This window comes from Halopseudomonas oceani (genome assembly GCF_002903165.1).
GTDB lineage: Bacteria > Pseudomonadota > Gammaproteobacteria > Pseudomonadales > Pseudomonadaceae > Halopseudomonas > Halopseudomonas oceani.
Genome location: NZ_PPSK01000001.1, coordinates 335,492 through 393,162, shown reverse-complemented (window position 1 = coordinate 393,162; position 57,671 = coordinate 335,492). Strand labels below are relative to the sequence as shown.

General features: G+C 62.6%; 49 protein-coding genes and 1 pseudogene (2 of these 50 running past the window's edge). 25 read left to right on the top strand and 25 right to left on the bottom strand.

Annotated features, from left to right (window positions below; all coding sequences use genetic code 11):
• The 9 genes from C1949_RS01860 to C1949_RS01820 all read left to right on the top strand — a co-directional run.
• Positions 1-137 carry the final stretch of a tetratricopeptide repeat protein gene (locus tag C1949_RS01860; protein ID WP_104736758.1) on the top strand. Its footprint begins 493 nt before the window's first position, so the window shows 137 of its 630 coding nt (coding positions 494-630); its start codon lies off the left edge, out of view; its stop codon occupies positions 135-137.
• 3 nt (positions 138-140) lie between these two features.
• Positions 141-803 (top strand): response regulator, encoded by a 663-nt coding sequence (locus C1949_RS01855; protein ID WP_104736757.1) that lies wholly within the window; start codon positions 141-143, stop codon positions 801-803.
• Positions 800-2,176 carry an ATP-binding protein gene (locus C1949_RS01850; protein ID WP_104736756.1) on the top strand — a complete coding sequence of 459 codons (1,377 nt, stop codon included), beginning with the start codon at positions 800-802 and terminating at the stop codon, positions 2,174-2,176. The genes C1949_RS01855 and C1949_RS01850 overlap by 4 nt, the downstream gene beginning before the upstream one ends.
• Positions 2,177-2,273: 97 nt before the next feature.
• Complete coding sequence (locus tag C1949_RS01845) at positions 2,274-3,047, top strand: SDR family NAD(P)-dependent oxidoreductase (protein ID WP_104736755.1); 774 nt, start codon at positions 2,274-2,276, stop codon at positions 3,045-3,047.
• Positions 3,048-3,124: 77 nt separating this feature from the next.
• On the top strand, positions 3,125-7,504 hold the full coding sequence (locus C1949_RS01840; RefSeq protein WP_104736754.1) for a PAS domain-containing protein: 4,380 nt from the start codon (positions 3,125-3,127) through the stop codon (positions 7,502-7,504).
• A gap of 33 nt (positions 7,505-7,537) precedes the next feature.
• On the top strand, positions 7,538-9,166 hold the full coding sequence (locus C1949_RS01835; protein ID WP_229744310.1) for a sensor histidine kinase: 1,629 nt from the start codon (positions 7,538-7,540) through the stop codon (positions 9,164-9,166).
• A gap of 47 nt (positions 9,167-9,213) precedes the next feature.
• Positions 9,214-9,597 (top strand): response regulator, encoded by a 384-nt coding sequence (locus C1949_RS01830; RefSeq protein WP_104736752.1) that lies wholly within the window; start codon positions 9,214-9,216, stop codon positions 9,595-9,597.
• Entirely contained in the window at positions 9,590-11,218 is a 1,629-nt protein-coding gene (locus C1949_RS01825) for a diguanylate cyclase (protein WP_104736751.1), read from the top strand. The genes C1949_RS01830 and C1949_RS01825 overlap by 8 nt, the downstream gene beginning before the upstream one ends.
• On the top strand, positions 11,215-12,360 hold the full coding sequence (locus C1949_RS01820; RefSeq protein WP_104736750.1) for a response regulator: 1,146 nt from the start codon (positions 11,215-11,217) through the stop codon (positions 12,358-12,360). The genes C1949_RS01825 and C1949_RS01820 overlap by 4 nt, the downstream gene beginning before the upstream one ends.
• A 69-nt stretch (positions 12,361-12,429) precedes the next feature.
• Here C1949_RS01820 and C1949_RS01815 read toward each other — a convergent pair whose 3' ends face one another.
• Positions 12,430-13,422 carry an alpha/beta hydrolase gene (locus C1949_RS01815; RefSeq protein WP_104736749.1) on the bottom strand — a complete coding sequence of 331 codons (993 nt, stop codon included), beginning with the start codon at positions 13,420-13,422 and terminating at the stop codon, positions 12,430-12,432.
• The gene (gene tspO, locus C1949_RS01810; protein ID WP_104736748.1) at positions 13,419-13,865 is read right to left on the bottom strand and encodes a tryptophan-rich sensory protein TspO; all 447 of its coding nucleotides are present in this window, start codon (positions 13,863-13,865) and stop codon (positions 13,419-13,421) included. The genes C1949_RS01815 and tspO overlap by 4 nt, the downstream gene beginning before the upstream one ends.
• 330 nt (positions 13,866-14,195) lie before the next feature.
• Here tspO and dkgB point away from each other — a divergent pair, with 330 nt between their 5' ends.
• Complete coding sequence (gene dkgB / locus C1949_RS01805; RefSeq protein ID WP_229744312.1) at positions 14,196-15,017, top strand: 2,5-didehydrogluconate reductase DkgB; 822 nt, start codon at positions 14,196-14,198, stop codon at positions 15,015-15,017.
• Positions 15,018-15,155: 138 nt separating this feature from the next.
• Here the strand turns inward: dkgB and C1949_RS01800 are convergent, their stop codons facing one another.
• The 13 genes from C1949_RS01800 to C1949_RS01745 form a co-directional block, all read right to left on the bottom strand.
• Complete coding sequence (locus C1949_RS01800) at positions 15,156-17,111, bottom strand: acetoacetate--CoA ligase (RefSeq protein WP_104736747.1); 1,956 nt, start codon at positions 17,109-17,111, stop codon at positions 15,156-15,158.
• On the bottom strand, positions 17,108-18,016 hold the full coding sequence (locus C1949_RS01795) for a hydroxymethylglutaryl-CoA lyase (protein WP_104736746.1): 909 nt from the start codon (positions 18,014-18,016) through the stop codon (positions 17,108-17,110). Before C1949_RS01795 ends, C1949_RS01800 begins: the two co-directional genes overlap by 4 nt.
• Entirely contained in the window at positions 18,013-19,950 is a 1,938-nt protein-coding gene (locus C1949_RS01790; protein ID WP_104736745.1) for an acetyl/propionyl/methylcrotonyl-CoA carboxylase subunit alpha, read from the bottom strand. Before C1949_RS01790 ends, C1949_RS01795 begins: the two co-directional genes overlap by 4 nt.
• Positions 19,943-20,743, bottom strand: coding sequence for a gamma-carboxygeranoyl-CoA hydratase (locus C1949_RS01785; protein WP_104736744.1), 801 nt, complete (start codon positions 20,741-20,743; stop codon positions 19,943-19,945). The genes C1949_RS01790 and C1949_RS01785 overlap by 8 nt, the downstream gene beginning before the upstream one ends.
• 185 nt (positions 20,744-20,928) lie before the next feature.
• The gene (locus tag C1949_RS01780; RefSeq protein ID WP_104736743.1) at positions 20,929-22,536 is read right to left on the bottom strand and encodes a carboxyl transferase domain-containing protein; all 1,608 of its coding nucleotides are present in this window, start codon (positions 22,534-22,536) and stop codon (positions 20,929-20,931) included.
• A 186-nt stretch (positions 22,537-22,722) separates the two neighbouring features.
• Entirely contained in the window at positions 22,723-23,886 is a 1,164-nt protein-coding gene (locus tag C1949_RS01775) for an isovaleryl-CoA dehydrogenase (RefSeq protein ID WP_104736742.1), read from the bottom strand.
• A 52-nt stretch (positions 23,887-23,938) separates the two neighbouring features.
• Positions 23,939-24,316, bottom strand: coding sequence for a MerR family transcriptional regulator (locus C1949_RS01770; RefSeq protein ID WP_083728790.1), 378 nt, complete (start codon positions 24,314-24,316; stop codon positions 23,939-23,941).
• Positions 24,317-24,813: 497 nt separating this feature from the next.
• Positions 24,814-25,740 (bottom strand): hypothetical protein, encoded by a 927-nt coding sequence (locus tag C1949_RS01765; protein WP_104736741.1) that lies wholly within the window; start codon positions 25,738-25,740, stop codon positions 24,814-24,816.
• Between the two features lie 896 nt (positions 25,741-26,636).
• Complete coding sequence (locus C1949_RS01760; protein ID WP_104736740.1) at positions 26,637-27,494, bottom strand: DMT family transporter; 858 nt, start codon at positions 27,492-27,494, stop codon at positions 26,637-26,639.
• Between the two features lie 81 nt (positions 27,495-27,575).
• On the bottom strand, positions 27,576-27,725 hold the full coding sequence (locus C1949_RS19360) for a hypothetical protein (RefSeq protein ID WP_170062979.1): 150 nt from the start codon (positions 27,723-27,725) through the stop codon (positions 27,576-27,578).
• 834 nt (positions 27,726-28,559) lie between these two features.
• Positions 28,560-29,570 carry a zinc-binding alcohol dehydrogenase family protein gene (locus C1949_RS01755; protein ID WP_104736739.1) on the bottom strand — a complete coding sequence of 337 codons (1,011 nt, stop codon included), beginning with the start codon at positions 29,568-29,570 and terminating at the stop codon, positions 28,560-28,562.
• Entirely contained in the window at positions 29,567-30,637 is a 1,071-nt protein-coding gene (locus tag C1949_RS01750) for an aminopeptidase (protein WP_104736738.1), read from the bottom strand. Before C1949_RS01750 ends, C1949_RS01755 begins: the two co-directional genes overlap by 4 nt.
• Positions 30,634-31,530 carry a LysR family transcriptional regulator gene (locus C1949_RS01745; RefSeq protein ID WP_104736737.1) on the bottom strand — a complete coding sequence of 299 codons (897 nt, stop codon included), beginning with the start codon at positions 31,528-31,530 and terminating at the stop codon, positions 30,634-30,636. Before C1949_RS01745 ends, C1949_RS01750 begins: the two co-directional genes overlap by 4 nt.
• A 99-nt stretch (positions 31,531-31,629) precedes the next feature.
• Between C1949_RS01745 and trpB the strand changes: the two genes are divergently transcribed.
• A complete protein-coding gene (gene trpB, locus C1949_RS01740) occupies positions 31,630-32,838 on the top strand; it encodes a tryptophan synthase subunit beta (protein ID WP_104736736.1) in 1,209 nt (402 codons plus the stop codon).
• Positions 32,835-33,626, top strand: a complete 792-nt coding sequence (gene trpA, locus C1949_RS01735) for a tryptophan synthase subunit alpha (protein ID WP_104736735.1) — start codon at positions 32,835-32,837, stop codon at positions 33,624-33,626. The genes trpB and trpA overlap by 4 nt, the downstream gene beginning before the upstream one ends.
• Here trpA and aroE read toward each other — a convergent pair.
• The 5 genes from aroE to C1949_RS01710 all read right to left on the bottom strand — a co-directional run bounded on the left by aroE (position 33,617) and on the right by C1949_RS01710 (position 38,213).
• Positions 33,617-34,429 carry a shikimate dehydrogenase gene (aroE, locus tag C1949_RS01730; RefSeq protein ID WP_104736734.1) on the bottom strand — a complete coding sequence of 271 codons (813 nt, stop codon included), beginning with the start codon at positions 34,427-34,429 and terminating at the stop codon, positions 33,617-33,619. The two genes, trpA and aroE, sit on opposite strands and share 10 nt — an antisense overlap.
• Positions 34,429-35,364 (bottom strand): oxygen-dependent coproporphyrinogen oxidase, encoded by a 936-nt coding sequence (hemF, locus tag C1949_RS01725; RefSeq protein ID WP_268236177.1) that lies wholly within the window; start codon positions 35,362-35,364, stop codon positions 34,429-34,431. The genes aroE and hemF overlap by 1 nt, the downstream gene beginning before the upstream one ends.
• A gap of 20 nt (positions 35,365-35,384) precedes the next feature.
• Positions 35,385-35,942 carry an L-threonylcarbamoyladenylate synthase type 1 TsaC gene (gene tsaC / locus C1949_RS01720; protein WP_104736733.1) on the bottom strand — a complete coding sequence of 186 codons (558 nt, stop codon included), beginning with the start codon at positions 35,940-35,942 and terminating at the stop codon, positions 35,385-35,387.
• Between the two features lie 54 nt (positions 35,943-35,996).
• Positions 35,997-37,109 carry a DNA-processing protein DprA gene (gene dprA, locus C1949_RS01715; RefSeq protein ID WP_104736732.1) on the bottom strand — a complete coding sequence of 371 codons (1,113 nt, stop codon included), beginning with the start codon at positions 37,107-37,109 and terminating at the stop codon, positions 35,997-35,999.
• 78 nt (positions 37,110-37,187) lie between these two features.
• Complete coding sequence (locus C1949_RS01710; RefSeq protein WP_104736731.1) at positions 37,188-38,213, bottom strand: LysM peptidoglycan-binding domain-containing protein; 1,026 nt, start codon at positions 38,211-38,213, stop codon at positions 37,188-37,190.
• Between the two features lie 139 nt (positions 38,214-38,352).
• Between C1949_RS01710 and def the strand changes: the two genes are divergently transcribed.
• The 5 genes from def to C1949_RS01685 are packed head-to-tail and all read left to right on the top strand — an operon-like array spanning position 38,353 to position 44,037.
• Positions 38,353-38,865 (top strand): peptide deformylase, encoded by a 513-nt coding sequence (gene def, locus C1949_RS01705; protein ID WP_104736730.1) that lies wholly within the window; start codon positions 38,353-38,355, stop codon positions 38,863-38,865.
• A gap of 55 nt (positions 38,866-38,920) precedes the next feature.
• Positions 38,921-39,874 (top strand): methionyl-tRNA formyltransferase, encoded by a 954-nt coding sequence (gene fmt, locus C1949_RS01700; protein WP_104736729.1) that lies wholly within the window; start codon positions 38,921-38,923, stop codon positions 39,872-39,874.
• Positions 39,871-41,205, top strand: a complete 1,335-nt coding sequence (rsmB, locus tag C1949_RS01695) for a 16S rRNA (cytosine(967)-C(5))-methyltransferase RsmB (RefSeq protein WP_104736728.1) — start codon at positions 39,871-39,873, stop codon at positions 41,203-41,205. The genes fmt and rsmB overlap by 4 nt, the downstream gene beginning before the upstream one ends.
• On the top strand, positions 41,202-42,575 hold the full coding sequence (trkA, locus tag C1949_RS01690) for a Trk system potassium transporter TrkA (protein ID WP_104736727.1): 1,374 nt from the start codon (positions 41,202-41,204) through the stop codon (positions 42,573-42,575). Before rsmB ends, trkA begins: the two co-directional genes overlap by 4 nt.
• 13 nt (positions 42,576-42,588) lie before the next feature.
• Positions 42,589-44,037 (top strand): TrkH family potassium uptake protein, encoded by a 1,449-nt coding sequence (locus C1949_RS01685; RefSeq protein WP_104736726.1) that lies wholly within the window; start codon positions 42,589-42,591, stop codon positions 44,035-44,037.
• A gap of 9 nt (positions 44,038-44,046) precedes the next feature.
• Here C1949_RS01685 and C1949_RS01680 read toward each other — a convergent pair whose 3' ends face one another.
• The 3 genes from C1949_RS01680 to C1949_RS01670 all read right to left on the bottom strand — a co-directional run bounded on the left by C1949_RS01680 (position 44,047) and on the right by C1949_RS01670 (position 45,939).
• Entirely contained in the window at positions 44,047-44,316 is a 270-nt protein-coding gene (locus tag C1949_RS01680) for a PilZ domain-containing protein (protein WP_104736725.1), read from the bottom strand.
• Between the two features lie 97 nt (positions 44,317-44,413).
• Complete coding sequence (locus tag C1949_RS01675) at positions 44,414-45,301, bottom strand: lysophospholipid acyltransferase (protein WP_104736724.1); 888 nt, start codon at positions 45,299-45,301, stop codon at positions 44,414-44,416.
• Between the two features lie 68 nt (positions 45,302-45,369).
• Entirely contained in the window at positions 45,370-45,939 is a 570-nt protein-coding gene (locus tag C1949_RS01670; RefSeq protein ID WP_104736837.1) for a DNA-3-methyladenine glycosylase I, read from the bottom strand.
• An 80-nt stretch (positions 45,940-46,019) separates the two neighbouring features.
• On the opposite strand from C1949_RS01670, the gene C1949_RS01665 reads away from it, so the two are divergent.
• The 3 genes and pseudogenes from C1949_RS01665 to ilvA form a co-directional block, all read left to right on the top strand.
• Entirely contained in the window at positions 46,020-46,361 is a 342-nt protein-coding gene (locus tag C1949_RS01665) for an FKBP-type peptidyl-prolyl cis-trans isomerase (protein ID WP_104736723.1), read from the top strand.
• A gap of 44 nt (positions 46,362-46,405) precedes the next feature.
• Positions 46,406-47,419, top strand: coding sequence for a mechanosensitive ion channel family protein (locus C1949_RS01660; protein ID WP_170062978.1), 1,014 nt, complete (start codon positions 46,406-46,408; stop codon positions 47,417-47,419).
• Positions 47,420-47,683: 264 nt separating this feature from the next.
• Positions 47,684-48,634, top strand: a pseudogene (gene ilvA, locus C1949_RS01655) (threonine ammonia-lyase, biosynthetic); the annotation flags it as partial.
• Between the two features lie 111 nt (positions 48,635-48,745).
• Here the strand turns inward: ilvA and C1949_RS01650 are convergent.
• Positions 48,746-49,819: an autotransporter outer membrane beta-barrel domain-containing protein gene (locus C1949_RS01650; RefSeq protein ID WP_170062977.1), complete on the bottom strand. Its 1,074-nt coding sequence runs from the start codon at positions 49,817-49,819 to the stop codon at positions 48,746-48,748.
• Positions 49,820-50,325: 506 nt separating this feature from the next.
• Between C1949_RS01650 and glyQ the strand changes: the two genes are divergently transcribed.
• The 5 genes from glyQ (at position 50,326) to C1949_RS01625 (ending at position 55,921) form a co-directional block, all read left to right on the top strand.
• Positions 50,326-51,273, top strand: coding sequence for a glycine--tRNA ligase subunit alpha (gene glyQ, locus C1949_RS01645; protein ID WP_104736719.1), 948 nt, complete (start codon positions 50,326-50,328; stop codon positions 51,271-51,273).
• Complete coding sequence (gene glyS, locus C1949_RS01640) at positions 51,273-53,327, top strand: glycine--tRNA ligase subunit beta (RefSeq protein WP_104736718.1); 2,055 nt, start codon at positions 51,273-51,275, stop codon at positions 53,325-53,327. The genes glyQ and glyS overlap by 1 nt, the downstream gene beginning before the upstream one ends.
• Before the next feature lie 72 nt (positions 53,328-53,399).
• The gene (gmhB, locus tag C1949_RS01635) at positions 53,400-53,933 is read left to right on the top strand and encodes a D-glycero-beta-D-manno-heptose 1,7-bisphosphate 7-phosphatase (RefSeq protein ID WP_104736717.1); all 534 of its coding nucleotides are present in this window, start codon (positions 53,400-53,402) and stop codon (positions 53,931-53,933) included.
• A 2-nt stretch (positions 53,934-53,935) separates the two neighbouring features.
• Positions 53,936-54,670 (top strand): lysophospholipid acyltransferase family protein, encoded by a 735-nt coding sequence (locus tag C1949_RS01630; protein WP_104736716.1) that lies wholly within the window; start codon positions 53,936-53,938, stop codon positions 54,668-54,670.
• 75 nt (positions 54,671-54,745) lie between these two features.
• Entirely contained in the window at positions 54,746-55,921 is a 1,176-nt protein-coding gene (locus tag C1949_RS01625) for a PilT/PilU family type 4a pilus ATPase (RefSeq protein WP_104736715.1), read from the top strand.
• Between the two features lie 60 nt (positions 55,922-55,981).
• Here C1949_RS01625 and gyrB read toward each other — a convergent pair whose 3' ends face one another.
• Positions 55,982-57,671, bottom strand: partial view of a DNA topoisomerase (ATP-hydrolyzing) subunit B gene (gyrB, locus tag C1949_RS01620; RefSeq protein ID WP_104736714.1) — the 3' portion only. 725 nt of this gene lie beyond the right edge of the window; only the last 1,690 of its 2,415 coding nucleotides appear in the window; its start codon lies beyond the right edge, outside the window — the gene reads right to left on this strand; the stop codon is at positions 55,982-55,984.

The following is a 57,671-nucleotide window of genomic DNA, read 5'->3' as shown; positions in this document are numbered from 1 at the left end:
ACCAGAAGCGCTATGCTGAAGCCCGCAGCGCACTGCTCAAGGCGCAGGGCGCTGCACCGCGCCCGGACCGTCCGCTGGCCGACGAAGGCCGCCAGGCTGAAATCCGCGCCCGACTGGACAAAATCGCCAACAGGTAATACATGCGACTGCTGCTGGTAGAAGACGATACCTCCCTCGCCGAGGGCATCCTGACCTCGCTCAAGGGCGAGGGCTACACCCTAGACTGGCTGCAGGACGGCGCCAGCGCGCTGCACGCCCTGAGCAGCGAGCCCTTTGATCTGGCCATCCTCGATCTGGGCTTGCCGCGGATGGACGGCCTGCAGGTACTGCGTGAGTTGCGTGACCGCCATCAGGCCGTACCGGTGCTGGTGCTGACCGCCCGCGATGGCGTGCAGGACCGCATCGCCGGCCTCGATGCCGGCGCCGACGACTACCTGATCAAGCCCTTCGACAGCGCCGAGTTGAAGGCCCGCATCCGTGCCTTGCTGCGACGCAGCGCCGGGCGCGCCGAGCCACTCATCCAACTGCGCGGGGTTACCCTCGACCCGCAGAGCCAACAGGTCACGTTTGAGGGCCGCAACGTCAACCTGTCACGCAAGGAGTTCGTGCTGCTGCATGAACTCATGGCCCAGCCCGACCGGGTACTGACCCGCGACCGGCTGGAGCAATCGCTGTATGGCTGGAACGAAGAAGTCGACAGCAACACCCTGGAAGTCCACATCCATCACCTGCGACGCAAGCTGTTCAGCGGACTGATCCGCACGCTACGCGGCGTCGGCTACATGATAGAACGCGACGCATGAAATCCATCCGCAAGCGCATCCTGATTCGGGTGCTCGGGCTACTGCTGGTCGGCACCCTGATCATGGGCTGGGCCAGCCATCATGATTCCACCCATGAGGTAGAAGAACTGTTCGACGCCCAACTCGGTCAGAGTGCGCGGGTGCTGATCGGACTGCTGGGTGCCTCGCAGGGCCAGATTCCGACCGAACAGCTGGCCCAGGCGCTGCTGGAAACCACCGGCGAGCACCCCAAGCTCGGCCACCGCTATGAAAGCAAGCTGGCGTTTCAGGTCCGCGACGCCAACGGCACCGTGATTGCCCGCTCCTTCAACGTGCCGCAGCTCACTGATGCCGACTGGCAGCCGGGCTTTGCCGACCTGCAACAGGAAACGTACCGGTGGCGTGGCTACGTGCTCGAGTCACCGGACAGCGGTCTGGCGGTCTGGGTCGGTGAACGCAGTGACGTGCGCGGCGAACTGGTCGACAAGATCGTGCGCGGCACCCTGGTCCCCGATCTGCTCGGCATCCCGCTGATGATGCTGCTGGTCTGGTTCGCCATCGGCTCCGGACTCAAGCCCCTCGACCAGCTGGCCCAGCTGATCCGCCTACGCGAACCGAACAGCCTGCAACCGATCGTACTGGGTGACCTGCCCGCCGAACTGGAACCGGTGCAAGCCGCGCTCAATCGCATACTGGAGCAGTTGCACCAGTTACTGGCCCGCGAGCAGCGCTTTATTGCCGATGCGGCCCACGAACTGCGCACCCCACTGGCAGTCCTGAAGATTCACGCGGAAAACGCCATGCAGGCCACTGACCAGGGCGAGCGCGAACAGGCACTGCAGCACCTGCGGCAGGGGGTCGAACGCGCCACCCGGTTGATTTCACAGATGCTCACCCTGGCACGCCTGGCCGACGAGCAGCAACGGCAGCGGAACCCGCTTGCCCTGCTGCAGAGCTGCCGCGATGAGGTTGCCGAGCTGCTGCCGTTGGCGCTGAGGCGAGACCAGGAATTGGAACTGATCAGCGACAGCGACCTGCCGGACAAGGTCAATATGGAGCCGGGCAGTCTAGGCATGCTGCTGCAGAATCTGGTCGGCAATGCCATCCAGCACGCGCCCGATGGCGGTCGCATCCTGATCAGCCTGCAGCGCCAGACAGACCAGTTGGTGCTGCGGGTCGAAGACAGCGGGAGCGGAGTCGCCGCAGCGGACCGTGAGCGCCTGCTCGAACGGTTCCACACCCAGGGCAGCAGCCAAGGCGCCGGGCTGGGTCTGTCCATTGTGCAGCGGATTGTCGAGCGCCATCAGGGTAACCTGCAGCTCGGCGACAGCCCGCTCGGCGGCCTGCTGGTGCAGGTCAGCCTGCCGCTGGCACTGCTCGGCAGTGCTGATTGAGCAACATCACTGAGCCAGCCTTTGCTGGTACCCGACCGTCCGTTAACCGATACTCGGACGCTGTTTGCCCAATCCCTAACAACAGGAGATCCGTCTCATGACCACCATGCGCTTCGACCTGACCGGCAAGACCGCCCTGATTACCGGCGCCTCCAGCGGCCTCGGCGCCCACTTCGCCCGCGTACTGGCTGCCGCTGGCGCGCGCGTGGTGCTGGCCGCCCGCCGGGCCGATCGCCTGTCGGCACTGGTCGACGAACTCAAGCAACAGGGGCATGAGGCGATGGCGGTGACCATGGACGTGACCGACGCCGACAGCGTCGACGCCGGCTTCAGCGCCGCCGAGCAGACCTTCGGGGTGTGCGACATCCTGGTCAATAACGCCGGTATCGGCGACCCGGTCCCCTTCCTTGAGATGGACGAAGGCAACTGGCGCAGTATGCTCGACACCAACCTCGACGGCGCCTGGCGCGTCGCCCATCGCGGCTGCAAGGCGATGGCCGGCAGCGGCCAGGGCGGTAGCGTAATCAATATCGCCTCGATCCTCGGCCTGCGCGTCGGCAAGGCTCTGGCCCACTATGCCGTCGCCAAGGCTGGCGTTGTGCAGCTGACCAAGGCCATGGCGATGGAACTGGCCAAGAACGGTATCCGCGTCAACGCCATTGCCCCCGGCTACTTCCGCACCGAAATGAATTCTGACTACTTCGACACCGAGCACGGCCAGAACTACGTGCGCAGCAAGGTGCCGATGGGCCGCCTTGGCCGCCTCGACGAACTGGATGGCCCGCTGCTGCTACTCGCCAGCGAGGCGGGCTCCTTCATGACCGGCACCATCATCAACGTCGACGGTGGGCACGTTAACAACAGCCTGTAAACCGGACCGGCACCGGGCGCTGGCAGGGCGCCCGGCAAACCGCTATCGTCAGGCCTGAGGACGCACCTGGAATACTCATGGCCACCCCGAAACCCCTACGCAACGGGCGCATTGCCCTACCGCTCGGCATTATGTTGCTGGCGCTGTTCTTTCTGTTCCTTGCCAGTTCGGCCTGGCAGCAGCGCGATGAACAGTGGCGTACCGACCTGTTCATCGATGCCCGAGCAGAGCTGCGTGCGCTGGAGCACACCCAGCAGGCAAAGCGAGGCGAAGCCCAGATCGCGGTGTACAGCCTTACCGAGGACCCGGACACCCAGCGTCTGGTGCGGCGCGTTGACGAATTGATCCGGCAGCACGGCCGCGCCCATCCTGAGGTGCAGCGCCTGCGCGCGCAATTGATCGGCGACCTCGACGGCTTCTGGGAACTGCTGAAACAGGCCGGCGCAAGGGAACTGCAAATCCATTCCTCCGCTGACCAGACCGCGCTGCTGCGCATGCAGGACCCATATCGCTGGGGCGATCGTAACGATGTCGACCGCCCCCTGCTACGCGCCGCCAGCAACGGCAGCGCTGCGAGCGGTCTTGAGCTGTATCAGCACGGCAGCAGCGAGAGCGCCATCGCCCCAATATTCGCCAGCGATGCCGCCGATAGCCCACAGATTGCCACCTTGCAGGTCGGCTTCCCTGGGCTGCCGGAGATTTCCCTCGGTCCGGCCGAGCGGATAGCCCTGCTGGTCAACAGCAAAGCCCTCGCCAGCGAGGCTGGCAGCTGGCCCCTGCAGCCGCTGGCACATGGTCGCTGGTTGCTGGCCGACCACAGCGGCGGCCGGGTTCCCGGCTGGCTAAGCGACGCCCTGGCTACGCTCAACGCCGACCAACTCGAGCGCATCTACAGCAACCAGCAGGGAACCTGGCTACTCAGCCTACGCCCACTCGACGCCGTCATCCATCATCCGACCGGCGGCATGCAGCCCGCAGCACTGCTGCTCTGGCGTGACATCAGCCAGGAGGCGGCCGCCCATCAGAGCCAGCAACGCCAACTGGCCGCCAAATGGCTGCTGGCGCTGCTCGCTGCCTGCAGCCTGTTTACCGTGCTGCTGCTGAGCAGCTATCGCGCCGCGCGCCGGCAGATGGTGCGTCATGCCAGCGCCATCCGGGTCGAAAATCGCAAGCGTGAGCACGAGCGCCGGCTGCTGGAAATCATTGCACGTACCCAGTCTGCCTATATCCAGCAGAACCAGATGACCAGCAACCTGGGCGAGGTACTGGAACAGATTCTTGAACTGACTGGCTATCAGGTCGGCATTCTGGCAAAGGCGCTGAATGCCGATAACGGCCGCCTGCAGCTGCAGCCCCAGGGCGTGGTAGATTCCCGCAACCCGGTGCAGCCACCGGCTGTCAGCCTGCTCGGCGCGATGGAAAGCGCCAGCGGCGACCCGCAGGCGCGGCTGATTGACAGCGACGATCCCGATCTGAGCAATGCCGCGCTGCTGCCCTTGCTATACGGCGGACGGCTGATGGGCATGCTGGCACTCAGCCGCAGCCAGCGCCCCGCCGATACCGGGCTGCTCACCTTTCTCTCGCCGCTGCAGACCAGCCTGGGCCAGTTGCTGCACGCCATTCACCAGCGCCAGGAACACGAAGCCCTGCAACAACGACTGGAGCGCCAGCGCCTGGCGCTGCGCTCACTCAACCGAATTGCCGCCGATTTTGGGTTATCCCACCAGGAGCGATTGGAGCGGCTGCTCGATCTGGGCTGCGACTATCTGCAGCTTGATCTCGGCCTGGTCAGCCGCATCACTGACAACGTGTATGAGGTGCAGGCTGCCAGCAGCGGAGACCAGAGCCCGACCGTTGGTAGCCGCTTCGACTTCGATCAGACGTACTGCAGCCTGGCCTACCAGGAGGACGACGTGCTGGCCATCGACAGCATGGGCACATCACGCTTTAGCGGCCATCCGTGCTACCAGTCATTCGCGCTGGAGAGCTATATCGGTATTCCGCTGCTCGTCAACGGCAGCCGCCACGGCACCCTCAATTTTTCCAGTCGGACGCCAAGGCAGCGCCCATTCGACGAGGCTGATCTGGATTTCATGCGGCTCTGCGCCCGCTGGTGCAGCGGGCTGCTCGAGCATGACGCCGAACAGCAGGCCCGCGAAGCGGTGCTGCAGCGCTTTGCCAAGCTCAACCAGCACTTGCCGGGCATGGTCTATCAGTACCAGTTGAGCCCAAATGGCCACGGCTGGTTTCCGTTCAGCAGCGAAGGCATTCGCAACATCTACGACCTGACGCCGGAGCAGGCCACTGTCAGCGCCACGCCAGCCATCAAGCTGATTCACCCGGACGATCAGGACCGGATTCTGGCGGAAATCAGCGAGTCCGCCCGCCAGCTCAGCGAGTGGCGCTCGGAGTACCGGATTTGTCATCCCCGACTCGGCGAGATCTGGGTTGCCGGCTATTCCAGCCCGGAGCTGCTGGCCAACGGTGACATTGTCTGGCACGGATTTATCGCCGACATCAGCGTACGCAAGCGCATCGAGCAACACTTGGCCAGCGAGCAGCAGCGGCTGGCCCGCATCATCGAAGCCACCGGCGTCGGCAGCTGGGAGTGGGATCTGACGAGCAACCAGTTACAGGTCAGCGGTCGCTGGCTACAGATGCTCGGCTACCCGCCGGACCTGCCACAGCCGCTGCAGACCGAGCACTGGGCCGAGTTGATTCACCCCGATGATCAGCCTGCCGCCCACCAACAGGTGATCGCTCACCTGCGCGGACAGAGCGATCACCTGCGTTACAGCTACCGTGCACGCCATAGCGACGGGCACTGGGTCTGGATTCAGAGCCACGGTCAGGTCACCGGCCGCGACGCCGACGGCCGGGCCCTCTGGGTGAGTGGCACTCACGCCGACATCAGCCAGGAAATGGCTGCGGCCGAGGAAGTGCGCGAAGCCCGCGCCTTCCTTGGCGCGGTGATCAACGCCTCAACCGAGGTTTCGATTGTCGCGGTCAATACCAGCGGCCTGATCACCCTGTTCAACAGCGGTGCTGAGAACCTGCTTGGCTACCGCGCCGAAGAGGTGGTGGGTCACATGTCGCCGGTCAGCTTCCACCCCCAGCAGGAAATCGAGGAACGCAGTCGCGAGCTGAGCGCCCGCTACGGCAAGCCAATCGAGGGGCTGGAAGTGTTCTTGCACGAGGCCCGCAACGGCGGCTCGGAGAGCCGCCCCTGGACCTACCTGCGCAAGGATGGAGGGCGGCGGGTGGTCTCGCTTACCGTCACCCGTATTGCCGATCAGGATGGCCAGCCTATCGGCTACCTGGGCATGGCCTTTGATATCACCGAGCTGAGCAATACCACTCGGGCGCTGCAGAAGAGCGAATCTCGCTTCCGCGGCATGGTCAGCAACCTGCCGGGCGCGGTGTACCGCTGCCGTCCGAGCCAGAACTGGGCCATGTCCTATCTGAGCGACGAGATTGAGCGGATCACCGGGTACCCTGCCGGCGACTTCATCGACAGCCAGCGCCGCAGTTACAGCAGTATCGTCCACCCCGACGACCTGCAGCAGCGGCAGGACCTGCTCAATACCGTCGGCAGCCAAACCGGCTTCGAGCACACCTACCGGCTGATCCACGCTGACGGCCACGTGGTGCAGGTGCGCGAGAAAGGGCGTGGCGAGTTCGCCAGTGACGGCTCTCTGCTGGGTATCGACGGCTTTATCTGGGACGTTACCGAGCAAGCGCGAGTTGAACAGCTCAAAGCGCAGTTCGTCTCGACCGTCAGCCACGAATTGCGCACTCCGCTGACCGCAATCAGCGGCGCTATCAAACTGATTGACGGCGGTGCGCTGGGTCCGGTGCCAGAAACCATGCACCGGCTACTGTCCATCGCGGCGCAGAACAGCGACAACCTGCACCGCCTGATCAACGACCTGCTCGACATGGACAAACTGTCAGCCGGCAAACTGAAGATTGAGCTACAACCGCTGCCGCTGCGCCCGCTGCTGGAACAGGCACTGGAACTGAACCAGAGCTACGCCGAACAGTTCCGGGTGAAGCAACAGCTGGGGCCGATCGACGAGGTAACCGTTACCGTCGACCGCCAGCGGCTCGGCCAGATACTGGCCAACCTGCTGTCCAACGCCGCCAAGTTCTCGCACCCGCAGGGGCGAATCTGGCTCAGCGCCCAGCGCCTGGGTGAGCAGGTAGAAATCAGCGTCCGCGACGAGGGCATCGGTATTGCCCCACAGGAGCACGAGCGCATCTTCGACAAGTTCTTCCAGGTCGACAGCACCAGCACCCGCAAACGCACGGGCTCCGGGTTGGGTCTGGCCATTACCCGGGAGCTGGTGCGGCGGATGGATGGCGATATCGGCTTCGAGTCCCGTGAGGGCGTGGGTTCACGGTTCTGGATACGATTGCCCTGCACTACCGCCCATATCACCGCAAAGACTGTCTAGACTGAAGGCATGAAGAAGTTTCCAGGAGACCGCGTGAACAACCCCACCAGCAACGAACAGCAGCGTCTGGCCGCCCTGAAGGCCCTGCAGGTCCTGGACACGCCCAGCGAGCAGGCCTTTGACGACCTGACGGCGCTGGCCGCCCACTGGCTAAGCACCCCGATCGCGCTGATTTCCCTGGTCGATGGCCACCGCCAGTGGTTCAAGAGCAGGGTCGGCCTGGACGTCACCGAGACGCCAAGAGAAATGGCGTTCTGCGCCCACGCGATAAACCAGGCTGCGCTGATGGAGGTGCCTGATGCTCGCCAAGACCCGCGCTTCGCAAATAACCCACTGGTTACCGGCTTTCCCGAGATCCGCTTTTATGCCGGTATGCCAATCGCCAGCCCTGACGGCCAGCTGATCGGCACCCTCTGCGTGATTGACCGGCAGCCACGAACTCTCAGCGACAAGGAGCGCGACACCCTGCAGCGGCTCGCCCGACTGGCAGAGTTCCAGCTGCAGTTGCGCCTCAACATACTGCAAAGCAACGCCAAAACCCGGGAACTGGAACACCAGCAGGCTCTGAACCAGCGCCTGCTCGACTCACTCAAGGCCGGCGTGGTTGCCTGCTCCGACGACGGCACCCTGACCCTGTTCAACACCACAGCCCAGCACTGGCATGGCGCCGATGTACTCACGCTGCCGCCGGCAGACTGGGCACACTACTACGACCTCTACGCCGCCGACGGTTGCACCCCGCTCGCCAGAGACGACATACCACTGGTTAGCGCCTGGCAGGGCAAGCCAGTGGAGAACGTGGAAATCTGTATTGCTGCTGCCGGCCAACCGCTACGCTACGTGCTATGCAGTGGTGGCCAGCTGTATCCCGAGCGCGACGGCCCGGGAGCGGCTATCGTGGTAATGCACGACATTTCCGAGATTCGGCGCGCAAGCAATATGAAGAGTCACTTCCTGGCCACCGTCAGCCATGAGCTACGCACACCACTGACGGCACTCAGCGGCGCTGTCGGGCTGTTGGGCAGCGGTAAAACCGATCCCCGTTCCGCCGCCGGTGAACGGTTGCTGGACATCGCCCGGGAGAACAGTCAGCGGCTCAACGAACTGGTCAACGATCTGCTCGACATGGAAAAGCTTGAGGCCGGCAAGGTGGAGCTGCAGCTTGAACCGCTGGCGCTGCGAGCACAGGTTATCCAGGCAATGGAAAGCAACCACCCCTATGCGGACCGCTTCCAGGTGCACTGGCGCATCGCCGACAACCTGCCCGATCTCAACGTGATCGCCGATCAACGCCGCCTGCAACAAGTGCTGGCCAACTACCTGTCGAACGCCGCCAAGTTCTCGCACCCGGGCGATCCGGTTCAGATCGCGTGGCAGCAACAAGGTGACTCTGCCACCGTTCGCGTCGTTGATCAGGGGATCGGTATTGAACTGGAACAGCAACCGCAGCTGTTCAACAAGTTCACTCAACTGGATAATTCCAACAAGCGCCAACGTGGTGGCACCGGCCTCGGCCTCGCCATCTGCAAGGAATTGGTTGAACTCATGAACGGACAGGTTGGGGTAGAGTCGGAAACAGACAAGGGCTCCTGCTTCTGGTTTACTCTGCCGCTGGCGGTGCCAGAAAACCAGCCAACACAAGGCAGTGTGCCACCACCTTGACGTTGATCAAGGCCTCTACCACCCAACGAACGCAAGATAGGCTGACCATGGTACTGAAACGCATCATGCACATTGAGGATGACCCTTCCATTCAGGAAGTTGCCCGGGTGGCGCTGGAAGTGGTTGGCGGCTTTGTCGTGCGCAGTTGTGACTCTGGTGCCGACGGCTTGGCCGTCGCCGAGAACTTCACCCCCCAGCTGGTCCTGCTGGACGTCATGATGCCGGGTATGGATGGCCCGCAAACCCTGACTGAATTGCGCAAATTACGGTGCATGCAAGGCGTACCCGTCGTCTTCATGACCGCCAAGGCGCAAACGCAAGAGGTGGCTGCCTACCGCGATCTGGGTGCCGCCGGTGTCATCATCAAACCCTTTGACCCGATGACCCTGTCAGATCAGATCCGCGAGATTTGGGAAAACACGCATGCATGAATCAGAGCAGCTCGTCGCCCAACTGGCCGTCCTGGAAGAACGTTTCCGCCAGCGCCTGAACGACGAACTGGATGTCCTGAAACAGCTGGCCGACCAGTTGCGCGACAACCCGGTCGCACTGAAAGACCTGCGCGACCGCCTGCACAAGCTGGCCGGTTCCTCCGGGACCTTCGGCTACGCCGCTCTCGGTGAGCGCTGCCGCGAGTTGGAACAGCGGGCCCAGGCGGTACTCGATGACCCGCAAAGCGCATCCCAGACCCTGGACACCCTGGCGGAGGCGATCCGTCACCTGAACCTGCTGCTGCAGCGCCACCAGGACGACCGGGCCGAACCCAAACGCCTTGAGACCCCGGCCAGCGATGAGGGCGCCCAGCAACATATCGGCCTGCTGGTGCAGGACGCCGCCATGCGCGAGCAGCTGGAGCGCACCCTCGGCAGCTTTGGTTATCAGATCAGCAGCTTTGACAGCCCAGCCGCCCTGCATAAGACCGACATCATCGACGCCATGATTGTTGATACCAGCCCACCCGGCAGCACCCTGCTGGAGGACCCGGCGTTCCGCCAGCGCGGCGCCCAGGCGCCGCCGCTGCTGGTGATCAGCTCACAGGACAACTTCACCGGCCGGTTGCAGGCGGTGCGCGTCGGCGCCAGTGGCTTCTTCACCAAACCCGTCGATCTGCCACTACTGGAAAGCCGCCTTGAGCGCTGCTTCAACACCTTCCAGGGTGGGCCGTTCCGGGTGCTGATCGTCGACGATGATACCGAACTGAGCGCCCGTTATGCGCTGGTACTGAGCAGCGCCGGCATGCTGGTCGACACCCTGAGCGATCCGCATAAGCTGCTCAGCAAGATGGACAGCTTCAGCCCTGAGGTTGTGCTGATGGACCTGAGCATGCCGGACTACAGCGGCCCGGAACTGGCGCAGGTAATCCGCCTGAACGACGATTGGCTGCGCGTCCCGATTGTCTACCTGTCGGCGGAAACCAACGCCGAGCGGCAGATGTCGGCGCTGCTCAAGGCTGGCGATGATTTCATCACCAAGCCGATCAGTGACAGCGCCCTGCTGACCACCGTTTATGCCCGCGCCCAGCGCGCCCGCATGGTCAGCGACGCGCTCGCCCGCGACAGCCTGACCGGCCTGCTCAAGCACGCCGACATCAAGGAGCAGGTGGAAATCGAGGCCGAGCGCGCACTGCGCACCCGGTCCCCCCTGACCGTCGCCATGATCGACATCGACCGTTTCAAATCGGTTAACGACCAGTACGGCCACGCCAACGGCGACAGCGTGATTCGTGCCTTGTCCAACCTGCTGCGCCAACGCCTGCGCAAGGTTGACCGCCTGGGCCGTTACGGCGGCGAGGAGTTTGTTGCGGTGCTGCCTGGCTGCAACCGGGAAGACGCCTTCAGCATTCTCGACAGTATTCGCGAGGCCTTCAGCGCCCTGGAGTTCTCCACCGACAAGGGCAAGCCGTTCAACTGCACCTTCAGTGCCGGCATCAGCACCTGCATGGCACCTGACTGGAACAACAGCACGCTGCTCGAGGACGCCGACCGCGCCCTGTATCAGGCCAAGGAATCCGGCCGCAATCGCATCTGCAAGGCCGAGGTCGGTAACGATTGAAAGCAATTATCGTCGAGCAAGACCCCTGGATTGCCGAACTGCTGCGCTCTGTTCTGCGTGATCTGGGCGGCATCGAAACCCGTCTGTTTGATACGGCCGTCAGCGCCATCAACCACCTGCGCAGTGACCGTGTTGACCTGCTGATAGCCGATCTGCAGCTGAGCGACCGCAGCGGCCTGGACCTAGCTCGCGAAGTTGCGCGCCGCGCACCGCGCAGTCTGCGGGTGCTGATCACCGCCAGCATAGACCGGCAGCTGGTGCTGGATGCACGCGCCGCCGGCGTCGTCGACCTGATCGCCAAGCCGTTCAAGCTTGATGACCTGCGCAAACGGCTGGCCCGGCTGCTGCAGCGAGATCAGGAGGGAATCGCCGCAGCGGGCAATATCGGCGATCTGAATGGCTTTCTGCAGGCGCGCCTCAAGCAGCCGATCCGGCTGGCCTGGACCAGCCCCGAGCGCCAGCAGGAGGCGGCCGCATTGCCGCAGCAGACCAGCCACGCAGACTACCTGACACTGGCCCGCAACGAGCCGCTGCTGGCGCTGGTCAGCATCAATCGCGCCAACCGCGAAGGCCTGCTACGCGGTCGTGAAGGTGCCTGCGTCAGCCTGACCGAAGCCTGCGAGTGGCTTGGCAACCACACCTGCGCCGATCTGGCCAAACGGCTTTCGCGCGCCCGCATCGCGCTGGAGCATCCATTGCTGCAACGTCTGGCCGCCGGCTTCATGGCCGAGCGCGAAGCCCTCGCTCAGGCCCTGAAGCGACTGAGCGCTCACCAGTCGATTGCGGCTGGCCCGATGGACACGGCACTGAGCTTCTGTCGCCTGGGCGAAATGGCGGTCATCTGCGCCGTTCAGCACTATCTGAACTACGGCCAGCAGGCCGATGACGAAACCATCAGGCAGATGGTCAGCGACTACGCTGCGCCCTTCGGCAACCAGATCAAGGCCCAGCAACAATTGCCGTTTCTACTCCGCGAGCTGACCGGCTCACTGTTTCAGCTGCCCCAGACCGGGCTGCGCAAGGACCGCATCCTGATGCGAATTGCCGCACTGGAGACCGGCTTCGCCAGCCCCGACCCGACCCAGTTGCATCAGCTGCGTCGCCTGATTGGGCGCGACACAGCGGAGCCGGTCGACGGCTAGTGCCGCTCAGCCACCAGCTACAAGCCAAACCGCGGCTGTTCACTGGGCGGGAGCGGCAGGCACAAGGCGTCACTCAGGTCGGGGAAAGGCGTCGTTGCTTGCCGCTATCCAGCGGTGCGCATGGGCCAAAATCGCGCCGGCCAGCGCGACAGGGAAATGAATAACGCCGTGTGGCGATGACGGCAGCAGTTGAAACTCGACCTCGGCCGATCTACTCCAGCGCTCCGCCAGCAGACAGGTATCGTCCAGCAGCGGGTCCAGCTCGCCGGCGAACATCAGCGCAGGTGGGAAGCCGGTAAAGTCGCCATGCAACGGGGACAGCGGTGGTGTGCGGCGTTGCTCGTCAGTCAACTCCGGCGTCAGCTGGCGCATCGCGTCGACCATGCCAGGGCCATCCAGCAGCAGCGTCTCCGACGGCGCGGCGCGTACGCTCGGCGTGCCTGTCAGGTCATAAACACCGTAATAGAGCAGGGCCCCATTCACCCGTGCAAACAGATCTGGCCAGCGCTTCAGCTCGAGTAACGTCGCTACCGCAAGATGGGCTCCGGCCGATTCACCCACGATGGTTACCGGCAGGCCGGCAAACTCGCTGTTAGCGTCGTCCAACAGCCAGCGAGCGGCGCACAGACAGTCTTCAATCAGGGCCTCAATGGGCGCGGAGACGGCAAGCCGGTAGTCAACCGACACCACCGTCACACCGCATGCTTTCACCATGGCGCCGTTGAACCGGTCATTCATCCGCGCGTTGCCGACAACCCAGCCGCCGCCATGAATATCCAGCACCACACCTTTGGCCGAGGTTTCAGGCCGGATGATGCGCACGGGCACAGTGACGTCGCCCATCTGAACCCGCCGGGTTTCAGCCCTGAGCCCTTGCTTGCGCAACCGTCGCTCGCCGCCAGATTGAGCAACGCGCAGCAGCCCCTGAGCAAGGCGCAACACCCTGCGATTAAACAATTTTGCCCGCGGCAGCCAGGCCAGTTTTCTATTGAACGCCTCCAGCTGCTCACGCTCCTGCTGACTTACCGACCAGCGTGTCAGGTAGGCAGGTTGGTATTTCATAACCTGCGGTTCTTGCGCAGGATGGCGAAGTTGAGCGCCGCCGCCACGCTGAGCCAGCCTAGGTAAGGCAGCAGTAACAGGCCGCTGATCACGTCGAGTCTGAACGCCATCAACACCATCAACGCGACCACCAACCAGAGCACGACAATGATGACCATCGCGCTGAAAATACGGTGCGCGCCGAAAAACACCGGAGTCCAGAGCGTGTTAAGAGCAATCTGCGCCGCCCACAACGCCAGCGAGACCTGGCTGCCGGGTATCAGGGACAGACGATAGCCGACCCAGGCCAGCAGCAGATAGATCAGCGTCCAGGCCACCGGGAACGCCCAGTTGGGCGGCGTAAAGTCGGGCTTGATCAAGCGCTCGTACCATTGCCCCGGCTTGAAGATGATGCCGGTGGTGGCAGCCGCGCCGCAGGCCAGCAGAAATATGAAAAAGGTCATCGTTTATCCTTGGCTGTAGCCAGCCGCCAGAGAGGCTCAGAGTTTTAATTCCCTGTTCAGTGACCCGTTCGCGTGGCGATAAATTCCATCGGCCAGGCGATTTGCTCCTGAGCACCAGTCAATTCGGCCGCTGTCTGCGCAACACCCCCCAACGCAGCCATTGCCGGCAGTGCCCAAATACAGCGGAATTATTGTAGCCAACACCGGTCTCTTGCTTACCACCTGGATTGGCGCGCTGACGGCTTCGGTCGCTGCCGCACTGACCTGGTTCAGCTGGCTGACAGGATCAGCAAGGCGCCACCGGCCACAACATCCGTATGGAGAAAACGCATGATGAAGTCCACCTCGGAAAGCATGATTCCCCCCATCGGTATGGGCACCTTCCGGCTCAAGGGCAATGACGCCTACCAGGCTGTGAGCACGGCGCTGGAGCTGGGCTACCGACACATCGACACCGCACAAATCTATGGCAACGAGCAGGACGTGGGCCGCGCCATCACCGACAGTGGCGTGCCCCGCAGCGAGCTGTTTGTCACCACCAAGATCTGGACCGACAACTTCACCCAGGACAAGCTGATCCCCAGCCTGCGCGAAAGCCTCGACAAGCTGCAACTCGATCAGGTGGATCTGACCCTGATTCACTGGCCATCGCCCGGCGGAAAGGTGCCCATGCAGGAATACCTGGGCGAGCTGATGAACGCCCGCGAGCAGGGCCTGACACGGCTGACCGGAGTCTCCAACTTCACCATCGATCTGCTCAACGAAGCCTTTGAGCTGGTGGGGCCGGACAACATCGCCACCAATCAGGTTGAAATTCACCCCTTCCTGCAAAATCGCAAACTGGTCGAGTTCGCCCGCGAAGAAGACCTGCACCTGACTGCCTACATGCCGCTCGCCGTGGGCAAAGTGATGCAGGACGAGACCCTCGACCGTATCGCCGAAGAGCACGGCGCCACCCCGCCACAGGTGGTCATGGCCTGGCTGATGCGGCAGGGCATTGCGGTGATTCCGTCCTCGACCAAACGCCTGCACCTGGAGAGCAACCTGGAGGCCAACCGCGTGCAACTCACCGCCGATGACCTCAACTTCATCCACCAGTTGGACCGGGGCGAACGCATTGCCAACCCGGACTTTGCGCCCGAGTGGGATTGAAACCCCACAGGGTTGGTTTTTGCTTTCAGGAAGGTCGCGTTACATCTCGACCAGCAGCATTCGCCGCACCGCCGCTGGCCGGGTGTAAACCCGGCCTTCCGCAGAGCCGCAGCAACAATTGAAGCAACGCGGGGACGATTACTGCTGTAGCGCGGGCACGTCGCGGAACAGATCCAGCGCCTCTGGATTGGCAAGCGCGTCGGTGTTCTTCACCGGCAGACCGTGCACCACGTTGCGTACCGCCAGTTCGACGATCTTGCCGCTGCGGGTGCGGGGGATGTCGCTGACCGCGATAATCTTCGCTGGCACATGGCGCGGGGTGGCGTTGGCGCGAATCACCTGGCGGATCTTCGCCTCCAGTGCCGCATCCTGCGTCACGCCGTCACGCAGGCGCACAAACAGCACCACGCGCACATCGCCCTGCCACTGTTGGCCGATGGCGAGCGACTCCAGCACCGCTTCGACCTTCTCCACCTGCCGGTAGATTTCCGCGGTGCCGATGCGCACCCCGCCGGGGTTGAGCACCGCATCGGAGCGGCCGTGAATGATCAGACCGCCGTGCGGCGTCTCTTCGGCGTAATCACCATGCGCCCAGACGCAGGGGAAGCGCTCGAAGTAGGCGGCGCGGAAACGGCTGCCGTCCTCATCCTTCCAGAAGCCCAGCGGCATCGACGGGAAAGGTTTGCTGCAGACCAGCTCGCCCTTGCCCTCAGCCAGCCGCTGGCCCTCGTCATCCCACACCTCGACCGCCATGCCGAGGCCCTTGCACTGCAGTTCGCCACGCCAGACCGGCGCGGCCGGGTTGCCGAGGGCAAAGCAGGAGACGATGTCGGTGCCGCCAGAGATCGACGACAGGCAAAGGTCCGGTTTGAAGCAGCGGTAGACGTAGTCAAAACCCTCGTGCGCCAGCGGTGAACCGGTCGACAGCACCGCCTTCAACCGACTCAGCTGGTGGCTGCGATTCGGCTCGACGCCGGCCTTTTCCAGTGCGGCCAGATACTTGGCGCTGGTGCCGAAAATACTGATGTTCTCGGCGTCGATCAGGTCGATCAGCCTCTCCGCCGCAGGCTCGAACGGCGAGCCATCGTAGAGCACCAGCGTCGCGCCCAGTGCCAGCCCGGAGACCAGCCAGTTCCACATCATCCAGCCGCAGGTGGTGAAGTAGAACAGCACGTCCTCGCTGCCCAGATCGGTGTGCAGGCCGTGCTCCTTGAGGTGCTGCAGCAGGGTGCCACCGGCACCGTGAACGATGCACTTGGGCACCCCGGTGGTGCCGCTGGAATACAGGATGTAGAGCGGCTGGGCAAAGGGCAGGGCGGTGAACGCCGGGCTGCCGGCTGGCTGGCTGACGTCGTCCCAGTGGGCGGTCGAGACCACCGAGGCAAACTCCGCCAGACACGGCTCCACGCCACCGTAGGGCACCAGAATCAGCTGCTGCAGGCCGCCCAGCTGCGGCAGGATTTCCGCGAGCTTGCTGCTCATATCCAATTGCTTGCCGGCGTAGCGGTAACCGCTGCAGGCGATCAGCACCCGCGGCTCGATCTGGCCGAAGCGGTCGACCACGCCCTGCGCGCCAAAGTCCGGCGAGCAGGATGACCAGACCGCACCAATGCTCGCCGCCGCCAGCATGCCGACCACGGTCTGCCAGGTATTGGGCATCAGCGCCGCGACCCGATCACCCGGCTGCACACCGAGCTTCAGCAGGTGCTGCTGCAGCCCGGCCACCCGTGCGGCCAGCTCGGCGTAGCTGAGCTGTTCACGCTGGCCGTCTTCGCTGAGCGCAATCAGCGCCGGGTGGTCGTCACGGCGGCGCAACAGGTGGGCGGCAAAATTCAGCTCGGCACCGGCAAACCACTGCGCGCCGGGCATGGCATCCGGGTTATCCAGCACCCGCTGCGGCGGGGTGCTGAAGTCCACCGCAAAGAAGTCCGCCACTGCCTGCCAGAAGTCGGCAACCGCGCCGACGCTCCACGCATGCAGCGCGGCGTAGTCGGCCAGCGCCAGATCATGGCGTTGGTTGATAAAGCGCCGGAAAGCATCCATCCGGCTGGCCGCGACCCGCTCCGGGCTTGGCCGCCACAAGGGTTCGCTCATGCCTGCTCCCGCGCCAGCAACGCCCGCGCCACGCGCGAGCCGTTGGCCTTGCCCAGTACGTTGCAGATGTGCTGACCGGCCTGCACCAGCGCCGCCATATCGACACCCGTCTCGATACCCAGCCCGTTGAGCAGATAGAGCACGTCTTCGCTGGCGACGTTACCGGTCGCGCCCTTGGCGTAGGGGCAACCGCCCAGCCCGGCGACCGAGCTGTCGAATACCGCCACGCCTTCCAGCAGGCTGGCGTGAATGTTCGCCAGCGCCTGCCCGTAGGTATCGTGAAAATGCCCGGCCAGCAGGCCGCGGTCGATATCGCGGCCAACTACCTCGATCAACCGCCGAGTATCACCGGCAGTGCCGACGCCAATGGTGTCGCCGAGCGAGACCTCGTAGCAGCCGCTATCGAGCAGCTCGCGGGCAATCGCGGCGACCTGCTCCGGCGCTACGTCACCGTCAATCGGGCAACCCAGCACACAGGAGATATAACCACGCACCCGCACGCCGTGCTCCTTGGCCGCGGCCATGATCGGCTCAAAGCGCTGCAGGCTCTCGGCAATCGAGCAGTTGATGTTCTTTTGCGAGAACCCCTCGCTGGCGGCGGCAAACACCGCCACTTCCTTCACCCCGGCGGCGAGCGCGCCTTCAAAGCCCTTGAGGTTCGGTGCCAGCGCAGCGTAGGTCACGCCGGGCTGTTGCTGAATCGCGGCAAACACCTCGGCAGAGCCGGCCATCTGCGGCACCCACTTGGGCGAGACGAAGCTGCCGGCCTCGATATAACTCAATCCGGCAGCGCTCAGGTCATCGACCAGACGTACCTTATCGGCGACGCTGATCGGTTGTTTTTCATTTTGCAGGCCATCGCGCGGGCCCACTTCGACCAGACGCACCTGTTGCGGCATGCTCATGCCGTTGCCTCCTCAGCAAGCGGTTGCAGCGCCACCAGCACCCGGCCTTCGTCAACCAGATCGCCTTCGGCGCAGTGAACGGCCGTGACCTCACCGGCCTCGGCAGCGCGAATACTGTGCTCCATTTTCATTGCCTCGACCACCACCAGCAACTCGCCAGCCGCGACCCGCTGACCCGGCTCGACCAGCACCCGCACCACACTGCCGTTCATCGGTGCTGTCAAACCGCCGTGGCCGTGTTGCCGGGCCTCTACCTCGCCGATCGGGTCAACCTGCGTGACCCGTTGCAGCTGCCTGTTCCACTCGACAAACAGCCACTGACCGCGGCGCTGCACGGCGTGGCGACGCCCCTCAACCAGCAACTGATCGCCCTGCAGGCTGACGCCCGCAGCGGGCAGGGCACGCGCCTCGGCCTCGCCACAGCGCAGATGCAGGCGCTGCTCGCCGGCCAGTCCGAGGCGCAACCCGGAGGCGCTGGCCCAGGGGCTGTGCGGGTCATCAGCGCGCCTGGCCGCGGGCTGGGTCAGCAACCAGGCGCGGGCCGCTAGCGCCCAGAAGGCGTCGGGCAGCGGGGCCGGTGCAGGCAACAGAACGTCGGTGTGACGCGCGATAAAACCGGTATCCAGCTCGGCGGCGGCAAAGGCCGGATGCGCCAGCACCCGACGCAGGAAGGCGAGGTTGCTGTGCAGCCCGCCCAGCTGCTGCTCGGCAAGCATTGCCAGCAGGCGGCGGCGGGCGGTTTCCCGGTCTTCGCCCCAGGCGATCAGCTTGCTCAGCATCGGGTCATAGAACGGCGAGATGCGGTCACCCTCGACCACCCCGCTGTCGACCCGCCGCCCAGCGCCCGCTGCCGGCTCGCGGTAGAGCGTCAGCTCGCCGCTGGCGGGCAGAAAATCCTGTTCCGGGTCTTCGGCGTAGAGCCGCACTTCAATCGCATGACCGCGCAGCACAATCTGCTCTTGGCTCAGCGGCAGCGGTTGCCCTTGAGCCACGCGCAGCTGCCAGGCGACCAGATCCTGCCCGGTGATCAGTTCGGTCACCGGGTGCTCGACCTGCAGGCGGGTGTTCATCTCCATAAAGAAGAACTCACCACGGGCGTCGAGCAGAAACTCCACGGTCCCGGCGCCCACGTAGCCAATGGCGCGCGCCGCGGTGACCGCCGCCTCGCCCATGGCGCGGCGCAGCTCGGGCGACAGGCCCGGTGCCGGGGCTTCTTCCACCACCTTCTGGTGACGGCGCTGGATCGAGCAATCGCGCTCGGCCAGATACACCGCGTTGCCGTGCTGATCGGCAAACACCTGAATCTCGACGTGGCGCGGCTGCAGCACGTATTTCTCGACCAGCATGCGCGCATCGCCAAAGGCCGCCTGCGCTTCACGCTGGGCGGAGGACAGCGCCTCGCTCAGCTCCGCTTCCGATTCGACCACCTTCATGCCCTTGCCGCCGCCGCCAGCCGCCGCCTTGAGCAGCACCGGGTAGCCAATCTTGGCGGCCTCGACACGGAAGGTCTCCAGCGCCTGATCGGCGCCGTGATACCCGGGCACCAGCGGCACCCCGGCGGTTTCCATCAGCGCCTTGGCCGCCGACTTGCTGCCCATGGCGTCAATCGCGCTGGCCGGTGGGCCGACAAAGATCAACCCGGCGGCGGCCACCGCGCGGGCAAAGTCGGCGTTCTCGGAGAGAAAGCCGTAACCCGGGTGAATCGCATTGGCGCCGGCGGCTTTGGCCGCGGCGATGATCGCCTCGACCTTGAGGTAACTGTCACTCGGGCGGGCGCCACCGAGGTTGACCGCCTGATCGGCGCTGCGCACGTGCAGGGCGTCGCGGTCGGTATCACTGTGCACCGCCACGGTAGCGATACCCAGCTCGCGCGCGGTGCGCATGATGCGGCAGGCAATTTCGCCGCGGTTGGCAATCAGCAGGGAATCAATCATGGCTCGCGCACCAGTCGGGTTGGCGTTTTTCCAGGAAGGCCGACAGGCCCTCCTGACCTTCGGGGCTGTTCCGCACCCGGGCAATCGCTGCCTCGGTGTAGCGACGCAGCGGCGTGCTCATGGCGCCCAGCCCGACCTCCTGCAACAGCGCCTTGGTGGCCATCATCGCCTGCGGGCCGTTCAGCAGCAGGTTGGCGACCCACTGATCGAGCGCCGCCTCCAGTTCGGCCGCCGGATAACACTCGGCCAGCAGCCCCAGCTCGCAGGCCCGCAGCCCGTCAAAGCGTTCGGCGGTCAGCGCGTAGCGGCGGGTGGCGCGAGCGCCGATGGCCTGGGTAACGTACGGACTGATCACCGCCGGCAGCAGACCAATGCGCACCTCCGACAGGCTGAACAGCGCGTCGTCCGCGCCAATCGCCATATCGCAGCAGCTGATCAGCCCCAGCGCGCCACCAAAGGCCGCGCCCTGTACCACCGCCAGCGTCGGCACCTTGAGCTGCGCCAGCGAGGCCATCAGCTGGGCCAGCTCGCGGGCGTCATCCAGATTGGCGTTGTAATCCAGCGCCGCGCAATCGCGCATCCAGGCCAGATCGGCACCGGCAGAGAAGTGCTTGCCACGCCCCCGCAGCAGCATAAAGCGCACCGCCGGGTTGGCCGCGACCGCATCCAGGGCGTCCAGCAGCTCGCGGATCATCTGGGCGTTAAAGGCGTTGTTCTTGCTTGCGCGAGCAAGCCAGAGCGTCGCCACACCGTCTGCGCGGAATTCGAGTTCTATTGTTTCGTAAGCATTCATGTTGTTTTCTCGATTGGTGGCTGGCGCGCTCTTGCTCGCGCAGCTGCAAGCGGCAAGCTGTCCGTGCAGCCCAAATGCTCGTTTCCTAACCCAAGCCAACGCAGGGCTTTCTAAAGCGCAAAAGCCAGAAGCGGACTCGGTCAGCTTGCTGCTTGTAGCTTGCAGCTTGCCGCTGATGTGCGCCGCTACATCCGGAAAACACCGAACGTGCTAGCCGGTATAGGCGCCCCCAACGCCGCCGATATCGCCAACCCCAGCACATCCCTCGTCTGCGCCGGGTCGATCACGCCGTCATCCCACAGGCGGGCGCTGGCATAGTAGGGGTGGCCCTGGCGTTCGTATTGATCGAGGATCGGCCGGCGCAGGGCGTCGGCCTGCTCGGCGCTGAACTGCTCGCCACTGCGCTCGGCCTGCTCCTGCTTGACCTGCACCAGCACGCCCGCGGCCTGTTCGGCGCCCATCACCGAGATGCGCGCATTCGGCCACATCCACAAAAAACGTGGATCGTAAGCGCGGCCACACATGCCGTAGTTTCCGGCGCCAAAGCTGCCGCCGATAATCACCGTGAACTTGGGCACCCGGGCGCAGGCCACCGCAGTGACCAGCTTGGCGCCGTGCTTGGCGATGCCGCCTTCCTCGTACTTCTTGCCGACCATAAAGCCGGTGATGTTCTGCAGGAAAAGCAGCGGAATGCCGCGCTGGCAGGCCAGCTCGATAAAGTGCGCGCCCTTCTGCGCGGCCTCGGAAAACAGGATGCCGTTGTTGGCCAGAATCGCCACCGGATAGCCGTGCAGATGCGCAAAACCGCAGACCAGCGTGGTGCCGAACAGCGCCTTGAATTCATCGAAGGCGCTGTCGTCGACCAGCCGCGCAATCACCTCGCGCACGTCGAACGGCTGCTTGCTGTCAGCCGGAATCACCCCGTACAACTCGTCCACCGGATAGCGCGGCGGCAGCACCGGGCGGCAGTTCAGCTCACCCTGCTTATGCCAGTTCAGATTGGCAATGCAGCGACGGGCGAGGGCCAGGGCGTGTTCGTCGTTCTCGGCGTAATGGTCGGCCACGCCCGAGGTGCGGCAATGCACATCCGCGCCGCCCAGCGCCTCGGCGCTGACCACCTCACCCGTCGCCGCCTTCACCAGCGGCGGCCCGGCGAGGAAGATGGTCGCCTGTTCGCGCACCATGATGGTCTCGTCGGCCATCGCCGGCACATAGGCGCCACCCGCGGTGCAGGAGCCCATCACCACAGCAATCTGCGGAATGCCCGCCGCGCTCATATTGGCCTGATTGAAGAAGATCCGCCCGAAGTGCTCACGGTCCGGGAACACCTCGTCCTGGCGTGGCAGGTTGGCGCCGCCCGAATCAACCAGATAGACGCACGGCAGACGGTTCTCGCGGGCGATAGTCTGCGCCCGCAGGTGCTTCTTCACGCTCAGCGGATAGTAGGAACCACCCTTCACCGTGGCGTCATTGGCGATGATCATGCACTCAACGCCCTCGATCCGGCCGATACCGGCAATCACCCCGGCCGCCGGCACCGACTCGCCATAGACCTCATGGGCGGCCAGCTGGCCGATCTCCAGAAAGGCCGAACCCGGATCGAGCAGCGCATCCACGCGCTGACGCGGCAACAGCTTGCCCCGCGCCAGATGCCGCGCATTCGCCGCCTCGCCACCGCCCTCGGCAATGCCTGCCAGCAGGCTTTGCAGCTCGCTGACCAGGGAGCGCATGGCCTTCGCGTTGGCCGCGTATTCCGGTGAGCTGGGGGTGATTTGGGTTGGTAGGACGCTCATCGCTTTTGCTCCCCGGCCAGCTGCAAGCCGCAAGCCGCAAGCTGCAAGCCAACCCTAGCCGCTCCACCATTTTTGCCAGACAGGACTTCGCCACCCACGTTAACTAGGTGCACCCAACCCCAAGGCATCTCAGTGCTGCTTGCCGCTTGCCGCTTACAGGGGGCGGCCATCCGTCTTGCCGCTGCCTCACCGCGTCTCATTAAACAACTCCCGTCCAATCAACATCCGCCGAATCTCACTGGTGCCCGCACCAATCTCGTACAGTTTGGCGTCGCGCAGCAGGCGGCCGGTGGGGTAATCGTTGATGTAACCGTTGCCGCCGAGAATCTGGATCGCGTCCAGCGCCATCTGGGTCGCGCTCTCGGCGGTGTAGAGAATCACCCCGGCGGCGTCCTTGCGGGTGGTCTCGCCACGGTCGCAGGCCTGTGCCACGGCATACAGATAGGCGCGGCTGGCGTTGAGTTGGGTATACATGTCGGCGACCTTGCCCTGGATCAGCTGGAACTCACCGATGCTCTGGCCGAACTGCTGACGGTCGTGGATATAGGGCACCACCACGTCCATGCAGCTCTGCATGATCCCGGTCGGGCCACCGGAAAGCACAACGCGCTCATAATCCAGCCCGCTCATCAGCACCTTCACGCCGCCGTTGACCTGACCAAGGATGTTCTCCACCGGCACCTCGACGTTGTCGAACACCAGCTCGCAGGTGTTTGAGCCGCGCATGCCCAGCTTGTCCAGTTTGGGACTGCGGGAGAAGCCGGCCCAATCGCGCTCGACGATAAAGGCGGTGATGCCGTGCGGCCCTTTTTCCGGCTCGGTCTTGGCGTAAATAACGTAAACGTGCGCGTCTGGGCCGTTAGTGATCCACATCTTGCTGCCATTGAGCACGAAGTGGTCACCACGGCGCTCCGCCCGCAACTTCATGCTGACCACATCGGACCCGGCGTTCGGCTCGCTCATCGCCAACGCCCCGATATGCTCGCCGCTGATCAGCTTGGGCAGGTATTTTGCCTTCTGCTCCGGCGTGCCGTTGCGGTTGATCTGATTCACGCACAGGTTGGAATGCGCCCCGTAGGACAAGCCCACCGACGCCGATCCACGGCTGATCTCCTCCATCGCCACCACATGCGCCAGATACCCCAGCCCAGAGCCGCCATACTCCTCAGGCACGGTAATGCCCAGCAGCCCCATGTCACCAAAGCGCCGCCACATGTCCTGCGGAAACTGATTCTCCCGGTCGATCTCCGCCGCGCGCGGCGCCAGCTCGGCATCAACCAAGTTGCGGGTCTGCTCGCGCAGCATGTCGATGGTCTCGCCAAGACCGAAGTTCAGCGATGGGTAATGCATGGGGGTCACCTGTATTTGTTTTTATCTAGGCTTTAAAAGGGAAAGCGAACGGCTACCGGGTCTGTTCCAACGCCGTTCGACAGCGCTCCTCCGCGGTATCCAGCTCGATCTGCATCTGCTCGATATCCAGCAACTGCTGCGCCAGCTGCGCACGGCGCTGGGTGATCTTGTCCAGGAAGGTCTCCAGCTGCTTGCGATTACCGTGGCCCGGGTCGTACAGCTCAATCAGCTCCCGACACTCCGCCAGCGAAAAGCCAATGCGCTTACCGCGCAGAATCAGCTTGAGAATCACCTTGTCCCGAGGGCTATAAACCCGCTCCTGCCCGCGACGCTCGGGGCTGAGCATGTTCTGCTCCTCATAAAAACGAATCGCCCGCGTAGTGATATCCAGCTCACGGGCGAGATCGGAAATGCTGTAGGTCTGGGTCATGGAGCAGCGGCTTGGGTTGCTTTACGTTAACGTAAAGGTAAGCCAATGAGCGCTAATGAGTCAAGCGGGAAGCGGGAAGCGGGAAGCGGGAAGCGGTCAGGATAATCTGTAGTGAGTACAGCGGATGGAAATCAGGGGGTGCAAACGAACATTTCACGCTATCAATGTTCATCTACCCCCAATTTCGCCGACAATTTTTCTAATTACATACTTACGAACAGAGCTTTCAGCGCAGCAGAAAATGGCAAGGAAAATAAGCTTCCGGCCATTTTAGTTCCTGCTAGCAAAGGCTATCCCCTCCAAACCACTTACTCTGCTTACTATTTATTTTTTATTGCCGCGTTCATGCTTGCAGGAAGATGCCGATCTTTCATGGATCTGAAACGAAGGGCTGCACGAGAGATTACGCGATTTATTGTAAATCTCATCACGTATAATTTTCTTTAGCTGTTCAACCTCTTCAAACAGCTTCCCATTAGAGGAAAAGGAAACATCTTTCATGCAACCCTCCTATATTCATCAAGACTTTTCAGATGCGAGAAAAACTCTTTCTTTAAAAACTGATATTCAAGCAAAAGCTTAAACGGATAGACATGCTCTTCAAGAAAGTCCTGCATGTCAGACTCCTCAGGAAAAATCGCACTATTGTGAAACTCTATATTTAAAAACGCAAAAACCTTATGCTCTGAAGAAAGCTTACAGCCTATGTAATGCTCAATTGTCTTGTGCCTTTTAGAAGCACCTTTAGCATAGCGCTTCTTGTCTAGAACGCAAGCGGTAGTATTGTTCGACCGGAGACACTTTACACTTTCATACTCTTGGTATTTTTCCGAGTTCAAACTGATGCTTTTCGTTTCCACCAGATCTCTTTTCGAATCGTAATGAAGCATATACTCTAGACACCCACTTTCTTCATTCACACAATAAAGAGATATAAACAAATCCTTGCGCTTTACTTTAATGTTCTTTATCGACTTCCGGATATGCTCTGCTAGGGAATCAACGATAAGAGCAGCATTAACCTTAAAGCCATGCTGCTCGCAGATAGAGCGAATATCGAGATTTTCGTCTGCCGAGCACCTGCTTACATGCTCACCGACCTCACTATTTATACGATACAAGCAGTTAGAAATTTCGTCTGGCTCGACTAACCCATGATTTAACGGCGGAAAGGCATCAAAATATATAGTCACCATCTTTATTATTACGCAGAAAATGATAACCGCTACCGAAACCACCACAAAGAAATTTATAAGCGGCTGATGAAATGCATTATTTATTAGCCAACCTGTCAAAGAGAACCCAGACAGCTTTTTTAACATCAAATAAGAGGTTGATATAAGAATTACAATGTCCGCAAAAAGCCTCAGCTTCTTATTCTGGCAGAATTTAGAAATAAAATTTTTCGCTCGTAACACTGTCACGCTAAGATCACTCCTTTGATGGCTTGCATCCAAGATTAAAGCCTAGCTGTAATCCTTTCTGATTACATATTGCTATCTATGCTAAATTTTTCCAACCCCCGAATTTCGTGTTATGACTCAGTAGAGCAGGCTCGACTACTCTGTATCGCAACCAACTTGGAGCCGTGCACGCCCAATCCCCGTTTACGCGGGCGAGTAGCACAGGGCTGGCGGGAGAAAGAGCGGCAGCCTGTTTGAGGAGCGTAGCGACGAGTTCTGCCGCTCCCCGTCAGCCCGAGCAACGCAGCGAACCCGCAGGGCCGCGTAGTCGGGTGCCCCGGGGGATCGCTAAGGGGGGGCCGGGCAAGCGGCCCCCCTTGGCTCGCCGTGAAGGCGAAAGCCGGGTTATCAGGCAGCGCCGAAGTAACCACTGAGCCCCTTAGATCCTCGCCTTCGAGAGGATGACGTGGTGATAGGGACAGCGAGCCAGGTTATCCGAGCGCGGCTGACGGATATTAGTAAACTACACACTTAATCGAGGGACAGCACTGTGTGGGAGAAGAAGATAGAGCAATTGCTCCGAAACGAACCCCAACTTACGAGGCAGGAAGCCGAAGCATACGTGCTAAAAAAGGGCCAAGAACGGCGTTTAGCTAAAGCCAAGCTGAGAGCAAGGGCAGGCAGCAAGCGCAAGAAAAAAACTAAAGTGCTTCTGATAACAAGCGCTTTTGAGTCGAATCGGCGGAGGCACTAGCTTGCCATCGCGCGATGCGAGGTAGGATGCGCCGCTGCGAAAAGATTAATTTCCGAAAGCGAGAATCCAGTGGTGCCTCAGAGCACGCTTGGATCCTCGCCTTCGCGAGGATGACGCGGCGATAGGGTCAGCGAGCCGGGGCTATCCGAGCACGGGCGCTGGATTAACCACGCGGCCTAAACACCAACACCAACCCCAGCACAATCGCCCCCATCCCCAACAGACTCAACGCCGCCATCCGATTCCCCAGGAACAGGAAATCCAGCAACGCGGTGCAGCCGGGCATCAGATAAAACAGGCTGGTCACATTGACCAAATTGCCCATCCGAATCAGCCGGTACAGCAACAGGGTTGCACCGACCGAAATCAACACGCCCATGTACAGCAGCGGAACGATAAAGCCGACGCTCCATTCCACGTCAAACGGCTGAAAGGGTACGACCACCGCGCACATCAGCAGGCCGATGGCGTATTGCAGCGGCAGTACGTCCATGGGTGATTGCTGAATCCCCTTCTGGAAGATCGAACCCAGGGTGATGCACAGCAGTGCTGCCAGCGACAGGCCGATACCCAGCAGCGAGAAGCGCGCCGCCAGCAGACTGTCGAGCACCACCAGCGTCAGGCCACCGAGCGCCAACAGCAAACCCAATACCCGCAGCAGGTTGGCGCGGCGTTCGACCAGCATCAGGGTGAGGATCGGCTGCACGCCCAGTACCGTTGCCAGCACGCCCGGCGTGAGCCCGGCGTCCAGCGAGAGCAGGTAGAAGATGGTGTAGCCGCCGGTCAGCAGTACCCCGACCAATGCTACCTGCTTGCGGGTACCGCGCGCCGGCAGCCAGCGCCGCCGGGTAAGCGCCAGCAGCCCGAGGGCAGCGCAGGCCAGTACAAAGCGCAGCAGCAGGAAGGCAAAGGCGGAGGCGTGTTCCAGCCCCCATTTGGAGAAGATCGCGCCCGCGCTCCAGAGCAGCACGAACAGCGCAGTCGGGCCAATGGCGGCCCAGTTCAAACGTTGAATAAACATATGTCACCTGTCAGGACACAGGTTCGCCCTACGGCGTGACGCCAGTCAGGGAGAACAGAAATCAGAAAAGGGGTAACGGGATCAGTGCGCTGGTGGCGGTGAAGCCACGGCAACCACGATGGCTACGCCGGGAGGGGTGACCGGCAGGCAGGCCACGGCAGCCTGCACACGCGCAACCACACCGGCAAGCGCGGGGCGGTTTACAACAGCGGTGGTCTGGGCAGTGGACATGCGGTCACTCTGGACAGGTAAAAACGAAAAGTCGCCGTTTGACGACTTGACGAGATTAGCACCGTGTTGGTGCATGGGCAAGACGGGAGGGTTGCGGCATCGGATGGGCGTAGCAGAATGTCACGGCCACGGCATGCCGTGCCCCCACGCACGTGGTGGAGAAGGTTGGCGGGCGGCGCCGTGGCATGGCCAGTCGTAGGGTCACAGCATGCTGTGACCGTGCGGCATCCAATACCCCGCCTGAACCAGCGTCGCGCACGACGTCACAGGCCCCACGGAGAGATGCGAATCAGCCAGAGGTGAAGCATGCACGGACCCACTCCCCGTTTACGCGGGCGAGTAGCGCAGATTTATCGGGAAAAAGAGCCACAGGATGTCTGAGGCTCGAAGAGCCGAGTTTTGTGGCTCCCCGATAAATCGAGCAACGCAGCGAACCCGAAGGGCCGCGTAGTCGGGTGCCCGGGGGGATTGCCAAGGGGGGCCGGGCAAGCGGCCCCCCTTGGCTCGCCGTGAAGGCGAAAGACGGGTTATCAGGCGGCGCCGAAGTGGCCGGCATGCACGAGCCCCATGGATCCTCGCCTACGCGAGGATGACGTAGTGATAGGGCAGCGAGCCGGACGCAGAGCGTCCTGACAGGCACGTCCTGACAGACATTCCCACGCAGAGCGTGGGAACGATCATAACGATCAGCCTATCCAGACACCGTCATTCCCGCGCAGGCGGGAATCCAGTGTTGCGCTGAACCACGGATGGATCCTCGCCTACGCGAGGATGACGCGTGTGCGAACGATGCTCAGTGCATAGCGCCAGTCTGGATAGCAGGCGCACAGGCCGTCAGAACCCCTCCAACACCAATTTCCCCCGCGCCTTTCCACTCTCCAGCAGCGCATGCGCGCGCTTGAGGTTGGCCGCGTTGATTGCGCCGTAATGCTCACCCAGGGTGCTACGCAGGGTGCCGGCATCGACCAGTTCGGCGACGCGTTGCAGCAGTTTGCCCTGCTCGGCCATGTCGGCGGTTTCGAACATGCTGCGGGTGAACATGAACTCCCAGTGGAAGGAGGCACACTTGCGCTTGAGCACGCTCATGTCGAGCGGGCCGAAGTCGTCGATCACGCCGAGGCGGCCCTGCGGGGCGATGCAGTCGCCGTATTGCGGGTAGTGCTGATCGGTGTGGGTCAGCGAGGCGATCAGTTCGACGTCCTTGATACCCAGCGCCTGCAGTTGCGGCAGCAGCGGCTGGCTATGGTCGATGACGTGATGGGCGCCCAGGCCCTTGACCCATTTCACGCTCTCGGCGCGGGCGGCGGTGGCGACCACGGTGAGTTTGGTCAACTGGCGAGCGAGTTGAACCAGGATCGAGCCAACGCCACCGGCGGCGCCTACCACCAGCAGGGCCTGACCTTCACCGCCGCCTTCACGCACTCCCAGCCGGTCGAACAGCAGCTCCCAGGCAGTGATCGCGGTCAGCGGCAGAGCGGCCGCTTCGGCGGCGGACAGCGACAGCGGCGCGTGGGCGGCGATGCGGGCGTCGACCAGTTGGTATTCGGCGTTGCTGCCTGGCCGCTCCAGCGCACCGGCGTAGTAGACCCGATCACCTGCCGCGAAGCCGGAAACGGCGCTGCCGCAGCTGACCACTTCACCCACGGCGTCCCAGCCGAGCACTTCGGGCGTGTCGCCGGTCGCGCCGCGACGACTGCGGATCTTGGTGTCGACCGGGTTGACCGAGATGGCGGCGACCTTGACCAGCAGATCCTGCGGGCCGGGCGAAGGCATGGGTACGTCCAGGTCGATCAGGGCATCGGTGCGGTCCAGCGCGCCAGCTTCAAAGTATCCAATTGCTTTCATGGTTGTGGCTCCTGTACTGCGGCGGCGCACTGCGGGCAAAGGCCACGCAGCGCGGCAAGGCGCGCTTGCGGATCGAGTCTGCCGAGGCGTTCGACCCGCTGGTGAAAGTCGGCCCAGCCACTGCTCTGCGCATACAGCGCGGCAAAGGCGGGCACCCATTGATCGTAAAGCCCAAAGGGTAGCAGGCGGGCGTTGTTCAGGTCAGCGGCAAACCAGTGGTCGAAGCGCTTGTCGCCGTCCCATTCGCTGTCGCGCAGGCTGGCGTAATCGCTGCGCAGCCGGGCGAGGATCGCGGCCTTGCCGCTGCGCTTGGCGTCGTCTGGCTGGGTGCTCTGATACAAGGCTTCCAGCTCGCTGCGTGCGGCCAGCACCAATTGAATAAACGCCCGTTCTCGTTCGCGGCCTGTCGAGTCGTGCGCGGCTCGCCCTTGCACACTGAGCCAATCGCGCAGACCCTGCTGGCCGACGAAGCTGGCATAGGACTCGTTGAAGGCGGTGTCGTCCTTCACGTAAAAGCGCTGGTGCGCCAGTTCGTGAAACAGCATCTCGGCGAGATAGTCGTCGCTCCAGTGCAGCATGGAGCTGAACAGCGGGTCGTCGTACCAGCCGAGGGTCGAGTAGGCGGGGATGCCGGCGACATAGACGTCCTTGCCGCGGGCACGCCAGTCATCGGCGGCCTGCTCGGCGCGGGCCTGGTCGAAATAGCCTTTGTAGGCGATGCAGCCGAAGAACGGGTAACAGTGCTGCACCGGTGCGAGCGACAGTTCCTCGGTGACAAACAGGTTCCACAGCGGATAGGGGCCCGGCAGCGCGGCATAGCGGGTGTAGGTGGTGTTGTCCGGCAGGGCCAGCGCCTCGACCGCGTAACGGCGAATCTGGCTGGCGGTGCGCAGGCGCTCGGCCAGGTGCGGGTCGGTCTGCGGGTCGGCAATCAGCGGCTCAATGGGCTCGGCACGGGCCATCAGCGCACGCTGGCCCTGCCAGCTCTGATACAGGTAGCCAACCGAGCTGCAGCCGGACAGCCAGAGCAGGCAGGCGCCGAGGCCAAGCGTCGCGAGGCGCTTCATGCGTCGGCCTGCTGCAACGCCTTGCCGAGCCAGTCTGCCAGTTGCTGCGCCGGGCCCTGGGGCTGGCGCTCCGGCACCCAGAGGCCAAGCTGGTGACGGGTCTCGACAAAGCCCCAGGGCGCGAGCAGGCGGCCGGCGGCGATGTCGTCAGCAACCAGCAGCTGCGGCGCGATAGCCACGCCAAGGCCCGAGAGCGCCGCTTCCAGCAGGTAGTACAGATGCTCAAAGCCCTGACCTGTTCGCAATTGAGCCGCATCCAGGCCCTGCCGCTCGGCCCAGTCGCGCCAGGCGCCGGGCCGTGAACGGGTGTGCAGCAGCGCTTCGCCGAGCAGCACCCCAGTCGGTTGATCGAGCAGGCGCGCAGCGCCCGAATACCGCGGACTGAGCACCGGGCCGATGCGTTCCTGACGCAGCGGATACACCTGCATGTCGGCCGGCCACGGCGGCTCGGCGTAGAGCAGGGTGGCGCTGACACCGGGGCGGCGCGGGTCGAGTTCACCCTCGGAGGCCGACAGGTGCAGATTCAGTTCGGGCAGTTCGGCGTTCAGGCGGTCCAGTCGCGGAATAAACCAGCGCGCCAGCAGGCTGCCCGGGCAGGCGAGCAGGAAGGGCGCCTGCTGCTGGTCCTGCCGCAGCGCCGAGCAGGTGTCGCGTAGACCGTCGAACGCCTCGCGGCAAGCGTCACGCAGTTGGCGACCGGCCGGGGTCAGGCTGATGCCGCGCCCGGCCTTGCTGAACAGGGCGATGCCGAGTTCGTCTTCAAGCTGACGAATCTGCCGGCTGACGGCGCCGTGGGTGACGTGCAGCTCACCCGCTGCCTGACTCACGCTTTCCAGTCGGGCAGCGGCTTCGAAGGCGCGCAGAGCGTTTAGTGAGGGAAGGTCTCTGGCCATGGGACTTGTCACTTTTTCTCACAGGTTGCGGCCATCTTATCGATTTTTTCCCGCCTGCGCTTGCCCTAATCTGCGTCCATCGCTCAGGAGGTTCTATCCATGCCCAATCATAATTATCGCCGTGAAGCCGACGCCCTCGGTCAGTTCGGCCAGTTTGGCGGCCGCTTTGTAGCCGAGTCGCTGATGCCGCTGGTGCTGCAGCTGGAACAGGCCTACAACGAGGCCCGCGCCGAGCCCGCGTTTATCGCCGAGTTGGACCGCTTCAACGCCGAGTTCATCGGCCGCCCCAGCCCGCTGTATTTCGCCGAGCGGCTGACCGAGCAATACGGCGGCGCGAAGATCTTCTTCAAACGCGAGGAGCTGAATCACACCGGCGCGCACAAGATCAACAACTGCATCGGCCAGGCCCTGCTGGCTCGCCGCATGGGCAAGCAGCGAATCATCGCCGAGACCGGCGCCGGCATGCACGGCGTGGCGACCGCCACCGTGTGTGCGCGCTTCGGCCTGCAGTGCGTGGTCTACATGGGCGCGACCGACATTCACCGCCAGCGCGACAACGTCGCCCGCATGCGGCTGCTGGGTGCCGAGATCGTCCCCGTGACCTCCGGCACCGGCACCCTGAAAGACGCCATGAACGAAGCACTGCGCGACTGGGTGACCAACGTCGACAACACCTTCTACATGATCGGCACCGTGGCCGGCCCGCACCCCTACCCGACGCTGGTACGCGACTTTCAGGCGATCATCGGCCGTGAGGCGCATCAGCAGATGCTGGAACGCGAAGGCCGTCTGCCCGATAGCCTGGTCGCCTGTATCGGCGGTGGCTCGAACGCCATGGGCCTGTTCCATCCGTTCCTCGATTACCCCGAGGTGCAGATGGTCGGAGTGGAAGCGGCCGGTCACGGCATCGAAACCGGCAAGCACGCCGCCAGCCTGAAGGGCGGCACGCCCGGCGTGCTGCACGGCAACCGCACCTACCTGCTGCAGGACAGCGACGGTCAGATTGCCGATGCCCACTCGATCTCCGCCGGTCTGGACTACCCCGGCATTGGCCCCGAACACGCCTGGTTGCACGAGCAGGGCCGCATCGAATACGTCGCGGTAACCGATCAGCAGGCGCTGGACGCCTTCCACAACTGCTGCCGCACCGAAGGCATTATCCCGGCGCTGGAAACCTCGCACGCGCTGGCCGAAGTGGCGCGCCGCGCGCCGACGCTGCCAAAAGATCACCTGATGGTGGTGTGCCTGTCCGGCCGTGGCGACAAGGACATGCCGACCATTCTGGGTTTGATGGAGGAAGGAAAATGAGCCGTCTGGAAACCCGCTTTGCCGACTGCGCCCGCGACAACCGCGCGGCCCTGGTGACCTACATCTGCGCCGGTGATCCGGACTTCGATACCAGTCTGGAGCTGCTGCAGGGGCTGCCTGCTGCCGGTGCCGACATCATTGAACTGGGCATGCCGTTCAGCGACCCCACCGCCGACGGCCCGACCATTCAGGCCGCTGCCCTGCGCGCCCTGCAGGGTGGGCAGAACCAGCAGCGCACGCTGGAGCTGGTGCGCCGTTTCCGCGAACAGAACCAGAGCACGCCGCTGGTGCTGATGGGTTACTACAACCCGATTCATCGCTACGGCGGTGCCGACTTTATTCGTGACGCCGCAGAGGCCGGTGTCGACGCCCTGCTGGTGGTCGACCTGCCGCCCGAGCACGACAACGAACTGGGCCCGATGGCCCGTGATGCCGGTCTGCAAATGATCCGTCTGGCAACGCCAACCACTGACGCCCAGCGTCTGCCCAAGGTGCTGGAGCACGCCAGCGGCTTTCTCTACTACGTGTCGCACAACGGCGTCACCGGGGTGGGCGCAGCGGATCACACCGCGGTGGCGCAGGCGCTGGAAGGCATTCGCGCGCAGAGCAGTGTGCCGATCTGCGTCGGCTTTGGCGTACGCCGGGCCGAGCAGGCAGCGCCGCTGGCGCAGGTCGCCGATGGCGTGGTGGTGGGTTCAGCGCTGATCGAGGCGCTGCAGCAGGGTGGGGTGGCAGCGGCGCTCGGGCTGACTGCCGAGCTGGCCGCTGCAATGCCGCGTCAGGCCTGACGCAGGGCTGCCAGCACAGGGGCAGTGTCCGGGCGGACGCCGCGCCACAGGGCAAAGGCCTCGGCGGCCTGCTCAACCAGCATGCCGAGGCCATCGATGCAGCGCGCTGCGCCGCGCTCTCGGGCCCAGCGGTTGAACCGGGTCTCTTCGGCGCCGTACATCATGTCGTAGCACCAGGTATGACCGGGTTTGATCAGGCTGTCGGGAATCGGCGGCAATTCACCGGCCAGACTGGCCGAGGTCGCATTGATGATCAGATCGACCGGCTCGACCAGCCATTGCAGGCCGGCAGCGGCAATCGGCCCCTGATCGACAAACAGCGCCGCCAGCTCTTCCGCCTTGCTGACCGTGCGGTTGATCACGCACAGATGCGCAGGCCCCGCCGCCAGCAGCGGCTGAATCACCCCGCGAGCGGCACCGCCGGCACCGACCAGCAGCACACTCAGGCCTTTCAGCGACAGCCCGGCATTCACTTCGATATCGCGCACCAGCCCCTTGCCGTCGGTGTTATCACCTAGCAGGCTGCCGTCTTCACGGCGCAGGATGGTATTGACCGCGCCGGCGCGCTCGGCCGCCGGGGTATGTTCATCCACCAAGGCCCAAGCCTGCTCCTTGAACGGCACGGTCACATTGACGCCGCGACCCTCGCGCAGAAAGTCGCGCACCGTGCCGATAAAGTTGTCGAGCGGCGCCAGCAGCTTGCCGTATTCCAGCTGCTGGCCGGTCTGCTCGGCGAACATGGCGTGAATCAGCGGCGACTTGCTGTGCTCAATCGGGTTGCCAACAACGGCGTAACGGTCCATCAGGCGTCCCCTGCCAGCCAGTCACGCGGGGTGAGGTAGCGCTCGGTCAGCTCGGCTTCCGGGCTGCCCGGCTCCGGCTGCCAGTTGTAGCCCCAGCGTACGGTCGGCGGCAGCGACATCAGGATCGACTCGGTACGCCCGCCGGTCTGCAGACCGAACAGGGTGCCGCGGTCGTAGACCAGGTTGAACTCGACATAGCGGCCACGGCGGAATTCCTGGAACTGCTTCTGCTCTGGCGTCCAGGCGCTGTTGCGACGGCGCTCGAGAATCGGCAGATAGGCCTCAAGGTAAGCGTCGCCAATGGCGCGCAGGAAGGCAAAACTGCGCTCGAAGCCCCACTCGTTCAGATCATCAAAGAACAGACCGCCAATGCCCCGGGCCTCGCCGCGGTGCTTGAGGTAGAAATACTCGTCGCACCACTTTTTGAAGCGCGGATACACATCATCACCGAAGGGTGCGCAGGCGTCGCGGGCCACCCGGTGCCAGTGCACGCAGTCTTCCTCATTGGCGTAGTAGGGCGTCAGATCGAAGCCGCCGCCAAACCACCATACCGGATCGGCACCGTCTTTCTCGGCGATAAAGAACCGCACATTGGCATGGGAGGTCGGCACGAAGGGGTTTTCCGGGTGCATCACCAGCGACACGCCCATGGCCTGGAAGTGGCGACCCGCCAGCTCCGGGCGGTGGGCGGTAGCCGAGGGCGGCATGCCGTCGCCAAAAACGTGGGAAAAGCCGACGCCGCCCTTCTCCAGCAACGCGCCATCGGTGATGATCCGCGAGCGGCCACCGCCGCCACCGGGCCGCTCCCAGGCGTCCTCGATGAACTGCTCGCGCCCGTCTGCCGCCGCCAGGGCGGTGCAGATACGGTCCTGCAGATCCATCAGATAGGCTTTTACCGCGGCAACATCGGCGGCGCTGGGCTGGTCCTGTTTCACGTGGAATCTCTCCGGGCGGCTCAGGCGCCGCGTATGACTTGGTCGGTTTGCAGATCGCGAATGATACTGGGATTACGCGCGCCACCCAACGCACCGGGGACAATGGCGTCCAGTTCACCGTGAAAATACTGCTCGACCCGCAACCGCGAGCGCGCCGCTGGGCGGCCAGCGGGATTGGCCGACGTAGACACCAGCGGCCCGGCTGCCGCGCACAGCTGACGCACGACAGGGTGGGTAGTAACCCGCAGGGCAACGGTATCGTGCGCGCCGGTGATCCATTCGGGCAGGCGGCCCTGATGCGGTACCAGCCAGGTGTTCGGCCCCGGCCAGGACAGCCGCAGCTTGGCCAACTGAGCGTCCGGCAGGTCCCAGAGCAGGAAGTCGAACTGCTCAATCTCGCCGGCAATCAGGATCAGGCCCTTATGCACCGGGCGCTGCTTCAGGTCCAGCAGTCGCTCGACCGCCGAGCCGTTCCACGGATTGCAGCCCAGCCCCCAGACGCCTTCGGTCGGATAGGCAATCACACCGCCTGCCTGCAGCAGGCGATTCAGACGAGTAATACGCCAGTTTGCCAGCATGTGAACTCCACCTTGATTGATTGCCTGCGACAGTAGCCGAGCCCGGCGCCGCACTCAAGGCTGACGGCGACAATATCCGGCAGGCCCCACCAGCACCGCGCCGGCCAGTTCCAGCTCCAGGAGCTGTTGCAGGACCTCCGGCATGCTGATGCCAGCGCGCTGGGCCAGCCAGTCGGGGCTGACCGGATCAAATCCTAGCCAGCGCCAGAGTGGAGTGTCCGGCACCTCTGTGGCGGGCTCTTCAGCTGCCTCAAGCGCTGCAGTGAGCGGCACTTTCAGGGCATCCAGTACATCCTGCACCTGCTCTACCAGACACGCGCCTTCGCGCAGCAATCGATGGCAACCACGGGCCTGTACGTTGTGGATCGAGCCGGGCATGGCAAATACTTCGCGATTCTGCTCCAACGCCATTCGCGCGGTGATCAACGAGCCGCTGTTGAGGCTCGCCTCGACCACCAGCGTACCGAGGCTCAGACCGCTGATGATGCGATTGCGCCGGGGAAACTGGGCCGGATGCGGTTCGCTATCAGGCCACAGCTCGGAGACCAGCGCCCCGCCCGTATCGACAATCGAGTCGGCTAACTTGCGATGCCGACGCGGGTAACAGCGCTCAAGACCGGTGCCCCACACCGCAACCGTTTGCCCGCCAGCATCCAGCGCGCCCCGATGACAGGCGCCGTCGATACCCAGCGCCATGCCACTGGTCACCGTCAGGCCGCTGCGACAAAACGCACGGGCAAAGCGCTGGGCGGTTTCCGCACCCAGCGGGCTCGGATGGCGAGTGCCGACCATGGCAATCTGTGGATCATGCAGCACCTCAATGCGACCGCGTACAAACAGCAGTGGCGGTGGATCGCTGATAGATGCCAGCAGCGGCGGGTAGTCCGGCTCATCCAGAAACAGCAGCCGGCAGCCATCCTGCTGCAGCCAGTCAAGCGCCAGGTCGAATCGCTCGCGCAGCACAGGATCACCCGCACGCCAACGGCGCAGGCTGGCCAGCACAGACGGCGGCACACCAAGTTCGGCCAATGTGGCCAGATCAGCGGACATAAAATCAAACGGGGAGACGGCATGCGAGCGCAAGCGCTGGAAAAAGCGGGGGCCAACGCCGTCGAGCAGCATCAGCTCCAACCAGGCCTGCCGCTCGGCGGACAGGTCGGTAAGCATGGATCATCCTTGATCAGAAAGGACCAACAGTTCAAACAACAAGGCCGCCCGAAGGCGGCCTTGGCAGTGCATTCCCCGTCAGGGGTTACGAATCTCGTCGAGAATCGCCATCTGGCGGCTGGCTTGCAGCACGATACCGTAGCTCATCTTGTTGTAGACCCGGAACACCATCAGCAAGCCAGCACGCTCGGCGGGCAGCTGCACACGCTCGTCGCGAACCCGGTCACGGACGATCTCGCCGGTCTTGTAGATTGCCAGTACGTTGCCAACTTCCAGACCGTCACGCTCACCCTTGTCGAGCAGCACCACGTCATACTGACCGATCTGGGTCACGCCATTGGGCACGTCCATGATCAAGCCGTTGATTTCCTGGCTTGGTTCGCTGGGGAAGAAGGTCGACGCCACCGGGCGCTCTTCCGACTCCAGCAGTCGGTCATTGACCAGCACTTCCTGACGGCTGCGCGTGACATTGACGGTGGCGATGTCGCCATCAACCGCCGCAACGTTGCCGTTACCAATTTCCTGCAGGTGAATACCCAGCAGTTCGCCAGTCTCAGGGTTGATGTAGGTCTTGCCGCGACGGTAGATGTCGTAAGCCGGGACGTTAGCGGAGAAGTCACCACGGGCGTAGACCTTGCTGCCCGCACCCAGTACGACACTCTCGGCTCCACCGCCAACGATATAGGGTGCCCCATTGATCACGTCCTCATCCTCGACCACACGGCCAGCGCGCAGGAAGGAGTTGATCGCCTCCAGCGGGATCGCCGGAATCGCCTCGGCAATCGGCTTGACCCGGGCCTGCGGCGACAGTTTGATGGTGCCGCCGTTACCACGGTTGAGCATCAGTCGTGGCTGACCGTCGATGTACACCAGTGAAATGACGTCACCCGGGTAGATCAGGTGAGGGTTGGCAATCTGCGGATTGGCTTGCCAGATTTCCGGCCATTTCCAGGGCAGGCTGAGAAAACGCCCGGAGATATCCCACAGTGTGTCGCCCTTGACCACGGTATAGCTGTCGGGGTGATCTTCCCTGAGAACAGGTTCCTGCGCCTGCACCCATACGCTCGCCGCGAGCAACACGAGGCCGAGTAGTGTTTTCCTCATGACACGAATCCCTTTATTATAGAGGCCAGCATCCAGGTCGAATCGTGCTCCCACACGCAAGACCCGCTTTAATTCCAAGCTGCTCATAATCTTAGCAGCACAATTTAGATTTGTTCCAGATAAAGCGGTACAAACCCCTATGGCTATTTTGAACATACTGGAGTTTCCCGACCCGCGGTTGCGGACCGTGGCCAAACCGGTCGCCGCAGTGGACGCGAGAATCCAGCAACTCGTCGACGATATGTTCGAGACCATGTACGACGCACCCGGCATTGGCCTTGCAGCAACGCAGGTCGATGTGCACGAGCGGGTCGTTGTCATCGATCTGTCCGAAGACAAGTCCGAGCCACGCGTATTCATCAATCCCGAGCTGGAACCCCTGACCGACGATCTCGAGCAAATGCAGGAAGGTTGTCTGTCGGTGCCCGGCTTCTACGAAAATGTAGAACGCCCGGAGCGCGTCCGGGTCAAGGCGCTGGACCGTGACGGCAACCCGTTCGACGAGGTCTATGAGGGTCTGCTGGCCGTCTGCATCCAGCACGAGTGCGACCACCTGAACGGTAAGCTGTTTGTGGATTACCTGTCCAACCTCAAGCGTGACCGCATTCGCAAGAAATTGGAGAAAATCCATCGCAGCCAGGCAAACGCCTGATTTGCCAGCGAAATAACAAGGCTTGCTTCGGCAAGCCTTTTCTTTACGGATCCCCATGAAGCCAACCGACCTACGTATCGTTTTTGCCGGAACACCGGACTTTGCCGCCGCCCATCTGCAGGCGCTGATTGATGCCGGCCTGAACATCGTGGCCGTCTATACCCAGCCCGATCGACCCGCTGGCCGCGGCCAGAAGCTGGCGATGAGCCCGGTCAAGCAACTGGCGCAGACCCATGAGCTGCCGGTACTACAGCCCGAGCGGCTGCGTGAACCGGCAGACCAGCAGGCGCTGGCCGATCTCAGGCCCGAACTGCTGGTGGTGGTGGCCTACGGCCTGATCCTGCCGCAAGCGGTACTGGATATTCCGCGCCTGGGCTGCATCAACAGCCATGCCTCGCTGCTGCCACGCTGGCGCGGCGCCGCGCCGATACAACGCGCGATCGAAGCGGGTGACAGTGAAACCGGCGTGACCGTGATGCAGATGGAGGCCGGGCTGGACACCGGACCGATGCTGCTCAAGGTCACCACGCCGATCAGCGCCACGGACACCGGTGGCAGCCTGCACGATAGATTGGCAGAACTTGGCCCGCCGGCAGTGCTTAAAGCCATCGAAGGTCTGGCCGCGGGTACCTTGCACGGCGAGATACAGGACGACGCCCTGGCCACCTACGCACACAAATTGAACAAACAGGTCTCGGCGATTGACTGGCAGCGCCCGGCCAGCGAACTGGACTGCCTGATCCGCGCCTTCAATCCGTGGCCGCTGGCCCATGCTCAGCTCGATGGCAAGCCACTCAAGGTCTGGGCCGCCGAGGTGGCCGCCGGACAGGGCGAGCCCGGTCAGGTGCTGGCCTGTGAGAAGCAGGGGCTGCTGGTGGCCTGCGGCGAGGGCGCACTGCGCCTGACCCGCCTGCAGCTGCCCGGCGGCAAGCCACTGGCCTTTGCCGACCTCTTTAACTCCCGTCGCGATCAGTTCGCGCCTGGCCTCATGCTGGGTAACGGTCAGTGAACGCCCGCGCGGCAGCCGCCCGCGCCCTGGCCGCCGTGCTGGCCGGCAAGGCCTCGCTCGGCGGCAGTCTGCCAGCGCAACTCAAGGCCGTCGCGCCGCGGGATCAGGGCCTGGTACAGGAACTGGCCTTCGGCACGGCGCGCTGGTACAGCCGCCTTGAGGGGCTGGCCCGCGAGCTACTGAACAAACCGATGAAGCCGACCGATCAGGACCTGCACGCGCTGCTGCTGGTGGGCCTGTATCAGTTGCTGTACCTGCGCATTCCGGCCCACGCGGCCATCGCCGAAACCGTCAACGCTGCCGTCAGCCTCGACAAGCCCTGGGCCAAGGGCCTGCTCAACGCGGTGCTGCGCCGGGTGCAACGTGAAGGCGAGGCGCTGCTTGTGGCGGTCGACAAATCCCCCTCCCAGCGCTGCGCGCATCCCGGCTGGCTGTACAAGCGCCTGCAACGCGCCTGGCCCGATCAGCTCGACGCCATCACCAGCGCCAACAACCTGCATCCGCCGATGACCCTGCGGGTCAATCAACGCCGCCTGAGCCGCGACGCTTATCTGCAGCAATTGGCGGACGCCGGAATTGGCGCCAGCGCCTGCACGTTCAGCGCTGTCGGCATTCAGCTTGCCGTTCCCTGTGACGTCAACCTGCTGCCGGGCTTTGCCGACGGGCTGGTCAGCGTGCAGGACGAGGCCGCCCAGCTGGCGGCGCCGTTGCTGGACCTCAAGCCGGGCCTGCGGGTACTGGATGCCTGCTGTGCGCCCGGCGGCAAGACCTGCCAGATTCTTGAACAACAGCCAGACCTGAGCGAAGTGGTCGCGCTGGATCTGGAGCCGGCGCGGCTGAAGCGGGTAGAGGAAAACCTCAGTCGCCTGCAGCTCAGCGCCCGGCTGATCGCCGCCGACGGCCGCGCTGTCGATCAATGGTGGGATGGCACGCCCTTCCAGCGTATCCTGCTGGACGCGCCGTGTTCGGCAACCGGGGTGATCCGGCGCCACCCGGACATCAAGCTGACCCGCACCTCGGCCGATATAGCACCACTGGCAGAGTTGCAGGGCGAGCTGCTGGACGCACTCTGGCCTACGCTGGAGGTGGGCGGCATTCTGGTATACGCCACCTGTTCGGTACTGCCGGACGAGAATAGCCGCGTGATCGAGGCTTTCCTCGCCCGCGAGCCCGGTGCGCGGCTGCTGGATATCGGCGGTGACTACGGTGTTTTCCAACCCTGCGGCCGTCAGCTGCTGCCGCAGGCCGATGGCCACGACGGCTTTTATCTGGCCCGCCTGATCAAACTCAGTGCCAGCCCGCAACAGAAGAACAGGGAGTCTGCGGCATGAAGATCATCATTCTCGGTGCCGGCCAGGTCGGTGGCAGTCTGGCAGCGCAACTGGCCAGTGAAGCCAACGACATCACCGTGATCGACACCGACACCGCGCGCCTGCGCGAGCTGGGCGACCGCCTGGATATCCGCACGGTGCAGGGCAAGGGCTCCTTCCCGACCGTGCTGCGTCAGGCCGGTGCCGATGATGCCGACATGCTGATCGCGGTTACCAGCAGCGACGAAACCAACATGATTGCCTGCCAGGTCGCCTACACCCTGTTCCGCACTCCGACCAAGATCGCCCGCGTACGCGAATCCGCCTATCTGACCCGCGGCGGCCTGTTCCACAACGAGGCAGTGCCGATCGACGTGCTGATCAGCCCGGAACAGGTGGTCACCAATTACGTCAAACGGTTGATCGAGAACCCCGGCGCACTACAGGTCCTCGACTTTGCCGAGGGCAAGGCCCAGTTGGTCGCCGTACGCGCCTACTATGGCGGCCCGCTGGTCGGTCAGGAACTGCGCTTTCTGCGCCAGCACATGCCCGGTGTCGACACCCGGGTAGCGGCGATTTTCCGCAAGGACCGCCCGATCATTCCCAAGGGCGATACCATCATCGAGGCCGATGACGAAGTGTTCTTCATCGCCGCCACCCGCGATATCCGGGCGGTGATGAGCGAGCTGCGACGGGTCGAGAAGACCCACAAGCGGGTGGTGATCGCCGGTGGCGGCAACATCGGTGAGCGGCTGGCTGAGGCGATCGAGAGCCGCTACCAGGTCAAGATCATCGAGGCCAGCAAGGCCCGTGCAGACTACCTGTCGCAGAACCTGGACCGCACCGTGGTACTGCATGGCAGCGCCTCGGATCGAGAGCTGCTGATCGAAGAAAACATCGAAGATGTCGACATCTTCTGTGCCATCACCAACGACGACGAAGCCAATATCATGTCGTCGATGCTGGCCAAGCGCCTCGGCGCGCGCAAGGTCATGACGCTGATCAACAACCCGGCCTACGTCGACCTGGTGCAGGGCGGCGAGATCGATATCGCCATCTCGCCCTCGCAGGCGACCATCGGCACCCTGCTGACCCACGTGCGCCGAGGCGACATCGTCAACGTCTACTCGCTACGCCGCGGCGCGGCAGAAGCCATCGAAGCGGTTGCCCACGGCGACGCACGCTCGTCCAAGGTGGTCGGCAAGTCGATCGGTCAGATTGACCTGCCACCAGGCACCACCATCGGCGCCATCGTCCGCGACGACGAGGTACTGATCGCCCACGACTCGACCGTGATCGAATCCGATGACCATGTCATCCTGTTCGTGATCGACAAGAAATACATCCGCGATGTGGAGCGTCTGTTCCAGGTCGGCCTGACCTTCTTCTGAGGCGCCTTGCAGCATGCAGTATCCACAGATACAGCGCATCATCGGCATATTGCTGATGCTTTTTTCGACCAGCATGCTGCCGGCAGCAGGGGTCGGCGCCTACTACCACGAAGAAGCGATGAACGCGTTCCTCAGCGGCTTCGTGATTACCCTGATTGCCGGAACCCTGATCTGGTTGCCGGTCCGCGGCCGGCGCAACGAACTGCGTACCCGTGATGGGTATCTGATTACCGTTCTGTTCTGGCTGGTTCTCGGCCTGTTCGGTGCGGTGCCGTTATGGCTGCTGGAAACACCTGACCTGACCGTCGCCGATGCGGTGTTCGAATCTTTCTCGGGCCTGACTACCACCGGCGCCACCGTGATCACCGGGCTCGATACTCTGCCGCGCGCACTGTTGTACTACCGTCAGCAGCTGCAGTGGTTCGGCGGCATGGGGATCATCGTGCTGGCAGTGGCAATCCTGCCGATGCTGGGTGTTGGCGGGATGCAGCTGTACCGTGCCGAGATGCCCGGTCCGCTGAAAGAGAACAAACTGACCCCGCGCATCGCCGAAACCGCCAAGGTGCTCTGGTTTATCTATGCCGGCCTGACCGTTGCCTGTGCGCTGGCCTACTGGGCCGCCGGCATGGACTTGTTCAACGCGATTGGCCACAGCTTCTCAACCGTCGCCATCGGCGGTTTCTCCACCCACGACGCCAGTATCGGTTACTACAACAGCCCGCTGATCGAGTCGATCTGCATCCTGTTCATGCTGATTTCCGGCATCAATTTCGCCCTGCACTTTCTCGCCTGGCGCTACCGCTCGCTGCGAAATTACTGGCAAGACCCGGAATGCCGTGCCTACGTGCTGATCCTGCTGGCCCTGTTCATCATCTGCTTTGCGGTGCTGGTGCACTACCAGCACCACGATGCCTGGACCTCGATGCGCTTCGCCGCTTTCGAGACCGTGTCCATCGCCACCACCACCGGTTTCGGAGTTACCGATTTTTCAACCTGGCCGACCCTGCTGCCCTATCTGCTGTTGTACGCCAGCTTTATCGGCGCCTGCGCCGGTTCAACCGGCGGCGGCATGAAGGTGATTCGCGTGCTGCTGCTATACAAACAGGGCTCGCGGGAGATCAAGCGGCTGCTGCACCCGCACGGGGTGTTCCCGGTCAAGCTGGGCGACAGCCCGGTACCTGATCGGGTGGTGGAAGCGGTCTGGGGATTCTGCGCGGTGTATGTGTTTGCCTTCGCAATGCTGTTCCTGATCCTGCTCGGCACCGGTCTGGACTTTGTTACCGCGTTCTCGGCGCTGACGGCGTGCATCAACAACCTCGGTCCGGGGCTGGGTGAAGTCGCCGTGCATTACGGTAATCTGGGAAGTGGGGTGAAATGGGTACTGAGCTTCGCCATGCTGCTCGGCCGCCTGGAAGTATTCACCCTGCTAGTACTGCTGTCGCCGATGTTCTGGCGCCGCTGAACGCGGCGCTCAAACTTCGTCGAGAAACGCCATTCCGGCACCCTCACCGGGTACCGCACGCTGAACCTGCATACGCAGAATCGGTGCTTCGAACGGCATGCCCTGAACCTGGCCGGTCACCTGATCGCCGTTCTTCAGCTCTCCCATCAGCGGGTGTTCAACAAACACTCCGCCATCGGACAGGTCACGGGTATAAGCAAGAATGTCGCCAAAGCTGGCGTGCCAGATACGGATCTGCGCCTTCATCGGTGTCCGCGGATGCTGTCGCTGGTTGGTCAATCCCTTTTCCCCCAAAAAGCCACACTACGGTCAGGTCTATAGGCAACCGCCCGTACCGACTGCTACCTGCGCACCCTAGCACAAGCTAGCCACTACTTTAATACCAGCGCTGTTCACCTTCGGGCCGTTTCTTGAACCGCTTCATACTCCACATGTACTGGCTGGGCCAGCGACGTACATAGCCCTCAATGACCGCGCTCATGCAAGCTACAGCCTCGTATTCATCCTTGCTGTAGAGCGCATCTGGTGCCGCCTCAAGAATCACTTTGAAGCCACTGTTGTCGGGCAGCCGCACACAGTGAAAAAACAGGGCCTGCGCCTCGCTGCCCTTGAGCAGATTGGGAACGAACTTGCTGGTCAGCGCCTGGGTCGCGAAAAACGGAACGAATACGCCGCTCTTGAGCGCCGGCTCGGGGTCGGCCGGAATGCCCACTGCACCGCCACGGCGCACTTCGCGCATGACGCTGATGATGCCTTCACGGGTAGACGCGGCAACCTTGTTGCCCAGTTGGGTACGCTGCCGCTGCAGCAGCTCATCGACCGCCTTCTGCTTGGGTGGACGATAGAAGATGATCGGCTTGGCCCGCAGGCAGTACCAGTGATTGAGCACCTCCCAGTTACCCAGGTGGCTGGTAATCGCAACCACGCCCTTGCCGGCCGCCAGAGCTTCGGTCAGCAAATGCTCGCCTTCGACTTCCCTGATCAGGCCAACCGTCTTATGCGGTGACCACATCCAGGCACAGGCGCTTTCGGCAAAGCTGCGGCCGGTATCGAGCAGAGTGCGACGCACCAGGTCGTTCAACTCCGCCTCACCCAACTCCGGCATGCAGTGGCTGAGGTTGATTCGAGTGACGTCCCGCGAGCGGTTTGGCAGCTTCCACATCAGCCAGCCAGCGAACGCCCCAAGACGCTGCGCTACGCCGAAGGGCAACAGGGCAAACAGCCTGAGAAATCCAACAATGAAGGCGCCTTTCAACCGCTCCACGGTAATGCTCCGAACAATGAATCAACGGCCATTGTAAGCCGCTCGGACGGGCAGGGCGAGAACCGGGGTCAGCCGGATGCCAGAGCAGGGTAGCAGTGGCAGTCGGTGGTGTGATCCATGACCATCCCGGTGGCCTGCATAAAGGCGTAACAGATAGTCGGCCCGACAAAGGTAAAGTCGGCCTTCTGCAGCGCCTTGCTCATCGCCTTCGCCTCGGCGGTCTGGGTCGGAATCTCGCCCAGGGTCGCTGCGTGGCCTATCCGCGGCTGGCCGCCGACAAACTGCCAAAGCCATTCGACCGGCTCATGCTCGGCGCACAACCGTTGCCAGGCGCGGGCATTGCGCCGCGCACCATACACCTTGAGTCGATTGCGAATGATCCCCGGATCCTGCAGCAGTGCCTGCAACTCATCATCACTCTGGCTGGCCATGAACGCGATATCGAAGCCGCGATACACCTGCCGATAGTGCTCGCGCTTACGCAGCACCGTGATCCACGACAGACCGGCCTGAAATCCCTCCAGCATGAGCATCTCGAACAGACTGTCGGCATCCCGACAGGGTACCCCCCACTCTTCATCGTGATAGCGCTGATACAAGGGGTCTTCACTGCACCAACTGCAGCGCACCGGATCCATCTGGTTCATGCCTTTGCTCCGATCTGAGGGTTATACTCGCCAACTGACTGCCATCTTACATCCGCCCCGGGGAGACCGACATGAACGACCAGCTGCAGATTACCGACCTGACCCTGGGCGAGGGCAAGGAATGCGTCAAGGGCGCGCTGATTACGACGCACTACACCGGCACGCTGGAGGACGGCACCGTATTCGACTCCTCCCATCAGCGCGGTCGGCCGTTCCAGTGCGTCATCGGCACCGGGCGGGTCATCAAGGGCTGGGACCAGGGCCTGATGGGCATGCGGGTCGGTGGTCGCCGTCAGCTGTTCGTACCGGCCGAACTGGCCTATGGCGACAGCAGCGTTGGCGAGCATATCAAGCCGGGCAGCAACCTGCGGTTTGAAGTCGAGCTGCTGGAAGTGCTCACCCGGGACGACTGATGCCCGCCCTTCAACTCACCGCAGGCACAGCACAGGAAGCAAGCATGGCAGCCAATCTAACATTCAATATGGACGCCGTTCTGCAGCGTCTGCTGGAAGAATGCTACAGCCTGCTGGCGGCACTGCCGCTGTTTTTGCTCGCACTGGTGGTAGTCGGCGTGTTCTGGCTTGTGGGCAGTTGGCTGGCACGCCGACAAATGCTGGATCTGGTCGCCCAGCGCAACCCGTTCCTGCGCGAACTGACCCGCACCACCGTACGCTGGGTCGTCAGCCTGATCGGCGTTCTGATTGCGCTGGAGATCATGGACGCCACCGCCCTGGTGGGCGCGGTACTGGGCACCGCCGGCGTCATGGGGGTAGCGCTTGGCTTCGCCTTCAAGAGCACCATGGAAAACTACCTTGCCGGTATTCTCATGAGCCTCAGGCAGCCATTTTCACCGAAGGACCATGTCACCATTGATGGCAACGAAGGCATTGTGGTCGCACTGACCTCACGAGCAACCATCCTCATGACGCTGGACGGCAATCACCTGCGCCTGCCCAACGCACTGGTGTTCAGCAGTGTGATGCTCAACTACACCCGCAACCCCAGTCGCCGCTTTGCCTTTGATGTGGGCATCGGTGTCAACGAGGATCTGGTTCGAGCCCAGCAAATTGGCGTCGAGGTGCTGGGCACGCTTGACGGTGTGATGGAGACGCCGCCACCGCGCGCCTATATCACCGCACTGGGCGACTCCAACGTGCAGATCCGCTATCACGCCTGGGTTGACCAGCGCAGCCACGACTTTGCCAGCGTCAAGAGTGAAGGTATCCGGCTGGTAAAACTCGCCCTGGAGGCCGCCGAGATGGATATGCCCGAGCCGATTTACCGGGTGCAGCTGAGCGAGCGCGGGGCGGCCTCCAGCCCGGGCGTCACACCACCGGCAACATCGACGCAAACTCGGGCACCCGCTGCGGTGGATACCCGCGTGCAGGCCGATCTCGAGGAGCAGATCGCTGCCGACCAGCGTAGCCGCGGCAGTGAGGATCTGCTCGACCCCGGGGCGCCAAAGGAATAAGCGGTTGACCATAACCGGCACAGCCGCTAGATTCGACCCATGACCAGCACACGCGCACTGACCAGCCGAATGATTATTACCGCCATTCCCACAACGGCGGGCTAGCATCGTGCGCACCCAAACCCGCCTCTGAGGCGGGTTTTTTCATTCTGTCTCCGGGGCAAACAAGCATCAGGAGACCGTATGACAACTGCTCTATCCCTCTCTTCAACCGACACCGAAACCGACCCGAGTGACGACGACGCCCCGGCACGATTACGCACTCTGGTCGGCAGCATCCTGTCGGCACCGGTCTATGACGTCGCGACCGAGACCCCGCTGCAATTCGCCCCGCGCCTGTCCTCGGACCTGGGCAATCAGGTTCTGCTCAAGCGCGAAGACCTGCAACCGGTGTTCTCGTTCAAGATCCGAGGTGCCTACACCCGCGTCGCCCGACTGAGCCCAAGCGAGCGGGCGCGCGGCGTCATCACCGCGTCAGCCGGTAACCATGCCCAGGGACTGGCACTTGCTGCCCAGCGACTCGGCGTGCGCGCGCTGATCGTCATGCCCACCACCACGCCAAAGCTGAAGGTCGAAGGCGTCTGTGCCCGGGGCGCCACTGCGCTGCTGCACGGCGACGGCTTCCCGGAAGCACTGGCACACGCGCTGCAGCTGGCAGACAAGTATGGCTATACCTTTGTCCCGCCGTTTGACGACCCGGATGTGATCGCCGGCCAGGGAACCGTCGCGGTGGAGCTGCTGCGTCAGCATCAGGGTGCACTCCACGCGGTATTTGTACCGGTCGGTGGCGGCGGGCTGATCGCCGGGGTAGCGGCGTATATCAAGTATCTGCGCCCAGAGGTGCGGGTGATCGGCGTCGAGTCGGAGGAATCCGCCTGCCTGCAGGCAGCACTGGCGGCCGATGCCCGTGTGGTCTTGCCAGCGGTCGGGCGCTTTGCCGATGGCGTCGCGGTCGCGCAGATCGGCAAACTCAATTTCGCCTTCTGCCGACGCTACGTCGACGAGGTCATCACCGTCAGTAACGACGCCATCTGCAGCGCCGTACGCAGGATTTATGACGACACCCGCTCGATCACCGAGCCCTCTGGCGCGCTGGCAGTAGCTGGCTTGCGCGAATACGTACGACGCGAAGGTATCCGCGACCAGACCCTGATTGCGATCAACTCGGGTGCCAATATCGATTTCGACCGGCTGGGGCAGGTGATTGAGCGGAGTGGGAGCGCAACCGATTGAGCAGTCAGGTGGCCGCCGCTAGCAGCAAGCAAAAAGCCCCGACAACCGGGTTAAGTTGCCGAGGCTTTTTGACGAACTGCAGAACCGGCTGGATCAGAACGCCAGTTGGTAACTTGCAGCAACCCACATGTCAGGCTGGTCGCTGTCGGTGGTGCCGTTCAACATCAAAGAGGCTTTGCCATCACCCAGCGCACCTTCGATCCCCACACCCGCCTTCAACCAGTCGTTCTGGTAGTCTTCCCCGGGCAGGCTGAAAGCGAACAGGCCATCAATAGAGCCACTGACACCGGCACTGCGATCCTCAAAACGATGAGCCGCCTCGAGGTTAGCTACCAAGTTGTACCCGGCCAGCCAGCTCAGCGGTGTTTCAGTCCCAAAGCCCAGTCGAGCTTCGGTGAAACGATCGGTACGGCTATCGAAGCTGGCAGGATTCGTACCGCCTTCCTCTGTATAACCATCCAGCTTGGAGTGTGTGTAGCTCAGGTCAGCGTAGGGGCTGATGCCAGTATTTCCCAAGGACAGAGCATCGACCCAATCAACACGTGCACGCAGGCCCCAGGTATTGGAGTCGGCATTTCCCTTCGAAGAGTCAGGAGTGCTGAGGCTAATGTAGCCGCGACGAATGTCCGCTTCACCCCAGTGTCCAAACGCGCCAACCGTGGCATATACCTTGTGCTGTTCCGAGACGGGAACGATGCCCTCAACCAGCAGGTATTGACCGTCACTCTCGGCACGGCCGTTGCTGCTCAGGTTCTGACGCGCCCAGGTCTGGCCAAGAGAAGCATTGAGCTGCACAGCACCATAGTTGTGACCAACGCTGACTTCAGCCAGGCCGGTGGAACCAGAGCGCTGGCCGTGCTCATCCGTACCCCAGTCACCAGCAACCCAGAAGGTGCTCTGACCCGGCGCAACCATGCGGGACAGTGGGCGGCTGTGGGCGCCGTTGATCATCATATTCAGGCCGCTGTTAAGCGAGCTCAACCCCAGCGAAGTGGACTGCAGGCTGTTGGACAGAGAGGCCAGAGTGACCAGCTCGCTGATTATTGCGTAGTCGTAGCTATCATCTACGCTGGGGCAACCAGACGGACAGTGACTGACGTCTGGCCCAATGTAGTAGTCAATCGAAACAAAGCCGTTTTCAATACCGTAACCAAACAGCAGAAACACGCCCAAGTTTCCAGCATCCCCAACCAACTGGGCCAGTCCAAAAGACAGGTCAGAGTTCCCCCACCACGGCTGTGCAGTGAAGATATCGGGGTTCGCAGTATAGGAGGTGTACACCGATGAAATGGTATAGGTGCTGCCGCCGTACTGGACCGTTACTGGAGGGCTCGGCTGCATTGGTTCAGGGGCTGCATGGCTGACGATCGGCAGACAAAGACCACTCAACAGGCTGAACGGCAGCATTATTTTTTTCAGATTCAACGCTATCTCCCTGGCTACGATGACTCGTTGCGCAATATTAAAATGATGTCAAACTGCGCCATCCTGCCAAATTGCCAGAAAATAGACAATCGGTAACAGCATATATTCGTTTAGCCAAAATACTGACCAATGATCCAGGTCAATCTTCCGGAGCCTTGACAGCCCTGCACGGCCGTCTTAGCTGCGTGCTGCTCCAATCCTGTATACTTCGGTCTTTCTCAATTTCACAGCCCGACCTGGTGAAACACGTGACTCAGACCAATCCAGCCGTCCACACCTTTCAAGGACTGATCCTTGCCCTGCAACGCTACTGGGCAGAGCGGGGTTGTGCGGTACTGCAGCCCTACGACATGGAAATGGGTGCCGGCACCTTCCATACAGCCACCTTCCTGCGCGCCATCGGCCCGGAAACCTGGAACGCTGCCTACGTACAGCCCAGCCGCCGCCCCGCTGACGGCCGCTACGGTGAAAACCCGAACCGCCTGCAGCATTACTACCAGTTCCAGGTGGTGCTCAAGCCGAACCCGGACAACATCCAGGAGCTGTACCTGGATTCGCTGCGTCATATCGGCGTCGACCCGCTGGTGCACGACATCCGCTTCGTTGAAGACAACTGGGAATCGCCGACCCTCGGCGCCTGGGGTCTGGGCTGGGAAGTCTGGCTGAACGGCATGGAAGTGACCCAGTTCACCTACTTCCAGCAGGTCGGTGGCGTCGAGTGCTATCCGGTCACCGGTGAGATCACCTACGGTCTGGAGCGTCTGGCGATGTACCTGCAGGGCGTCGACTCGGTCTACGACCTGGTCTACTCCGACGGCCCGTTCGGCAAGGTCAGCTACGGCGACGTGTTCCACCAGAACGAGGTGGAGCAGTCCACCTACAACTTCGAGCACGCCAACGTCGACAAGCTGTTCGAGCTGTTCGATTTCTACGAAGGTGAAGCCAATCGTTTGATGGAACTGGAGCTGCCGCTGCCGGCCTACGAAATGGTCATCAAGGCATCGCACACCTTCAACCTGCTGGACGCCCGCCGCGCCATCTCGGTGACCGAGCGTCAGCGCTACATTCTCCGTGTTCGTACCCTGTCCCGCGCGATTGCCCAGAGCTATCTGCTGGCCCGCGCCCGCCTCGGCTTCCCGATGGCCACCCCCGAATTGCGTGATGAAGTACTGGCCAAGCTGAAGGAGGCCGAATAATGCAGGCGCAGGATTTTCTCGTTGAACTGGGCACCGAAGAGCTGCCTCCCAAGGCCCTGAAGAAGCTGGCCGAAGCCTTCCTGGCCGGGGTTGAAGGCGGTCTGAAAGACGCCGGTCTGGGCTACGCCAAGGCCCGCTACTACGCCGCGCCGCGCCGCCTGGCCGTGCTGGTCGAGGCGCTGGCAACCCAGCAGCCCGACCGCACCACCCAACTCGATGGCCCGCCCGTACAGGCGGCGTTTGACGCCGACGGCAACCCGACCAAAGCCGCCGAAGGCTTTGCCCGCAAGTGCGGTGTCAGCCTGGCCGAGATCGACCAGAGTGGTCCGAAGCTGCGCTTCGTACAGAACATCCCGGGCCAGCCGGCCACCGATCTGCTGCCCGGCATCGTTGACGCCGCACTGGCCGCGCTGCCGATTCCCAAGCGCATGCGCTGGGGTGCCCGCAAGACCGAGTTCGTCCGTCCGACCCAATGGCTGGTCATGCTGCTGGGCGAGCAGGTTGTACCCTGCGAGATTCTCTCCCAGCAGGCCGGCAACCTGTCCCGTGGCCACCGCTTCCACCACCCGGATCAGGTCACCATCGCCAGTCCGGCTGCCTACGCCGAGACCCTGCGCAGCGCTCACGTGATTGCCGACTTCGCCGAGCGCCGCGAGATCATCCGCAGCCGCGTCGACACGCTGGCTGCCGAGCAACAAGGTACGGCCATCGTCCCGGCTGACCTGCTGGATGAAGTGACCGCCCTGGTTGAATGGCCAGTGCCGCTGGTTTGCAGCTTCGAAGAGCGCTTCCTTGAGGTACCGCAGGAAGCCCTGATCTCGACCATGCAGGACAACCAGAAGTACTTCTGCCTGCTCGACGCCAACGGTAAGCTGCTGCCGCGCTTTATCACGGTCTCCAACCTGGAAAGCAAGGACCCGACACAGATCATTGAGGGCAACGAGAAAGTCGTCCGCCCACGCCTGACCGACGCCGAGTTCTTCTTTAAGCAAGACCAGAAGCAGCCGCTGGAAACCCGCAATGAGCGTCTCGCCAATGTGGTATTCCAGGCCGATCTGGGCAGCGTTTTCGAGAAGGCCCAACGCGTCTCCAGTCTGGCCGGCTTTATTGCCGAACGCATCGGCGGCGACGCCGGGCGTGCCGCCCGTGCGGGCCTGCTGTCCAAGTGCGACCTGGCTACCGAGATGGTCGGGGAGTTTCCGGAACTGCAGGGCATTGCCGGCTACTACTACGCCAAGCACGACGGCGAAGCGGATGACGTTGCGCTGGCGTTGAACGAACAGTACATGCCGCGCGGTGCCGGTGCCGAACTGCCAAGCACCCTGACCGGTGCCGCAGTCGCGCTGGCCGACAAGATCGACACCCTGGTCGGCATCTTCGGTATCGGCATGCTGCCGACCGGCTCCAAGGACCCTTACGCGCTGCGCCGTGCCGCCCTTGGCGTGCTGCGCATCCTGATCGAGAAGCAACTGGAGCTGGATCTCAACGCTGCACTACAGGCCGCGGTCGAGCAGTACGGCAGTCGCGTAAAAGCCGAAGGTCTGGTCGCCCTGGTACAGGACTTCATCTTCGACCGTCTGCGCGCCCGCTATGAAGATGAAGGTATCGACGTCGCCGTCTACCAGTCGGTACGCGCCGTCAGCCCAACCTCGCCACTCGACTTCGATCAACGGGTACAGGCGGTTCAGGCGTTCCGCCGCCTGCCCGAGGCAGAGACACTGGCCGCTGCCAACAAGCGGGTATCCAACATCCTGTCCAAAGCCGAAGGTATGGTCAGCAAGCAGATCAATGCCGCGCTGCTGCAAGAGACCGCCGAGCAAGCCCTGGCAAGCGCCGTAGAAGCGGCAGAACGGTCGGTAGCGCCGCTGGCAGCCCAGCGCCAATACAGCGCCACGCTTGAGCAACTGGCGGCCCTGCGCGCGCCGGTAGATGCCTTCTTCGAACAGGTGCTGGTCAACGCCGACGACGACGCCGTCAAGGCCAACCGCTACGCCCTGCTGGCCCGTCTGCGCGGCCTGTTCCTGGGCGTCGCCGACATCTCCCTGCTGGGCTAGAGCAGCCGCAAGCTACAGGCTGCGAGGGACCAACCCCGCTGACTTGTAGCTTGCCGCTTGGAGCTTGTCGCTATGAAGTTAATCATTCTCGACCGGGACGGGGTCATTAATCAGGACTCCGACGCCTATATCAAGTCCCTTGACGAGTGGATCCCGTTGCCCGGCTCAATCGACGCCATTGCGCGCCTGAGCAAGGCAGGCTGGACCATCGCCGTTGCCACCAACCAATCTGGTATCGGCCGTGGCTACTATGACGAGGCGACGCTGCAGGACATGCATGATCGGCTGCTTCAGCTGGTAGCGGAGCAGGGCGGCAAGGTCGATCTGATACGTTACTGTCCGCACGCTCCTGATGCCGGTTGCGATTGCCGCAAACCGCTGCCAGGACTGTTCAGACAGATTGCCGATGAACTCGACCATTCGCTCGATGGCGTTCCCACCGTGGGCGACAGCCTGCGTGACCTAGAAGCCGGCTGCGCCGTCGGTTGTACGCCCTATCTGGTACGTACCGGCAAGGGCGCGAGTACCGAGCACAAGACGCTGCCCGCCGGTACCCGGGTATTTGATGACCTGGCAGCCGTTGTTGACCACCTTCTGGAATCCTGAACATGCCCCTGCTGATGCGCCTCCGCGTCGTTCTGTTCTACCTGCTGCTGTCGGCCAGCGCCGCCGTCTGGTGCGTGCTGATTACTCCGATTGCGTTGTTCCTGAGCGTGCGCTGGCGGGTTAAAGTCATCATCGAGTGGTGGTCCGCCATTGCGGTCTGGCTGGCGCGCAATATCGTCGGCATCCGTTATGAAGTGACTGGCCGCGAGAATATTCCGAATCAACCGGGAGTGATTCTGGCCAACCATCAGAGCACATGGGAAACCTTCTTCCTGCCCGGATTGTTCCGGCCGCAAACCCAACTGATCAAGCGTGAACTGCTTTACGTCCCCTTCTTTGGCTGGGCCTTTGCGTTAGCCAAGCCAATCGCTATCGACCGGACCAAAGCCCGCGATTCACTTCAGCAGTTGACCCGCACCGGTGGTGAGCGCCTGAAAGATGGCATGTGGATTCTGGTATTCCCTGAAGGTACCCGCAACGCGCCAGGCGAGACCATCAAGTTCTCCCGCGGCGGTGCGGCGCTCGCCTGCGCCAACAATGCCCCGATCATTCCGGTCGCCCATAATGCCGGGGAATACTGGCCACGCCACGGCTGGGCAAAGAACCCAGGTACAGTGAAGGTGATGATTGGCCCGCCGATCTATCCCACCGGTGGTGACCCACGCGCCATCGTTGCGGCCAACAAGCAAGCCGAGGCCTGGATCAATCAGCAGTTGCAAAGCCTGCGGAACACGTAAGCGCCGACTGGTCCATACTGAGGGTTCTCATGCGGGCAGCCGCACACTCATCAACAGCTCGATCGGTGTCTTGATATGGATATTAATCGCTACCTCCGCGCACTCTCCGAAAAGGGGGGATCCGACCTGTTCTTTAGCGTCGGTGCCCCGGTTACCTTGAAACGCGAGGGCGATTTCTTTTCCTTCGGTAACCAGCCGCTCGCCTCCGGAGCCGTCAAGGATCTGGCCTGGCAGGTGATGAACGAGAAGCAGATTGACGAGTTTGAGCGCGAGCAGGAGATGAACCTCGCGGTCGGCCTGCCCAACCTCGGCCGCTTCCGTATCAACGTGTTCTACCAGCGTGGTGAAGTGGGGATGGTGGTCCGCCATATCAGCCACAAGATTCCCGCTATTGCCGATCTGGGCTTGCCTGCTCAGCTCGAACGGCTGGCGCTGAAAGACCGCGGGTTGGTGCTGGTGGTTGGGGCAACCGGTTCCGGCAAATCCACAACGCTGGCCTCAATGCTCGATTTCCGTAATACCAACCGAGCAGGGCATATCGTCTGCATTGAAGATCCTATTGAATTCCTGCACAAGCACAAAAAGTCGATCATTGACCAGCGCGAAGTAGGGCTGGACACCCAGAGCTTTGCCCACGCGCTGCGCAACGTGCTGCGCGAATCGCCCGACGTGATCATGATTGGTGAGATCCGTGACAAGGCCACCATGCAGCACGCATTGCACTACAGTGAGACCGGCCATCTGGTGGTCGCCACGCTGCATGCGACCAACAGCGTTCAAGCCATTGAACGGGTGGTCAACCTGTTCCCGGAAGGGGAGCGCAAGCAGACACTCAGCGACATATCCATGAACCTCGCCGGCATTATTGCCCAGCGTCTGGTGCCCGCAGTACATCAGAAGCGAGTCGCAGCCGTCGAGGTACTGCTGCGTACTCCCTATATCCGCAACCTGATTGCCCGGGACGAGCTGTCGGAGATCAAGGACTCGATGAACCGCGGCCAGGAGCCGGGGCTGCAGAGCTTTGACCAGCATCTCTATGATCTGCTGACTGAGGGCAAGATCACGATGGAAATGGCACTGCGTTATGCCGATTCGCCAACCGACCTCAAACTGAAATCCAAATTCAGCGATACCCGCAGTGAGTCCCCTCTCGGTATGCAACAACCGGAACAGCAAGCCGATTTGTCATTCAAGCCGGCTACTCCCGGCAGTGAGTTTGCCGACTCGGATCTAACCGACGACTTTCGCTGACAAGCAGGCAAAGAAAAACCCCTTAAACTGTGAGGTTAAAGGGGTTTTTCTGCAACCCGATTAGACGTCCAGGTTAGATACCGCCAGGGCGTTGCTTTCGATGAACTCACGACGTGGCTCGACGTGATCACCCATCAGCGTGTTGAAGATCTGATCGGCAGCGATAGCGTCTTCAATGTTCACCCGCAGCATGCGGCGGCTTTCCGGGTCCATCGTGGTTTCCCACAACTGCTCCGGGTTCATCTCGCCAAGACCTTTGTAGCGCTGGATGGTATGACGACGTGCTGTCTCGTTCATCATCCACTCCAGTGCTTCCTTGAAGCTACTGATCGGCTTCTTGCGCTCGCCACGTTGCATGTAGGCGCCAGGTTCCAGAAGGGTTTGCAGCTTCTCACCCAGCTCGGCCATTGTGCGGTAGTCGTTACTGGCAAACAGGTCGCGGTTGAAGGTGACATAGTTGGAAAGCCCGTGCGTCACAGACTCCACTTCCGGCAGCCACAGATGGCGTTCCGGATCTTCACGCAGGCTGACCCGGAACTCCTGACCGGAGCGCTCCGTGGGAGCAACCCGCGCAGCAAATTCCTGAATCCAGCTTTCCATGAAAGCTTTGTCGGCAAGGTTGTCCACCGTCAGACGCGGCAGGTAAATGAAGTGCTCCATCAGCTCCTGCGGGTACAGTCTGGCCAGACGCTTGAGGGTCTTCATCACTCCGCGGAACTCCTGTACCAGACGCTCGAGAGCCTGGCCGGTGATGCCCGGTGCGCCCTCGGTAACGTACAGGTAGGAGTCTTCCAGCGCAGACTGTGTCAAGAACTCTTCCAGCGCCTCGTCGTCTTTCAGGTACTGCTCCTGCTTACCTTTCTTGATCTTGTAGAGCGGCGGCTGGGCGATATAGATGTAGCCGTTCTCGATCAGCTCCGGCATCTGACGGAAGAAGAAGGTCAGCAGCAGGGTACGAATGTGCGAGCCGTCAACGTCAGCATCGGTCATGATGATGATGTTGTGGTAACGCAGTTTTTCAATGTTGAACTCTTCGCGTCCAATACCGCAGCCCAGCGCGGTAATCAGCGTGCCGACCTCGGCAGAGGAGAGCATCTTGTCAAAGCGGGCCTTCTCAACGTTGAGGATCTTGCCCTTCAGCGGCAGGATGGCCTGGGTCCGGCGGTTACGGCCCTGCTTGGCAGAGCCGCCCGCGGAGTCCCCTTCCACAATGTAGAGTTCGGACAGCGCGGGATCTTTTTCCTGGCAATCGGCCAGTTTCCCTGGCAGACCGGCGATATCCAGAGCGCCCTTACGCCGCGTCATCTCGCGAGCCTTACGGGCGGCTTCGCGTGCCCTCGCGGCGTCGATCATCTTGCCAACGACAGCCTTGGCTTCGCCTGGCTTTTCCAGCAGGTAGTCAGCAAAGGACTTGTTCATTTCCTGTTCTACCGCGGTCTTCACCTCGGACGATACCAGCTTGTCCTTGGTCTGCGAGGAGAACTTGGGATCCGGCACCTTGACCGAAATGATCGCCGTCAGACCTTCGCGAGCATCGTCGCCCGAAGTGTTCACCTTGAGCTTCTTGAGCAGACCTTCCTGTTCAATATAGTTGTTCAGGCTGCGGGTGAGGGCGCTGCGGAAGCCAGCGAGGTGAGTGCCGCCATCGCGCTGTGGAATGTTGTTGGTAAAGCAAAGAATGCTCTCATTGAAACTGTCATTCCACTGCATCGCTACCTCAACGCCGATGCCATCTTCACGCTGAAGGTTA

Bases quoted from the DNA above. Each gene is read 5' to 3' on its own strand.
- C1949_RS01855 (WP_104736757.1), top strand. From the start codon at position 141: ATGCGACTGCTGCTGGTAGAAGACGATACCTCCCTCGCCGAGGGCATC.
- C1949_RS01850 (WP_104736756.1), top strand. From the start codon at position 800: ATGAAATCCATCCGCAAGCGCATCCTGATTCGGGTGCTCGGGCTACTG.
- C1949_RS01845 (WP_104736755.1), top strand. From the start codon at position 2,274: ATGACCACCATGCGCTTCGACCTGACCGGCAAGACCGCCCTGATTACC.
- C1949_RS01840 (WP_104736754.1), top strand. From the start codon at position 3,125: ATGGCCACCCCGAAACCCCTACGCAACGGGCGCATTGCCCTACCGCTC.
- C1949_RS01830 (WP_104736752.1), top strand. From the start codon at position 9,214: ATGGTACTGAAACGCATCATGCACATTGAGGATGACCCTTCCATTCAG.
- C1949_RS01825 (WP_104736751.1), top strand. From the start codon at position 9,590: ATGCATGAATCAGAGCAGCTCGTCGCCCAACTGGCCGTCCTGGAAGAA.
- C1949_RS01815 (WP_104736749.1), bottom strand. From the start codon at position 13,422: ATGAAATACCAACCTGCCTACCTGACACGCTGGTCGGTAAGTCAGCAG.
- tspO (WP_104736748.1), bottom strand. From the start codon at position 13,865: ATGACCTTTTTCATATTTCTGCTGGCCTGCGGCGCGGCTGCCACCACC.
- dkgB (WP_229744312.1), top strand. From the start codon at position 14,196: ATGATGAAGTCCACCTCGGAAAGCATGATTCCCCCCATCGGTATGGGC.
- C1949_RS01800 (WP_104736747.1), bottom strand. From the start codon at position 17,111: ATGAGCGAACCCTTGTGGCGGCCAAGCCCGGAGCGGGTCGCGGCCAGC.
- C1949_RS01795 (WP_104736746.1), bottom strand. From the start codon at position 18,016: ATGAGCATGCCGCAACAGGTGCGTCTGGTCGAAGTGGGCCCGCGCGAT.
- C1949_RS01790 (WP_104736745.1), bottom strand. From the start codon at position 19,950: ATGATTGATTCCCTGCTGATTGCCAACCGCGGCGAAATTGCCTGCCGC.
- C1949_RS01785 (WP_104736744.1), bottom strand. From the start codon at position 20,743: ATGAATGCTTACGAAACAATAGAACTCGAATTCCGCGCAGACGGTGTG.
- C1949_RS01780 (WP_104736743.1), bottom strand. From the start codon at position 22,536: ATGAGCGTCCTACCAACCCAAATCACCCCCAGCTCACCGGAATACGCG.
- C1949_RS01775 (WP_104736742.1), bottom strand. From the start codon at position 23,886: ATGCATTACCCATCGCTGAACTTCGGTCTTGGCGAGACCATCGACATG.
- C1949_RS01770 (WP_083728790.1), bottom strand. From the start codon at position 24,316: ATGACCCAGACCTACAGCATTTCCGATCTCGCCCGTGAGCTGGATATC.
- C1949_RS01760 (WP_104736740.1), bottom strand. From the start codon at position 27,494: ATGTTTATTCAACGTTTGAACTGGGCCGCCATTGGCCCGACTGCGCTG.
- C1949_RS19360 (WP_170062979.1), bottom strand. From the start codon at position 27,725: ATGTCCACTGCCCAGACCACCGCTGTTGTAAACCGCCCCGCGCTTGCC.
- C1949_RS01755 (WP_104736739.1), bottom strand. From the start codon at position 29,570: ATGAAAGCAATTGGATACTTTGAAGCTGGCGCGCTGGACCGCACCGAT.
- C1949_RS01750 (WP_104736738.1), bottom strand. From the start codon at position 30,637: ATGAAGCGCCTCGCGACGCTTGGCCTCGGCGCCTGCCTGCTCTGGCTG.
- C1949_RS01745 (WP_104736737.1), bottom strand. From the start codon at position 31,530: ATGGCCAGAGACCTTCCCTCACTAAACGCTCTGCGCGCCTTCGAAGCC.
- trpB (WP_104736736.1), top strand. From the start codon at position 31,630: ATGCCCAATCATAATTATCGCCGTGAAGCCGACGCCCTCGGTCAGTTC.
- trpA (WP_104736735.1), top strand. From the start codon at position 32,835: ATGAGCCGTCTGGAAACCCGCTTTGCCGACTGCGCCCGCGACAACCGC.
- aroE (WP_104736734.1), bottom strand. From the start codon at position 34,429: ATGGACCGTTACGCCGTTGTTGGCAACCCGATTGAGCACAGCAAGTCG.
- tsaC (WP_104736733.1), bottom strand. From the start codon at position 35,942: ATGCTGGCAAACTGGCGTATTACTCGTCTGAATCGCCTGCTGCAGGCA.
- dprA (WP_104736732.1), bottom strand. From the start codon at position 37,109: ATGCTTACCGACCTGTCCGCCGAGCGGCAGGCCTGGTTGGAGCTGATG.
- C1949_RS01710 (WP_104736731.1), bottom strand. From the start codon at position 38,213: ATGAGGAAAACACTACTCGGCCTCGTGTTGCTCGCGGCGAGCGTATGG.
- def (WP_104736730.1), top strand. From the start codon at position 38,353: ATGGCTATTTTGAACATACTGGAGTTTCCCGACCCGCGGTTGCGGACC.
- fmt (WP_104736729.1), top strand. From the start codon at position 38,921: ATGAAGCCAACCGACCTACGTATCGTTTTTGCCGGAACACCGGACTTT.
- trkA (WP_104736727.1), top strand. From the start codon at position 41,202: ATGAAGATCATCATTCTCGGTGCCGGCCAGGTCGGTGGCAGTCTGGCA.
- C1949_RS01685 (WP_104736726.1), top strand. From the start codon at position 42,589: ATGCAGTATCCACAGATACAGCGCATCATCGGCATATTGCTGATGCTT.
- C1949_RS01670 (WP_104736837.1), bottom strand. From the start codon at position 45,939: ATGGATCCGGTGCGCTGCAGTTGGTGCAGTGAAGACCCCTTGTATCAG.
- C1949_RS01665 (WP_104736723.1), top strand. From the start codon at position 46,020: ATGAACGACCAGCTGCAGATTACCGACCTGACCCTGGGCGAGGGCAAG.
- C1949_RS01660 (WP_170062978.1), top strand. From the start codon at position 46,406: ATGGCAGCCAATCTAACATTCAATATGGACGCCGTTCTGCAGCGTCTG.
- glyS (WP_104736718.1), top strand. From the start codon at position 51,273: ATGCAGGCGCAGGATTTTCTCGTTGAACTGGGCACCGAAGAGCTGCCT.
- gmhB (WP_104736717.1), top strand. From the start codon at position 53,400: ATGAAGTTAATCATTCTCGACCGGGACGGGGTCATTAATCAGGACTCC.
- C1949_RS01630 (WP_104736716.1), top strand. From the start codon at position 53,936: ATGCCCCTGCTGATGCGCCTCCGCGTCGTTCTGTTCTACCTGCTGCTG.
- C1949_RS01625 (WP_104736715.1), top strand. From the start codon at position 54,746: ATGGATATTAATCGCTACCTCCGCGCACTCTCCGAAAAGGGGGGATCC.